The organism is Pseudomonas sp. Snoq117.2, from assembly GCF_900110545.1.
GTDB classification, from domain to species: Bacteria; Pseudomonadota; Gammaproteobacteria; order Pseudomonadales; family Pseudomonadaceae; genus Chryseomonas; species Chryseomonas benzopyrenica.
Genome location: NZ_FOED01000012.1, coordinates 1 through 56,733, shown reverse-complemented (window position 1 = coordinate 56,733; position 56,733 = coordinate 1). Strand labels below are relative to the sequence as shown.

At 66.5% G+C, this 56,733-nt stretch carries 48 protein-coding genes and 1 tRNA gene (1 of these 49 only partly in view); 22 read left to right on the top strand and 27 right to left on the bottom strand.

The genetic code is table 11. The annotated features are described in order from the left end of the window. A tRNA-Leu gene (locus BMZ43_RS21355) sits at positions 1–49 on the top strand; it begins 38 nt to the left of the window's first position. Positions 50–688: 639 nt separating this feature from the next. On the opposite strand, the gene BMZ43_RS21350 is transcribed toward BMZ43_RS21355, so the two are convergent. From BMZ43_RS21350 to BMZ43_RS21300, 11 genes are all read right to left on the bottom strand, one after another. Then, on the bottom strand, positions 689–1,984 hold the full coding sequence (locus tag BMZ43_RS21350) for an adenylosuccinate synthase (protein ID WP_064307632.1): 1,296 nt from the start codon (positions 1,982–1,984) through the stop codon (positions 689–691). Between the two features lie 78 nt (positions 1,985–2,062). Beyond that, complete coding sequence (locus BMZ43_RS21345; RefSeq protein WP_093256366.1) at positions 2,063–3,250, bottom strand: ATP phosphoribosyltransferase regulatory subunit; 1,188 nt, start codon at positions 3,248–3,250, stop codon at positions 2,063–2,065. Between the two features lie 255 nt (positions 3,251–3,505). Continuing rightward, a complete protein-coding gene (hflC, locus tag BMZ43_RS21340) occupies positions 3,506–4,375 on the bottom strand; it encodes a protease modulator HflC (protein WP_017642910.1) in 870 nt (289 codons plus the stop codon). Further along, entirely contained in the window at positions 4,375–5,562 is a 1,188-nt protein-coding gene (hflK, locus tag BMZ43_RS21335) for an FtsH protease activity modulator HflK (protein ID WP_017642909.1), read from the bottom strand. Before hflK ends, hflC begins: the two co-directional genes overlap by 1 nt. Before the next feature lie 98 nt (positions 5,563–5,660). Beyond that, positions 5,661–6,965 carry a ribosome rescue GTPase HflX gene (gene hflX / locus BMZ43_RS21330; RefSeq protein WP_017642908.1) on the bottom strand — a complete coding sequence of 435 codons (1,305 nt, stop codon included), beginning with the start codon at positions 6,963–6,965 and terminating at the stop codon, positions 5,661–5,663. A gap of 20 nt (positions 6,966–6,985) precedes the next feature. Further along, positions 6,986–7,231, bottom strand: a complete 246-nt coding sequence (gene hfq, locus BMZ43_RS21325; protein ID WP_007161156.1) for an RNA chaperone Hfq — start codon at positions 7,229–7,231, stop codon at positions 6,986–6,988. Between the two features lie 87 nt (positions 7,232–7,318). After that, positions 7,319–8,299, bottom strand: coding sequence for a tRNA (adenosine(37)-N6)-dimethylallyltransferase MiaA (gene miaA, locus BMZ43_RS21320; RefSeq protein ID WP_064307630.1), 981 nt, complete (start codon positions 8,297–8,299; stop codon positions 7,319–7,321). 42 nt (positions 8,300–8,341) lie between these two features. After that, positions 8,342–10,237: a DNA mismatch repair endonuclease MutL gene (gene mutL, locus BMZ43_RS21315; protein ID WP_093256363.1), complete on the bottom strand. Its 1,896-nt coding sequence runs from the start codon at positions 10,235–10,237 to the stop codon at positions 8,342–8,344. Then, positions 10,230–11,660, bottom strand: a complete 1,431-nt coding sequence (locus BMZ43_RS21310; protein ID WP_026084069.1) for an N-acetylmuramoyl-L-alanine amidase — start codon at positions 11,658–11,660, stop codon at positions 10,230–10,232. The genes mutL and BMZ43_RS21310 overlap by 8 nt, the downstream gene beginning before the upstream one ends. A gap of 38 nt (positions 11,661–11,698) precedes the next feature. Then, a complete protein-coding gene (tsaE, locus tag BMZ43_RS21305) occupies positions 11,699–12,160 on the bottom strand; it encodes a tRNA (adenosine(37)-N6)-threonylcarbamoyltransferase complex ATPase subunit type 1 TsaE (RefSeq protein ID WP_093256398.1) in 462 nt (153 codons plus the stop codon). Beyond that, a complete protein-coding gene (locus BMZ43_RS21300) occupies positions 12,148–13,635 on the bottom strand; it encodes an NAD(P)H-hydrate dehydratase (protein WP_093256360.1) in 1,488 nt (495 codons plus the stop codon). The genes tsaE and BMZ43_RS21300 overlap by 13 nt, the downstream gene beginning before the upstream one ends. Positions 13,636–13,696: 61 nt before the next feature. On the opposite strand from BMZ43_RS21300, the gene queG reads away from it, so the two are divergent. Continuing rightward, complete coding sequence (gene queG, locus BMZ43_RS21295) at positions 13,697–14,761, top strand: tRNA epoxyqueuosine(34) reductase QueG (RefSeq protein ID WP_093256358.1); 1,065 nt, start codon at positions 13,697–13,699, stop codon at positions 14,759–14,761. 16 nt (positions 14,762–14,777) lie between these two features. Here queG and BMZ43_RS21290 read toward each other — a convergent pair whose 3' ends face one another. The 5 genes from BMZ43_RS21290 to BMZ43_RS21270 all read right to left on the bottom strand — a co-directional run bounded on the left by BMZ43_RS21290 (position 14,778) and on the right by BMZ43_RS21270 (position 19,430). Next, on the bottom strand, positions 14,778–15,464 hold the full coding sequence (locus tag BMZ43_RS21290; RefSeq protein ID WP_064307626.1) for a DUF2931 family protein: 687 nt from the start codon (positions 15,462–15,464) through the stop codon (positions 14,778–14,780). Continuing rightward, positions 15,461–17,332, bottom strand: a complete 1,872-nt coding sequence (locus BMZ43_RS21285; RefSeq protein WP_064307625.1) for a PAAR domain-containing protein — start codon at positions 17,330–17,332, stop codon at positions 15,461–15,463. The genes BMZ43_RS21290 and BMZ43_RS21285 overlap by 4 nt, the downstream gene beginning before the upstream one ends. Positions 17,333–17,429: 97 nt before the next feature. After that, positions 17,430–18,044 carry a trimeric intracellular cation channel family protein gene (locus tag BMZ43_RS21280; RefSeq protein WP_026084067.1) on the bottom strand — a complete coding sequence of 205 codons (615 nt, stop codon included), beginning with the start codon at positions 18,042–18,044 and terminating at the stop codon, positions 17,430–17,432. A 16-nt stretch (positions 18,045–18,060) separates the two neighbouring features. Then, complete coding sequence (gene orn, locus BMZ43_RS21275; protein WP_059316402.1) at positions 18,061–18,609, bottom strand: oligoribonuclease; 549 nt, start codon at positions 18,607–18,609, stop codon at positions 18,061–18,063. Between the two features lie 50 nt (positions 18,610–18,659). Further along, on the bottom strand, positions 18,660–19,430 hold the full coding sequence (locus tag BMZ43_RS21270; protein ID WP_093256356.1) for a class I SAM-dependent methyltransferase: 771 nt from the start codon (positions 19,428–19,430) through the stop codon (positions 18,660–18,662). A 94-nt stretch (positions 19,431–19,524) separates the two neighbouring features. Here BMZ43_RS21270 and rsgA point away from each other — a divergent pair, with 94 nt between their 5' ends. Then, the gene (gene rsgA, locus BMZ43_RS21265; protein WP_064307623.1) at positions 19,525–20,547 is read left to right on the top strand and encodes a small ribosomal subunit biogenesis GTPase RsgA; all 1,023 of its coding nucleotides are present in this window, start codon (positions 19,525–19,527) and stop codon (positions 20,545–20,547) included. Positions 20,548–20,591: 44 nt separating this feature from the next. Here rsgA and BMZ43_RS21260 read toward each other — a convergent pair whose 3' ends face one another. From BMZ43_RS21260 to motA, 3 genes are all read right to left on the bottom strand, one after another. Next, the gene (locus BMZ43_RS21260) at positions 20,592–21,191 is read right to left on the bottom strand and encodes a nitroreductase family protein (protein ID WP_007161171.1); all 600 of its coding nucleotides are present in this window, start codon (positions 21,189–21,191) and stop codon (positions 20,592–20,594) included. 163 nt (positions 21,192–21,354) lie between these two features. Further along, on the bottom strand, positions 21,355–22,515 hold the full coding sequence (locus BMZ43_RS21255; RefSeq protein ID WP_017642893.1) for a flagellar motor protein MotB: 1,161 nt from the start codon (positions 22,513–22,515) through the stop codon (positions 21,355–21,357). Beyond that, on the bottom strand, positions 22,515–23,366 hold the full coding sequence (gene motA / locus BMZ43_RS21250; protein ID WP_017642892.1) for a flagellar motor stator protein MotA: 852 nt from the start codon (positions 23,364–23,366) through the stop codon (positions 22,515–22,517). Before motA ends, BMZ43_RS21255 begins: the two co-directional genes overlap by 1 nt. A 117-nt stretch (positions 23,367–23,483) precedes the next feature. Between motA and BMZ43_RS21245 the strand changes: the two genes are divergently transcribed. Genes BMZ43_RS21245 through BMZ43_RS21225 form a run of 5 tightly spaced genes read left to right on the top strand, consistent with a single transcriptional unit; the run spans position 23,484 to position 30,737 of the window. Next, positions 23,484–25,001 carry an HDOD domain-containing protein gene (locus tag BMZ43_RS21245; protein ID WP_093256353.1) on the top strand — a complete coding sequence of 506 codons (1,518 nt, stop codon included), beginning with the start codon at positions 23,484–23,486 and terminating at the stop codon, positions 24,999–25,001. Between the two features lie 57 nt (positions 25,002–25,058). Next, entirely contained in the window at positions 25,059–25,868 is an 810-nt protein-coding gene (locus BMZ43_RS21240) for a rhodanese-like domain-containing protein (RefSeq protein WP_064307619.1), read from the top strand. 16 nt (positions 25,869–25,884) lie between these two features. Then, complete coding sequence (gene asd, locus BMZ43_RS21235; protein WP_064307618.1) at positions 25,885–26,793, top strand: archaetidylserine decarboxylase; 909 nt, start codon at positions 25,885–25,887, stop codon at positions 26,791–26,793. 43 nt (positions 26,794–26,836) lie between these two features. Next, the gene (locus BMZ43_RS21230) at positions 26,837–28,621 is read left to right on the top strand and encodes a molecular chaperone (protein WP_371913899.1); all 1,785 of its coding nucleotides are present in this window, start codon (positions 26,837–26,839) and stop codon (positions 28,619–28,621) included. 40 nt (positions 28,622–28,661) lie between these two features. Continuing rightward, positions 28,662–30,737, top strand: coding sequence for an EAL domain-containing protein (locus BMZ43_RS21225; protein WP_064307616.1), 2,076 nt, complete (start codon positions 28,662–28,664; stop codon positions 30,735–30,737). A gap of 66 nt (positions 30,738–30,803) precedes the next feature. Here BMZ43_RS21225 and serB read toward each other — a convergent pair whose 3' ends face one another. Beyond that, the gene (serB, locus tag BMZ43_RS21220; protein ID WP_064307654.1) at positions 30,804–31,958 is read right to left on the bottom strand and encodes a phosphoserine phosphatase SerB; all 1,155 of its coding nucleotides are present in this window, start codon (positions 31,956–31,958) and stop codon (positions 30,804–30,806) included. A gap of 189 nt (positions 31,959–32,147) precedes the next feature. On the opposite strand from serB, the gene BMZ43_RS21215 reads away from it, so the two are divergent. From BMZ43_RS21215 to BMZ43_RS21205, 3 genes are all read left to right on the top strand, one after another. Then, positions 32,148–33,644 (top strand): AhpA/YtjB family protein, encoded by a 1,497-nt coding sequence (locus tag BMZ43_RS21215; RefSeq protein ID WP_017642885.1) that lies wholly within the window; start codon positions 32,148–32,150, stop codon positions 33,642–33,644. Between the two features lie 21 nt (positions 33,645–33,665). After that, entirely contained in the window at positions 33,666–35,204 is a 1,539-nt protein-coding gene (locus tag BMZ43_RS21210) for a C13 family peptidase (RefSeq protein WP_017642884.1), read from the top strand. Positions 35,205–35,292: 88 nt separating this feature from the next. After that, entirely contained in the window at positions 35,293–35,934 is a 642-nt protein-coding gene (locus BMZ43_RS21205) for an oxidoreductase (protein WP_017642883.1), read from the top strand. Positions 35,935–36,152: 218 nt separating this feature from the next. Here the strand turns inward: BMZ43_RS21205 and BMZ43_RS21200 are convergent, their stop codons facing one another. Next, entirely contained in the window at positions 36,153–37,088 is a 936-nt protein-coding gene (locus BMZ43_RS21200; protein ID WP_017642882.1) for a LysR substrate-binding domain-containing protein, read from the bottom strand. Positions 37,089–37,214: 126 nt separating this feature from the next. On the opposite strand from BMZ43_RS21200, the gene BMZ43_RS21195 reads away from it, so the two are divergent. Both BMZ43_RS21195 and BMZ43_RS21190 read left to right on the top strand, forming a co-directional pair. Then, on the top strand, positions 37,215–38,591 hold the full coding sequence (locus BMZ43_RS21195) for an L-serine ammonia-lyase (RefSeq protein WP_093256347.1): 1,377 nt from the start codon (positions 37,215–37,217) through the stop codon (positions 38,589–38,591). 63 nt (positions 38,592–38,654) lie between these two features. Then, on the top strand, positions 38,655–39,131 hold the full coding sequence (locus tag BMZ43_RS21190; RefSeq protein WP_017642880.1) for a YbaK/EbsC family protein: 477 nt from the start codon (positions 38,655–38,657) through the stop codon (positions 39,129–39,131). On the opposite strand, the gene BMZ43_RS26975 is transcribed toward BMZ43_RS21190, so the two are convergent. Further along, positions 39,119–39,247: a hypothetical protein gene (locus BMZ43_RS26975; RefSeq protein ID WP_017642879.1), complete on the bottom strand. Its 129-nt coding sequence runs from the start codon at positions 39,245–39,247 to the stop codon at positions 39,119–39,121. The genes BMZ43_RS21190 and BMZ43_RS26975 overlap by 13 nt on opposite strands. A gap of 145 nt (positions 39,248–39,392) precedes the next feature. Between BMZ43_RS26975 and BMZ43_RS21185 the strand changes: the two genes are divergently transcribed. Continuing rightward, positions 39,393–40,796 carry an aminotransferase-like domain-containing protein gene (locus BMZ43_RS21185; RefSeq protein WP_093256345.1) on the top strand — a complete coding sequence of 468 codons (1,404 nt, stop codon included), beginning with the start codon at positions 39,393–39,395 and terminating at the stop codon, positions 40,794–40,796. Here the strand turns inward: BMZ43_RS21185 and BMZ43_RS21180 are convergent. Genes BMZ43_RS21180 through mpl form a run of 3 tightly spaced genes read right to left on the bottom strand, consistent with a single transcriptional unit; the run spans position 40,793 to position 43,069 of the window. Further along, entirely contained in the window at positions 40,793–41,089 is a 297-nt protein-coding gene (locus BMZ43_RS21180) for a YceK/YidQ family lipoprotein (protein ID WP_026084065.1), read from the bottom strand. The genes BMZ43_RS21185 and BMZ43_RS21180 overlap by 4 nt on opposite strands. Then, positions 41,082–41,714, bottom strand: coding sequence for a flavin prenyltransferase UbiX (gene ubiX / locus BMZ43_RS21175; RefSeq protein ID WP_026084064.1), 633 nt, complete (start codon positions 41,712–41,714; stop codon positions 41,082–41,084). Before ubiX ends, BMZ43_RS21180 begins: the two co-directional genes overlap by 8 nt. Beyond that, entirely contained in the window at positions 41,714–43,069 is a 1,356-nt protein-coding gene (mpl, locus tag BMZ43_RS21170; RefSeq protein ID WP_093256343.1) for a UDP-N-acetylmuramate:L-alanyl-gamma-D-glutamyl-meso-diaminopimelate ligase, read from the bottom strand. The genes ubiX and mpl overlap by 1 nt, the downstream gene beginning before the upstream one ends. A 288-nt stretch (positions 43,070–43,357) precedes the next feature. On the opposite strand from mpl, the gene BMZ43_RS21165 reads away from it, so the two are divergent. After that, entirely contained in the window at positions 43,358–44,524 is a 1,167-nt protein-coding gene (locus BMZ43_RS21165; RefSeq protein WP_064307610.1) for an SLAC1 family transporter, read from the top strand. Here the strand turns inward: BMZ43_RS21165 and BMZ43_RS21160 are convergent. Further along, the gene (locus tag BMZ43_RS21160; protein ID WP_064307609.1) at positions 44,521–46,413 is read right to left on the bottom strand and encodes a sigma-54-dependent Fis family transcriptional regulator; all 1,893 of its coding nucleotides are present in this window, start codon (positions 46,411–46,413) and stop codon (positions 44,521–44,523) included. The two genes, BMZ43_RS21165 and BMZ43_RS21160, sit on opposite strands and share 4 nt — an antisense overlap. A 247-nt stretch (positions 46,414–46,660) precedes the next feature. Between BMZ43_RS21160 and BMZ43_RS21155 the strand changes: the two genes are divergently transcribed. The 7 genes from BMZ43_RS21155 to BMZ43_RS21125 all read left to right on the top strand — a co-directional run bounded on the left by BMZ43_RS21155 (position 46,661) and on the right by BMZ43_RS21125 (position 55,471). Next, positions 46,661–48,181 (top strand): acetaldehyde dehydrogenase ExaC, encoded by a 1,521-nt coding sequence (locus BMZ43_RS21155; RefSeq protein WP_093256341.1) that lies wholly within the window; start codon positions 46,661–46,663, stop codon positions 48,179–48,181. A 185-nt stretch (positions 48,182–48,366) separates the two neighbouring features. Next, on the top strand, positions 48,367–49,398 hold the full coding sequence (adhP, locus tag BMZ43_RS21150; protein WP_026084062.1) for an alcohol dehydrogenase AdhP: 1,032 nt from the start codon (positions 48,367–48,369) through the stop codon (positions 49,396–49,398). A gap of 175 nt (positions 49,399–49,573) precedes the next feature. Next, positions 49,574–50,221, top strand: a complete 648-nt coding sequence (locus BMZ43_RS21145; protein ID WP_017642870.1) for a DedA family protein — start codon at positions 49,574–49,576, stop codon at positions 50,219–50,221. Positions 50,222–50,225: 4 nt separating this feature from the next. Further along, positions 50,226–51,062 (top strand): M90 family metallopeptidase, encoded by an 837-nt coding sequence (locus BMZ43_RS21140; protein ID WP_093256339.1) that lies wholly within the window; start codon positions 50,226–50,228, stop codon positions 51,060–51,062. A 51-nt stretch (positions 51,063–51,113) separates the two neighbouring features. Next, the gene (gene ppa, locus BMZ43_RS21135) at positions 51,114–51,641 is read left to right on the top strand and encodes an inorganic diphosphatase (protein WP_007161198.1); all 528 of its coding nucleotides are present in this window, start codon (positions 51,114–51,116) and stop codon (positions 51,639–51,641) included. 244 nt (positions 51,642–51,885) lie between these two features. Beyond that, positions 51,886–54,075, top strand: coding sequence for a TonB-dependent receptor (locus BMZ43_RS21130; RefSeq protein ID WP_093256336.1), 2,190 nt, complete (start codon positions 51,886–51,888; stop codon positions 54,073–54,075). 334 nt (positions 54,076–54,409) lie between these two features. Further along, the gene (locus BMZ43_RS21125; RefSeq protein WP_064307604.1) at positions 54,410–55,471 is read left to right on the top strand and encodes an AsmA family protein; all 1,062 of its coding nucleotides are present in this window, start codon (positions 54,410–54,412) and stop codon (positions 55,469–55,471) included. A 311-nt stretch (positions 55,472–55,782) separates the two neighbouring features. Here BMZ43_RS21125 and ilvA read toward each other — a convergent pair. Next, positions 55,783–56,733 (bottom strand): threonine ammonia-lyase, biosynthetic (gene ilvA, locus BMZ43_RS21120; protein ID WP_093256333.1); only part of this gene is annotated, 951 nt, incomplete at its 5' end.

The window sequence follows — 56,733 nt, the reverse complement described above, 5'->3', positions numbered from 1 at the left end:
TCCTAGCGGTGGCAACACCGTGGAAGTTCGAGTCTTCTCCTGGGCACCAATACCAAGCGGACGATCCCTGATCGGACGCAACGGAAAAACCGGCTTCGGCCGGTTTTTTCTTGCCCGCGAAAAGATGCGACCCCCTCCCCTACCCCTTGAACCGCCCCAGACTGCTGCGTAACTGGGCAATCCGCTCCGCTAGCCCTGGGCCTCCTGGAGGGCCACGAAGAGCCCCTGAATCGCCCTGGACGCAACACCGGCCAGCGGCGCGGCCAGGCTCTGCCCTGCCAGCTTCGTCGAGACCATCACCCACATCGCCTCCAGCCCGTCGCAAGGACAGGTCTGGCGTTCAGACTTTGCTGACCAACGCTCGGCCACACCTCCTTGCAATCTCTCACAGCACTAGAGGCTAGCCACAGCACCAGAACTACCCGGATGACGACCACGGGCAGCAGACTGATGGATACCGGCAGCGGCAGGCGACTACGCAGCAGCGACAGGAGAAACGACCGGGGGTATTCAGTGGCGAAGGCTATCGGCAACTCATGACGAGCGGACCACAGCGGTAAAAGGTCATAGCGATAAGCTGGCCATTTCGGAACAGCGACTGCCCTGAGCACCCAAGCGTCCCGCCTCAACCCCTGGAAAGCGAAAAGCCCCGCGAGGCGGGGCTTTTCCGGCTGCATCCTTTAGCGCATCAGGCGAAAGGATGGCGCAGCACGATGGTTTCCTTGCGATCCGGACCGGTCGAGACGATGTCGATCGGCGCCTCGACCAACTCGGCGATGCGGCGGATGTAGGCCTGGGCATTGGCCGGCAGAGCCTCGAGGCTCTGGGCGCCCACGGTGGATTCGCTCCAGCCCGGCATGTCTTCGTAGACCGGCTGCAGACCGTTGTAGCTGTCAGCGTCGGTGGGCGCCTCGGTCAGCAGGTTGCCAGCGGCATCCTTGTAGCCGGTGCAGATGCGCACGGTTTCCAGGCCATCGAGCACGTCCAGTTTGGTCAGGCACAGACCGGAAATGCTGTTGATCTCGATGGAACGACGCAGGATGACGGCGTCGAACCAGCCACAACGGCGCGGACGACCGGTGACGGAACCGAATTCATGCCCCTGTTTGGCCAGGTAGGCACCGGTCTCGTCGAACAGCTCGGTCGGGAAGGGACCGGAGCCGACGCGGGTGGTGTAGGCCTTGGTGATGCCGAGGATGTAGTCCAGGTACAGCGGGCCCACGCCGGAACCGGTCGCCACGCCACCGGCGGTGGTGTTGGAGCTGGTGACGAAGGGATAGGTGCCGTGGTCGATGTCCAGCAGGGTGCCCTGGGCGCCTTCGAACATCAGGTTCTCACCGGCCTTGCGCAACTCGTGCAGACGGCTGACGACGTCCATGACCAGCGGCTGCATGACCTTGGCGTGCTCCATGGCCTCATCGTAGGTCTTCTGGAAGTCCACCGGCGGCTCGTTGAAGTAGTTCTGCAGGACGAAGTTGTGGTAGTCCAGCACTTCCTTGAGCTTGACGGCGAAACGCTCCGGATGGAACAGATCGCCGACACGCAGACCGCGACGGGCGATCTTGTCTTCGTAGGCCGGACCGATGCCACGCCCGGTGGTGCCGATCTTGGCTTCGCCGCGGGCCTTCTCGCGAGCCTGATCCAGGGCCACGTGATAGGGCAGGATCAGCGAGCAGGCCGAGCTGATGCGCAGACGCTCGCGCACCGGCACGCCACGGGCCTCCAGCTCGCCGACTTCCTTGAACAGGGCTTCCGGCGAGAGCACCACGCCATTGCCGATCAGGCACTGGGTGTCGGCGCGCAGGATGCCCGAGGGAATCAGCCGCAGGATGGTCTTCTGGCCATCGATGACCAGTGTGTGGCCGGCGTTGTGACCGCCCTGATAACGCACCACGGCAGCGGCCTGGTCGGTCAGCAGGTCCACGATCTTGCCCTTGCCCTCATCACCCCACTGGGTGCCCAGGACGACGACGTTCTTACCCATAACCTTATCCCCTGTCAGGAAGATTTCTGTCGGCCAGGCCGACGATGCTCACGTTCACCCGGATGCCAGATCCGGTGTTTAGGAATTCAAGGGCACCACGACCCAGGCGCCCTGCCGCTCGATCAGCCGGCGATCGCAACCCGAGCTGTGCAACTGGTCCGCGTCGTCATGACCGGTGGCCTGGACCACCCGTTCGCCCGCGGCACGCAATTCGCGCACGGCTTGCCAGAGCACCGGGGCATGGCCAGCCGGCGCCCAGATGCCGCGGCGCGGCTCGTCGAGCACGGCGGTGCCCAGCTCGACGAGGGTCTTCAGATCGGTGGAAAAACCGGTGGCAGGACGCGAACGCCCGAAGTCGGCGCCGATGTTGTCATAGCGACCGCCCTGGGCGATGGACTGCCCATTGCCCGGCACGAAGGCGGCGAAGACCACCCCGGTGTGGTAGTGGTAACCCCGCAACTCGCCCAGATCGAAATACAGCGGCACGCCCGGGAAACGCCCCTTGAGCGACTCGGCCAGAGCGACCAGCTCGTCCAGCGCCTGCAGGACGCCCGCGGGCGCACCCGCCAGGCGCTGCCGGGCCTGGTCGAGCACCGCAGCATCGCCGCTGAGCTCGACCAGTGCCTGCAGCCAGCCACGCTCGGCGACCGGCAGGTCGGCGGTCAGCTCGGCGATCTCGTCGACCGCCTTGCGCTGCAGGGCATCGAACAGCTGCTGCTCGCTGGCGCCGGAGACACCGGCTGCCTGGCACAGGCCGCGATAGATGCCCACGTGTCCCAGATCCATGTGGACGTCGGGCACCTGGGCCTGCTCGAGCACATCGAGCATCAGGCTGATGACTTCCAGATCCCCTTCGCTGCCGGGCACGCCATAGAGCTCGGCGCCGACCTGGATCGGGCTGCGCGAGGTGGACAGGGCACGGGGACGGGTATGCAGCACGCTGCCGGCATAGCACAGCCGGCTCGGACCGCGCTGCTTGAGGCTATGGGCCTCCATGCGCGCCACCTGGGGCGTGATATCGGAGCGGAAGCCCATGAGGCGACCGGAATTGGGATCGGTCACCTTGAAGGTGCGCAGCTCCAGCTCCTTGGCTGCGCCGGTGAGCAGCGATTCCAGGAATTCCAGGTGCGGGGTGATGACGAACTCGTAGCCCCAGCAATGGAACAGTTCCAGCACCCGGCGCCGAGCGCCTTCGATGCGCGCCGCGTCGGGCGGCAGGATTTCCTCGATACCGTCAGGCAGCAGCCAGCGGTCTACCGTAGCCATTAGGCCTCTTCTCCATGTCATGGATCGGCACGCGGCTGCCGAGGTCGGCGCAGTGGATTCCTGGAGAATCCTGCCGCCGGATCAAGCCGCTCTGCCGTGGATTGCTACCCGGATCAGCCAGGGCGTCGCCCTTCCACGGGTTTCGTACGGACGCAAAAAAGCCGGGGATGGCCCCGGCTGATTCATGATAACACGAAAAAATCGGCGATCGGGGATGAACGACGAGCGAAGCCTAGGCGCCGTTCATCCCTGACCTCACTGCCCGGGGCTCTGGAAATACTTGAAGAAATCGCTCTTCGGATCCAGCACCAGGACATCGCTCTTGCTGGAGAAGCTGGAGCGATAGGCCTGCAGGCTGCGATAGAAGGAGAAGAACGACGGATTCTTCGAGTAGGCCTGGGAATACACCTGGGCCGCCTGGGCATCACCTTCACCGCGGGCCTGTTCGGCCTGGCGATAGGCTTCGGCCAGCAGCACGCGGCGCTGACGATCGGCGTCGGCACGGATGCCTTCGGCCAGTTCGCGACCCTTGGCACGGTGCTCGCGGGCTTCGCGCTCGCGCTCGGTGCTCATCCGCTCATAGACGCTGCGGCTGACTTCCTTGGGCAGGTCGATGGCCTTGACGCGCACGTCCAGCACCTCGATGCCCAGCTCCTGGTTGGCCATCTTGTTCAGGGCCGCGGTCAGCGAACCGACCATGGCATCCCGCTCACCGGAAACCACCTCATGCAGGGTGCGACGACCGAACTGGTCACGCAGGCCTGCTTCCAGGCGGCGCAGCAGGCGTTCGTCGGCGATCTGCTTGAGACCCGAAGTCGCGGTGTAGTAACGATCGGCATTGAAGATGCGCCACTTGGCGTAGGCATCCACCATCACCGCCTTCTTTTCCAGGGTCAGGAAGCGCTGCGTCGGGGTATCCAGCGTCTGCAGGCGGGCATCGAATTTGCGCACCCGGTTGACGTAGGGAATCTTGAAGTGCAGTCCGGGTTCCAGATTGGGCTCGACCACACGACCGAAGCGCAGCATCACCGCCCGCTCGGTCTCCTTCACCACGAACAGACTGCTCCAGGCGGCGAGGCCCAGAACGACCACGACGATCAGCGCGGCCAGCGATTTATTGCTCATCAGCGGCTCTCCCTGGTACGCGGCTCGGTGGACTGCGGCAGATTGCGAATGACCGAAGCGGCCGTGTCGCTCGACGCCGCCGGGGCAGCACCGCTGCTAATGGCCGAGGTCGGTGCCGGGGCACGGTTCTGCATCAGCTTGTCGAGCGGCAGATAAAGCAGATTCTGGCCGGCCTGACCGGTGACCATGATCTTGCTCGACTGGCCAAGCACTTCCTGCATCGTCTCTATATACAGACGCTCACGGGTCAGCTGCGGATTGGCCGCGTACTGCACCGCCAGCTGGCTGAAGCGCGAGGCATCACCCTGGGCACGGGCGACCACTTCGTCGCGGTAGCCGTTGGCTTCCTCGATGATGCGCTGGGCAGCACCGCGGGCCTCGGGGATCACGCCGTTGGCATAGGCTTCGGCCTGGTTCTTCTCGCGCTGCTCGTCTTCACGAGCCCGGATCACGTCGTCGAAGGCTTCCTGAACCTCACGCGGCGCCGAGGCACTCTGGATGTTCACCTGGGTCACGGTGATACCGGTCGCATAGGTGTCGAGGAAGCGCTGCAGCCGCTCGCGGACGCTGGTGGCGACCTGCTCACGGCCGTCGGTCAGCAACTGGTCCATGGTCGAAGAGCCGGCCACGTGGCGCACGGCGCTGTCGGTCGCCTGCTGCAGGCTGACCTCGGGCTGGTCGACGTTGAGGACGAAGTCCTTGAGGTTGGTGATGCGGTACTGGACGGTCAGCGGCACCTCGACGATGTTCTCGTCCTGGGTCAGCATGGCGCCCTGTTTGCTGTAGGCCCGCTCACGGGTCACGTTTTCCTGATACTTGGTCTCGAAGGGCGGGAAGTAGATGTTCAGGCCGGGCCCTACCGTCTCATGGTATTTGCCCAGGCGCAGCACCACCGCCTGCTCCTGCTCGTCCACGACGTAGACGGCGTTGTACAGCCAGAGAGCGCCGACCAGCAATACGCCCAGCAGCAGCAGACCTTTGCCACCACCCGAGCCAAAGCTGTCGCCGCCACTGCCGCCGGACCGCTTCTTGCCGCCGACCAGGCGGTTGATGCGGTCCTGAAACTTACGCAAGGCTTCGTCGAGATCCGGCGGCCCCTTGCGTCCACCATTGCCGCCACCGTTGTTGTTGCGGCCGCCCCAGGGGTCTTGATTGTTCGAGTTGCCACCGGGCTCGTTCCAAGCCATAGCGCTCTCCCTACTGATAACGCGAAAACGCGCCGAAATGGCGCGCCGACCAATGCTACCGGATGGTCCCTGCCCGAACAAAAGCGCCGAGCGGGGGTTTATTGCAAAACATGTTGCTGGATAAAGACTTCCGGTTCTTCACCGGCCCGGCTGAGCAGTCGATTGAGTTCGGCGCGGGGTACTCGTACAGACAACAGGATGTTGCCTTCGTCATCATGATCGTCCTGGCGAACCACGCCCAGCTCGAACAGCTGGGCCCGCAGCCGGGCGTGCCGCTGGGGCAGCCGCAACACCCCGACGAAAAGATCCTCGCCGAGCAATTCGGCCACGGCCTGACCGACCAGCTCCAGACCGCGCCCCTCGCGTGCCGACACCCAGACCCGAATCGGGCGCCCGGTCTCGTCGTCGCGCTGGATATGCGGCTCGACCCCGTCGAGCAGATCGAGCTTGTTGTAGATCTCCAGCATCGGCAACTCGTCGGCGCCGATTTCGTGCAGCACCGCCTCGACCTGCTCGATCTGCAGCTGGCGATCATCCTCGTGGGCATCGATCACGTGCAGCAGCAGATCGGAGTTGCTGGATTCCTCCAGGGTCGCGCGGAAGGCCTCCACCAGCTTGTGCGGCAGATGGCGGATGAAGCCCACGGTATCGGCCAGCACGATCGGCCCCAGATCCGGCAGCTCCAGACGGCGCAGGGTCGGATCGAGGGTGGCGAACAGCAGGTTGGCGGCGTAGACGCCGGATTCGGTGAGGCTGTTGAACAGGGTGGACTTGCCAGCGTTGGTGTAACCGACCAGGGACACCGAAGGAATCTCGGCGCGCCGACGACCGCGCCGAGCCTGCTCACGCTGGCTGCGTACCTTGTCCAGGCGCTGGCGAATCTGGCGGATGCGGATTCGCAGGAGACGACGGTCGGTTTCCAGCTGGGTTTCACCCGGGCCGCGCAGACCGATACCGCCCTTCTGGCGTTCGAGGTGAGTCCAGCCGCGTACCAGCCGGGTGCTCATGTGCTCGAGCTGGGCGAGTTCCACCTGCAGCTTGCCCTCGTGGGTGCGAGCACGCTGGGCGAAGATGTCGAGAATGAGGCCCGTGCGATCCAGGACGCGGCACTCGAAGGCTTTTTCGAGGTTGCGTTCCTGACTGGGCGTGAGGTCATGGTTGAAGATGACCAGATCGGCGGCATGAGCATGCACCTGATCGTGCAATTCCTCGACCTTGCCGGTACCGATGAGATAACGCGCCGTCGGCTGGCTGCGGTTCACCGTGACGAACGCCACGGTCTCCGCACCCGCCGATCGCGCGAGTTCGAGAAACTCCTGAGGATCTTCGCGCGCCTCGGGATGCAGGCCTTCCAAATGGACCAGAATGGCCCGTTCACCACCTTCGTGACGCTCGAAGAACAACAGGGCGCTCCTCTTGTTATTTATTCGCTATCCGACTCGCTCGTCTCGGAGCTGGGCAGACGGACCGGGCGGCTCGGCACCACGGTGGAAATTGCATGCTTGTAGACCATCTGGCTGACGGTGTTCTTGAGCAGGATCACGAACTGGTCGAAGGACTCGATCTGACCCTGCAGCTTGATACCGTTGACGAGATAGATGGAAACCGGAACGCGCTCTTTACGCAGGGTGTTCAGGTAAGGGTCTTGTAGCGAATGCCCTTTTGACATCGTGTCGCTCTCCTAAAGAAATGAAAATACTGATCTGGCGACATGCCAGTTTCCGCTGCCCACCATGGACACGCGGACAAAAACGATTCAGCTGCGAGGCGATATGGAGTCGCCGGCCAGGCATTTCAAGATCCGTGGCAGATTGTCACAAGCCAGGCTGTCGAAGGTGTGCGCGGCGGGCCAGCCACGCAACCAGGTCAACTGCCGCTTCGCCAATTGCCGCGTCGCCGCAACGCCACGCGCCACCATCTCTTCTCGCGTGCAATCCCCTTCCAGGAACTCCCACACCTGACGATAGCCTACGGATCGCATGGACGGCAGACCAGGATGCAGATCGGGACGTTCCCGCAAGGCTGAAACTTCGTCGATGAAGCCCTGTTCCAGCATCAGACCGAAGCGCTCGGCGATACGCGCATGGAGCACCTCACGCCGACCAGGCGCCAGGATCAATTGGGCGACAGTATAGGGTAATTGCGTCTGGGGCGCGCCGTTCGAATCGGCATTGGCACTCATTTGCAACGCGCGATGCGCGGTCATCGACTGGCCGCTGACGCGATACACCTCGAGGGCGCGCAGAAGGCGCTGGGGGTCGTTGGGATGGATGCGCGCCGCCGACACTGGATCGACCTCGGCCAGTTGCCGATGGATCTCGCCCCAGCCCGCCGTGGCCGCCAGTGCCTCGATCTCGGCGCGCACCCCGGCATCGGCACCGGGCATGTCGGCCAGGCCTTCGAGCAGGGCCTTGAAATAGAGCATGGTGCCGCCCACCAGCAGCGGGATGCGCCCGGCGGCGGTGATTTCGGCCATGGCCGCCAGGGCATCGGTGCGAAATTCGGCGGCGGAATAGCTCTCGGCAGGGTCGCGGATGTCCACCAGCCGGTGCGGATGGGCAGCCAGCACCTCGGCGCTGGGCTTGGCGGTACCTATGTCCATACCCCGGTAGATGAGCGCCGAATCCACGCTGATCAGCTCGATGGGCAGCAACCGGGCCAGTTCGATGGCGAGGTCGGTCTTGCCGGAGGCGGTCGGCCCCATGAGAAAGATGGCGGGCGGCAGGGGGGCGGTCATTGAGGATTCTCGGAGGACGCCGCGCAGGACGCGGCGGGGCGGTCAGCGGCCGCGCAGGAAGAGTTTGTCCAGGTCATCCAGGCTGAGCTGGGCCCAGGTGGGACGACCGTGGTTGCACTGGCCGCTGCGCTCGGTGGTTTCCATGTCGCGCAGCAGGGCATTCATCTCCGGCAGGGTCAGCCGCCGGTTGGCGCGTACCGAGCCGTGGCAGGCCATGGTGCCGAGCAGTTCGTTGAGGTGCGCCTGAATGCGATCGCTGGTGCCATAGTCGAGCAGATCGGCGAGCACGTCCTGCACCAGCCGCGCGGCCTGGGCCTGCTTGAGCAGCGCGGGGATCTGGCGGATGGCCAGGGTCTCGGGGCCCAGGCGCTGCAGCTCGAAGCCGAGGCGCTCGAACCACTGGCCGTGCTCTTCGGCGCAATCGGCCTCGCGCTCGCTGACCGCCAGGGACTCCGGCACCAGCAGTGGCTGGCCGCGCAGGCCTTCGCTGGCCATGGCCACCTTGAGCCGCTCGTAGGTGATGCGCTCGTGGGCGGCGTGCATGTCCACCAGGATCAGGCCCTGGGCGTTCTCGGCCAGGATGTAGATACCCTTGAGCTGCGCCAGGGCATAGCCCAGCGGCGGCACGTCGCCCTGTTCCGCGGGCAGGGGGGCAGCCTCGGCACCTGTCGGCAGCGGCGCGAAGAAGGCCTTGTAGGCGCTTTGCACCTCGGCCACCGGCGCGCCCGCATAGGGCTGCGGGGTCGGCGCGTAAGGCGCAGCACCCGATCCGCCACCACCGGCGAAAGGCTGGGCAGGCGGCGCAGGACTGTCGTGCAGAACGGCGGCGGCCAGGCGCATCTCGCCCTGGGGGCCGAATTCACCGGCGGCCGGACCGCTCAGCGGCGCCGGCGCCGTGGGTGCCACCACGGCGAGCTGGTCGTCCGGGCGGATGTCGCCGAGGGCGCGGTGCAGGGTGCCGTAGAGGAAGTCGTGCACCTGGCGGCTGTCGCGGAAACGCACCTCGTGCTTGGTGGGGTGGACATTGACGTCCACCGTCGCCGGATCTACTTCGAGGAAGAGCACGAAGGCCGGGTGACGGCCGTTGTAGAGCACGTCGCGATAGGCCTGGCGCACCGCGTGGGCGACCAGCTTGTCGCGCACCATGCGGCCGTTGACATAGAAGTACTGCAGATCGGCCTGGCTGCGGGAGAAGGTCGGCAGGCCGACCCAGCCCCAGAGGCGCAGGCCGTTGCGCTCGTGCTCCAGCGGCAGGGCCTGTTCGAGAAAGCCGGGGCTGCAGACGGCGCCGACCCGCCGCCCCTGGCTCTGGGGATCGCCCGCCGGATGCAGGGCCAGCAGGCTCTTGCCGTTGTGCCTCAGGTGAAAACCCACGTCGAAGCGCGCCAGCGCCAGACGCCGCACCACTTCCTGCAGGTGATCGAATTCGGTCTTTTCGGCGCGCAGGAACTTGCGCCGCGCAGGCGTATTGAAGAACAGGTCGCGCACCTCCACCGAGGTGCCCTGGGGGTGGGCGGCGGGCTGTACCCGTGGCTGCATCTCGCGACCCTCGGTCTCCACCTGCCAGGCCTGGTCCTCGCCCCGGTAGCGCGAGGTCAGGGTGAGCCGGGACACCGAGCTGACCGAGGCCAGGGCTTCGCCGCGAAAGCCCAGACTGGTGACGCTTTCCAGTTCGTCCAGGTGGTAGATCTTGCTGGTGGCATGGCGCGCCAGGGCCAGCGGCAGGTCGTCCGCCGGGATGCCATGGCCGTCGTCGCGGATGCGCAGCAGCTTGACCCCGCCCTGTTCCACCTCGATGTCGATGCGCCGGGCACCAGCGTCCAGGCTGTTCTCCAGCAGCTCCTTGGCCACCGAGGCGGGCCGTTCGACCACCTCGCCGGCGGCGATCTGGTTGGACAACCGCGGACTAAGCAGCTGGATACGCCGGGGTTCAGTCATTGCTGGCCGCCAGTTCGTGGGTGGGGATGGTCAGGACCTGACCGGAGCGGATGCGGTCGCCCTTTAGCCGATTGGCGGCGCGCAGGGTGGAGAGGTCGACATCATAGCGACGGGCGATGAGGCTCAGGCTTTCGCCCGGCTGCACCCGGTGCTGATCGATGCCGCGCACGCTGCCGACCTTGTCGCCCCGCTGCTCGCGCTGCCAGGCCAGGTAGGTGCCGGGCGGCGGGCGGTGCTGGAAGTACTGCACGATACCGGCCTGGATCTGCCGGGCGAGCAGGCCCTGGTGCGCTGGACTGGCCAGCTTGGCCGACTCGTTGGCATTGGTGATGAAGCCGGTCTCCACCAGGATCGAGGGAATGTCCGGCGATTTCAGCACCATGAAGCCGGCCTGCTCCACCCGCGAATGCAGGAGCTTGGTCGCCCGCCCGACCTGACCGAGGATGGTCTGGCCGACCTCCAGGCTGGAGGCCACGGTGGCGGTCATGGACAGGTCCATGAGCACCCCGGCGAGCATGGGATCCTTGTTGTCCAGGGCATCGGATACCCCACCGACCTGGTCGGAGCGGTTTTCCGCATCGGCCAGCCAGCGTGCGGCCTCGGAGGTGGCGCCGCGCTGGGACAGGGCGAAGACGGTAACGCCCTCGGCGCTGGCGCTGGGCGCGGAGTCGGCATGGATGGAGATGAACAGGTCGGCGCCCTTCTTGCGGGCGATGACCTGCCGCTGGCGCAGTGGGATGAAGTAATCGCTGGTGCGGGTCAGCTCGGCGCGAAAGCCCTTCTGCCGGTTGAGATTGGCCTGCAGCTGCTTGGCGATGGCCAGCACCACGTTCTTCTCGTACAACCGGCCGCGGCCGATGGCACCCGGGTCTTCACCGCCGTGGCCGGGATCGATCACCACCACCACGTCGCGCTTGCCGCTGGGGCTGGAGGGCAGACGGGTCGCCGGCTGGGCCGGGGTCACCGGGGTGGCCGGCAGATTGGGCGTGACGGTGGCGGGGATGTCGCTGGCGGCCGGATCGGTGCCCTGATCGTAGAGATCGACCACCAGGCGATTGCCGTATTCCTTGTTGGGCGCCAGGGTGAAACTCTTGGGCGTCAGGGCACCCTTGGTGTCCAGCACCAGGCGCACCTCGCCGGGCGAGCGCTGGGCCGCCCGCAGGCCGGTGATGGGAGTATTGCGCAGCGGCTTTTCGTTCAACCCACCGTCGAGCTGCGCGCCGGACAGGTCGATGACGATGCGGTCCGGGGCACTGAGGGTGAAGACGCTGGCCTTGACCGGGCCGGTCAGATCGAACACCAGACGGGTATTGTCGGGCGCACGCCAGACGCGCATGCCCTTGATCTGGGTGGCGGCCAGCAACTGACTGCTGAGAATCAACAACAACAGGCCGAGTCCCGACCTGAAAAAACACTTGCGCATGCCTGCGACCGTATAGCTGGAGAACGAAGGATCGGCGCCTAGGGCGCGAGGGCGGCGCACCAGGCCTCGCCGTGAGCACCATGACTAGTCAGGCGCAGATCACGGCCGTCGGCGCGTGGCGTAATGGTAATGTCCAGGTCGGGCTTTGGCAAAAAGCCCTGACCGCGCTCGGGCCATTCCACCAGGCATAAGGCCTCGGCTGTGAAGTAGTCGCGAATCCCCATGAATTCCAGTTCTTCGGGATCGGCCAGGCGGTAGAGGTCGAAGTGGTAGATCGCACCACTGGGCAACTCGTAGGGCTCGACCAGGGTGAAGGTGGGGCTCTTCACCGCGCCTGCGTGGCCGAGGCCGCGCAGGATGCCACGCGACAGGGTGGTCTTGCCGGCGCCCAGATCGCCGTGCAGATAGAGTACGCCACGACCGCCGCTGGCCTGGGCCAGGCGGGCACCCAGGGCATACATGGCGTCTTCGTCGGCGGCGTGCAGGGTCAGTTCAGGCATGGCTGGAGTTCCTCGAGCAACTGGCGGGCGACCGGGGGCAGATCGCTGGCGGCGAGACCGCGGCCCTGGCGACCCAGCTCGGCGCCGGCACGGCCGTGCAGCCAGGCGCCCAGGCAGGCGGCCTCGAAGGGCGCCAGCCCCTGCCCCAGCAGGGCGGCGATGATACCGGTGAGGATGTCCCCCAGGCCACCGGTAGCCATCGCCGGATGCCCTTCGCCACACAGCGCCATGCGACCATCCGGGTGGGCGATCAGGGTGCCGAAACCCTTGAGCAGCGCCACGCCGCCGTAGCGCCGCGCCAGTTCGCGGGCGCTGCCTGGGCGATCGGCCTCGATGTCTTTGATCGAGACCTCCAGCAGCCGGGCCGCTTCGCCCGGATGGGGCGTCATCACCCAGGGCCCGCGCGGCGCCTCGACCACGCCGGCGGCCAACAGATTGAGCGCATCGGCGTCCCAGACCTGGATGACGTCCAGCGTCGCGGCAGCACTGGCCAGCGCCTTGCCCCAGGCGCCCTGGCCCAGGCCCGGCCCGACGGCGAGCACATCGGCCTTCTTGGCCAGTTCCAGTACGGCGAAACTGGAACGTACGCCGGCGACCATCACTTCCGGCCGCCGCGCCAGCACCGCGGTGACGTTGGACGGCCGGGTTGCCAGGCTGAGCATGCCGGCACCGCAGCGTAGCGCCGCCTCGCTGGTCATGATGGCCGCGCCGCCGGTGCCTTCGTCACCGCCGATCACCAGCAGATGGCCGTATTGCCCCTTGTGCGCGTTGAGCGGGCGCGCCGCCAGGCGCGGCAGGTTGCCGGGCGCCAGACGCTGAGCGGTGGCATGGGCGGGATTCTGCGGTTCCTCCATCAGCGGCTCGAACACCAGACTGCCGACGTGATCCGGCCCCTTGCCGGTGAACAGCCCGAGCTTGAGACCGATGAAGGTGATGGTCAGATCGGCGCGCACCAGGGCGCCCGCCGCAGCGCCGGTATCGGCATCCAGCCCGGAGGGAATGTCGATGGCCACCACCGGCAATTCGCTGGCGTTGATCCGCTCGATGGCCGCGGCATAGGGCTCACGTGCGGCGCCCTTGAGCCCGGTGCCCAGCAAGGCATCTACCACCACGCCTTCCAGCGCGGCATCCGCGCGCCAAGGCTGGATGTCCACGCCGGCGGCCAGGGCCTCGGCATGGGCCAGGGCGGCATCGCCCTGGAGTCCGGCCGGATCGGCCAGGTGCAAGACCCGCGCCTGCCAGCCGGCCTTGCGCGCCAGACTGGCGACCAGGTAGCCATCACCGGCATTGTTGCCACCGCCCGCCAGTACGCAGAGGGCGCCGGCATGAGGCCAGCCATGGCGCAATGAGCGCCAAGCCGCCCCCGCCGCACGTCTCATCAACTCAAGACCGGGCAGACCGCCGGCGATCAGTTGGGCGTCGAGATCCCGCACCTGCTGGGCGCTGTAGAGCTGGAACGGCAGTTCGTCGTGCATGCTGGGAAAGCCTCCGGAGTCTGGCAAAATAGGCGGCCCTCCTGCCTGTGCGCTCCCGTCGATGTCCGCTGTCGCTCTCGATCTCGCCGCCCTGGCCGACCTCATCAAGACCTGGGGTCGGGAATTGGGCTTTCAACAGACCGGCATCGCCGGGCTGGATCTGGCACGTCACGAGGAACATCTGGAGCGCTGGCTGGCCGCCGGTTTCCACGGCGAGATGGACTATATGGCCGCGCACGGCAGCAAACGTTCGCGACCGGCCGAACTGGTCCCGGGGACTCTGAGGGTGGTTTCCCTGCGCATGGACTACCTGCCCGGCGACACCCGCATGAGCGAGCGCCTGGCCGATGGCAATGCGGCCTATATCTCCCGCTACGCCCTGGGTCGCGATTACCACAAGCTGATCCGCAAGCGCCTGCAGCAGCTGGCCGAGCGCATCCAGGGAGAGATCGGTCCCTTCGGCTATCGCGCCTTCGTCGACAGCGCGCCGGTGCTGGAAAAGGCCATCGCCGAACAGGCTGGCCTGGGCTGGATCGGCAAGAACACCCTGGTGCTCAATCGCAAGGCCGGCAGTTGGTTCTTTCTCGGCGAACTCTTCGTCGACGTGCCCCTGCCGGTGGACGAACCCACCCCACGCGACCACTGCGGCACCTGCCACGCCTGCCTGGACATCTGCCCGACCCAGGCCTTCGTCGGCCCCTATCAGCTCGACGCCCGGCGCTGCATTTCCTACCTGACCATCGAGTTCAAGGGCTCCATTCCACTGGAGCTACGGCCCTTGATCGGCAACCGGGTCTTTGGCTGCGACGACTGCCAGTTGGTCTGCCCCTGGAATCGCTTCGCCAAGCCCACCGCCGAAGGCGACTTCCAGCCACGCCACAGCCTGGACAGCGCCAGTCTGGCCGAGCTCTTTCGCTGGACCGAAGCCGAATTCCTCAGCCGCACCGAAGGCTCGCCCCTGCGCCGTGCCGGCTACGAACGTTGGCTACGCAACCTGGCCGTTGGCCTTGGCAATGCCCCGACCAGCATCCCGGTGGTGGAAGCCCTGAAGCTGCAGCGCGAGCATCCTTCGCCCCTGGTGCGTGAGCACGTGGAGTGGGCACTGCAGCGGCACGGCGAGGCCTGAGCGGCAGGCTAGACGTTCAGGGGCCTACCGTGGTGTAGGGGATCGGTGCCCACCAGCTGCCGTAGGGCACGCCGTACTTGTCGACATAGCGCTTGACCACCGGCGACAGCGGCCGGTACTTGCCGTTGGATTTGCCGCCATAGGGCCCCTTGGGCTCGATCTCGGCCTGGAGGGTCAGGACTTCGATGGGGTCGAGGCAGGGGCCCATGATCCAGACCTTGACCACGCCGCCGGGCGCCAGGCCGATGGTGAGGTCCTTGCGATAATCCGAAGTGCGACCACTGACCGGACACTCGGCTGGCAGACGCTCGACCATTTTTTTCCGTGCCCAATCAGGGATGGCGAATACCACCTGATAGGCTTGAGGCTCAATCATCGATTGCCAGCGCAGCGCTACCATATAGGGCAGATCTAGCCCGGTCATGTAGCGGCCTTTGCCCGACCCGATCCTTCTAGGCCAGCCCTTGGCAGTCGCCGACAGACTCGTGGGCTGTCCCATGGCAACTACACCACCCATGGCATTGGGAAAAAAGCGACCGTCGATGTCACTGAAATTGGCTAACTCTAACCAGACCTCCATGTAATTGGGCGCCAGAAAGCCCAGGTACCAGGCGTCGTAGGGCAGCTTGGGTTTGGGCGCGGCGTTGGTTTGGCAGCCAGCCAGGCCGAGCGTGAGGATAAGACACAGCAGCCAGCGGCTCATTCGGGATAGCCTACTTGGGGACGATTGGGATAGATGTTGCGCCGACCAGTAGCCGTGGGAGCGTTGACGAAGAATATGCCTAGGTCGCTGAGGTCTTTACCCAGTAGCGCGTTCCAGTGAGCAGAAAGATGTACATAGTGACCGAACAGCAGGCGAGTCTCGGCTTGGTCAATATGTAGCGGAGCACCTTGGGCGTTGGCTTGCAGCTTGGTAGCGACCCCCTTTAATTCATCGGGCAGGCGTAATTCAGGATCAGCTTCATCAATGGTCGCTAAGAGCACTCCGTTGGCAACAGCCATGCGATGCATTATGCGCAGGTAAACTAAAGACAGCTCCCCGCGCACCTGGCGCTCCAGGCGGACTGCAGAAATAACCTCGGTTTCCGGTAGTTCGCTGCGGATACGTGGCAAGTTATTGCGCCAGGTATCGATTTTCAGGGTTGCGGAACCTGGATCGAACCAGGGTTCTCGTTGAAGTTGCGTCATCTCAAGCTGGGCTTGGTGATAGCTCCAGGCCGCATGGCTGTCGGTGCCATAGCGCTCACGCGAGACGCGCGGCCGGGTTAACAGCAAGCGCTCGGTCATCTCAGGCGCATAGCCCCCACCTAGATCAGCATGGGCGCCAGGGAGGGCTATCTCTTGATGCTGCGGTGCGACACTGGTAAGGGCGAAGTTACGACGGTACTCATCACGAGCGACCAGATGCACCACCTTGCCTGCGCACCCTGCCGGGAGATAGAGGTTGACGCCGGGGTTGGCGATATCAGTCGGGGTAAAGTCGCCGCGCCTTGGATCAGCCAAAGCAGTCACGGTCTCGAACAAGCCGATGAAGTTGAGCTTTACCTTGACGCCTTGCCACGAAAAGCACTTAGCCAACCCCATTGCGGCAATACCGCCGCTCGTCTTGAGCACCTCGTTGGCAAAGTGCCGGGCGGCCGCGGCGCCTCGGCTAAAGCCAAAGAGATCAAACTCGACCGATTCGACGATGACATCAGGATTGATGCGTTTGAACTGATCGTAGCGCTCGCCGAACGCAGCTGGAAAAGTCTGAACACAACCCAGCACGCCACTGGCACCCAAGCCCGTCCCCATGGAGAAAGCGCTATCCGGTTGTCCGGCTCGAGTACCGATACCCTCGATATAGACCGGAATAGCCGCTGACTTTTCATCTTGTTCGACGGCGCGCTGGGTATCGTCTTGGTAGAGCCGATACAACCGCACGATGTTCGTATCAGCATTTGCGTAACTGCTGTTTGGATCGAGCATGAACTTCTTGCAGTACCGGGCGATGCTCTCTGCCTGGTCCCGGCGAAAGCCCTGCTCTTCCGCACGACAAGTCGCGCCGGTGGCGGCGTTGAAGAGGTTGTTGCCGGTGCCGTCGAAGAAGACGCCGATGCGCAGGGTGATGCGCTGTTCTATCGGGCGCTCTGCCTGTTCGCCGACTTCATCCCTGGCACCGGGTGCGCCATGCGGGTGTTTGGTAGGCGCCTCGATACCCTGTCGCTCCCGGTCGCGCAGCGCCGAAGGCTTGCCCTGCCCCGGTGCCAGGCCGGTAGCGCCTGCACGGCTTGCGCAGGCACCCTTGGCTGCGCCGCCTGCATCCAGGCCGATGATGACGCTGCCCGATCCGCCGATCACCACGCCGCCATGGCTGGTAAGGCTGCCGAGCACCGCTGCCGGTTGGCCGTTGATCAGGACGGTGGGGATGACCGCGGCGCTCAGGACCGCGCCACAGCCGCAGGCATGGCCGAGGGTCGCGGCCGGCAGGCCATCGAAAGAGACATCGGAGGAGCCCTGAACCAGGGCGGTGGCCCCACATTTGGGGCAGGCGACGGCGTCGCCCAGGCGCGCAGCAGGTTTTCCAGACATGACCGATCTCCCTATCGGTAACTGGGCGCCTGAAAATGCCGCACAAAAGGCTCTAGGACAAGGATTTCAGCGCAGCGCCGCGAAATCTGTCACGACCCTAGCCGTGGGGATCGTCCGGATAGGTGAAGGTCGGCATCTGCCAGTTGAATCTCAGCGCCAGCAGGCGCAGCAGCAGCCCCGCGGCCAGGGTGATGAGCAGCGCCTGCTCCTCGCCGAGCCACGGGCGGCAGAGCAGATAACAGCCAGCGGAGAGCACCGCCACGCTGGCATAGAGCTCGCGCCTGAGGATCAGGGGCACGTCGTTGCAGAGAATGTCGCGCAGGATGCCGCCGCAGGTGCCGGTGAGGGTACCGCTGACGATGACGATGGCCGGACTCAGGCCCATCTCCAGAGCCACCTGGCAGCCGATCACGGTAAAGGCCACCAGACCTAGGGCATCGAGCACCAGGAACAGCCGGCGCAGATAGCGCATGACCCGGGCGATGGCCACGGTGGCCAGGCCCGCGCCGACGGTGAGCGCCAGGTACTCCGGGTGCTTGACCCAGCCGAGCGGATAGTGCCCCAGCAGGACGTCGCGCACCGAGCCGCCGCCCAGGGCGGTGACGCTGGCGATCAGCGCCACGCCGAACAGGTCCATGCCGCGGCGACCCGCGGACAGGGCGCCGGTCATGGCCTCGGCGGTGATGGCGATCAGATAGAGGATGGACAGCAGCACGGCTGCGCGACCATCAGACCTTGATGAAGTGCTCGCGGTAGTGACGCAGCTCGGCGATGGAATCGCGGATGTCATCTAGCGCCAGGTGGCTGCCGCTCTTCTTCACGCCGTCACGCACATGGGGCGCCCAGCGCGCGGCTAGCTCCTTGAGGGTGGAGACGTCCAGGTTACGGTAGTGGAAGTAGGCTTCCAGCTCCGGCATGCGGCGATAGAGAAAGCGGCGATCCTGGCAGATGCTGTTGCCGCAGATCGGCGATTTGCCCTTGGGCACCCACTGCTGCAGGAATTCCAGGGTCAGGGCCTCGGCCTGGGCGGTATCGACGGTGCTCTCGCGCACCCGCTGGGTCAGCCCCGAGCCACCGTGCTGACGGGTGTTCCACTCGTCCATGCCGGCCAGGATCTCGTCCGACTGATGGATGGCCAGCACCGGGCCCTCGGCCAGCACATTGAGATCGCTGTCGGTGACGATGGTGGCCATCTCGATGATCACGTCCCGATCCGGATCCAGGCCGGTCATTTCCAGGTCGATCCAGATCAGGTGCTGCGGATTGGGGGTGGTCATGGTGAACTCCTTGATGATGGCAGCAGTGTAGCAGTGCGCCTGCCGCGCACCTACCGGCGCCAGAGCAGCAGCCGGCTGCCACGCAGGTCGCCCACTTCCAGCACCCTGTCCGCTGGCTGGCCGGGAATCTCGAAGGTGTTGCTGATCAGCCAGCTGCCGGCCCGCAGCTCCGTGCTGGCCTTGTCGCCCAGGCGCGGCATGGGCGCCGGGGAGAGAAAGCAGTAGACGACGTCGAACTCGCCCAGCTCCACTCGCCAGAGATCGCGATAGCGCACCTGGCAGTTGCGCCGTGGCAGGCAGCGCAGCCAGGCCAGGGCGAAGCTCAGCGGCGCCGTCTCCACACCGACGAAGGTGGCCTGCGGAAAGCGCCGGGCCAGGTCGACCAGGGTATCGCCCAGGCCGCAGCCCAAGTCGACGAAGCGAAAGGTCGGCTCGCGCTCGGCGAGCAGTTCGGCAAGCCGCTCGCGGGTTTGGCGCCCGGTGAGATAGAGCGGCACCCGCTCGCGCAGGCTGTTCCAGTTCAGCAGCAGGAGCAGCAGGAAGCCGAGCGCGGCGATACCCGCCGACAGGCCGCGACCGCTGACCAGGTAGAGCGCCGGAGCGAACAGCAGATTGATGAAGACCCACCAGCGCGCCAGGCCCAGGCGTTCGCCCAGCAGCGCCGCGAGCACCGCCTGCAGACACACCAGCAGCAGCAACGATGGGCGCTGCCCGGTGAAGCCGGCCCACAGCCGCAGTCCGACGACCGCCAGCACCAAGGCGGCCAGTTGCACCAGCACGGCCAGCAACAGGGGATAGCGCGAGGCGAGATGGGCCAGCATGGGGGCTCCAGAGCGACGAGGTGCGCCAAGTTTAGGTAATCCGCGAGAGGCGGCCAATGCTAGACTCCTCGACCCTGAAACCCGCGGACTTCCCATGGCCAAACGCCACCTGACCCGTCGCCAGAGCTGGCGGATCGAAAAAATCCAGACTGAACGCGCTGCTCGCGCGGAAAAGCGCGAATCCAAGCTGGTCGACGAACTGGAAGGCGGCGATCTGGGCCCGGAACAACAGGGCCAGGTGATCGCCCATTTCGGCGTTCAGGTGGAGGTCGAAGATGGCGAAGGTCGGCTGCAGCGCTGCCATCTGCGCGCCAACCTGCCGACCCTGGTCACGGGCGACCAGGTGGTGTTTCGCTCCGGTATCCAGGGCAATGGCGTCATCGTCGCCCAGTTGCCGCGCCATTCGGAGATCTGCCGGCCGGACATGCGCGGTCAGCTCAAGCCGGTGGCGGCCAACGTCGACCGCCTGGTGATCGTCTTTGCCCCGCTGCCCACGCCCCATGCCAACCTCATCGACCGGTACCTGGTGGCGGCCGAGCATGCCGGCATTCAGCCGCTGCTGCTGCTCAACAAGGCCGACCTGATCGACGAGCACAACGGTCCGGCGCTGGACGAACTGCTGGGCATCTACCGCGAGCTGGACTATCCGCTGCTGGAGGTGTCGGCCCACAACGGCCTGAGCATGGACCAGCTCAAGAGCGCTTTGGACGAACACGTCAGTGTCTTCGTCGGTCAGTCCGGCGTGGGCAAGTCGTCGCTGGTGAACGCCCTGCTACCGGGCGTCGATACGCGCGTCGGGCCGCTGTCGGAGCTGACCAACAAGGGCACCCACACCACTACCACCGCCAGGCTCTTCCACTTTCCCGATGGCGGCGACCTGATCGACTCACCCGGTATTCGCGAATTCGGCCTCAGTCACGTCAGCCGCGACGACGTCGAAGCCGGCTTCAAGGAATTCGGCGACTACCTCGGCCACTGCCGCTTCCGCGACTGCAAGCACGAGCGCGAGCCCGGTTGCGCCCTGCTCGCGGCCCTGGAACGCGGCGATATCCATCCGCAGCGGATGGCCAGTTACCGGCATATCCTGGCTAGCCTGGAAGGCGAATCGCGCTACTAACGAAAACGCCGGGCAAGCCCGGCGTTTTTATCGATCGACGACTATCAGCCAAAGACGCGGAAGCGCTCGGCATCGTCCATGAAGCCCTTCTCCGGGAAGTCGCCCTCGTTGGAACCGAAGGGCATCTGGGCGCGCAGGTGCCAGGTCTCCGGCAGCTTCCACTCGGCGGCGGCCAGGGCGTCGGGCAGCGGATTATAGTGCTGCAGGCTGGCGCCGATGCCGGCGTTGGCCAGGGCGGTCCACACCGAGAACTGGGCGATGCCGCTGGCCTGTTCCGACCAGATGGGGAAGTTGTCGGCATAGGCGGGATACTTGTCCTGCAGGCCGGCAACGACATGCCGATCCTCGTAGAACAGCACGGTGCCGGCGCCGGCCGCGAAGCTGTTGATCTTGCCCTCGGTAGCGGCGAAGGCGTCGGCCGGCACGATCTGCCGCAGCGCCTGCATGACGAAGCCCCAGAACTTGTCGCTCTCGGCGCCGAACAGGATCACCGCGCGCGAGCTCTGCGAATTGAAGGCAGAGGGCGACAGCTTGACCGCCTCCTGGATCAGCGCGGTGACCTGGTCCTGGGCCAGCGGCAGATTCTTGCCCAGCGCGTACTGGCTGCGGCGGCGCTTGATGGTGTCGATAAAGGCGTTGCTCATCGGAAGGCTCCTGCAAGGGAATCGGAGATCGGGAGACCGCGCGCCAGGGCGCAAGGTGCCCGATCCGTCATGAAACCCCTGCAGCTTAACCAGCCGTCTTCACGTCAACGTACGAAAAAACCGAACGCTAGCAGCGAATTTTCCTATCGATCGCCATGACCGCTCAGGGCTTGCTCTGGATGACGCCGGCGTCGAAGGCGTTGATCTGCTGCTTGAAGGCGGCGTTGTTGATGGGTTGCGCCAGATTGCCGGTGGCGCTGACGCCACCACTGGAGACCCCGCTGCGACTGGCAGCCGGCGCGCCATCGGTCGCCGGCTTCGGTGCCTGGCTGCTCCCGGCCCGTCCCTCGATGGCCTGCTGGGCCTTCTTGGTCAGAACGATGATATCGATGCGGCGGTTGACCGGATTGAGCGGATGCTCGCGATCGAAGGGGGCCGAGGAGGCATAGCCGACGATCCGCGCCACCTGCTCTTCCGGATAGCCACCGGCGATCAGCGCCCGGCGTGCGGCGTTGGCGCGACCGGCGGACAACTCCCAGTTGCTGAAGTCACCCTTGCCGTTGTAGCGCGCCGCATCGGTATGGCCGCTGATGCTGATCTTGTTCGGCACCTGGCGAATGGTGTCGGCCATGGCCAGCAGGATGTCCTCGAAATAGGATTTCAGTCGCGGACTGCCGGAGTCGAACATCGGCCGGTTCTCGGCATCGACGATCTGGATGCGCAGGCCGTCCTGGGTGATTTCCAGCAGGATCTGGTCCTTGAACTTCTGCAATTCCGGATTCTGCTCGATCTTGTTCTGCAGCTCCTGCAGCAACAGCTCCAGGCGCTCCTTGTCGACCTGCTCGGCGATCTTTTCCGCCTGGCTCGGATCCATCTTCGCCTGACTGGCATCCTTCTGCTGCTGGGCCGCGTCGTTGGGCTGGCGCTTGTCGGACTGATCGGGCGCCTGGGTGGGATCGGGCGCGACGCGGTTGGAGTCGTTGGGATCGGCACGCTCCTGCACGTCCGGGTTGACCTTGTTCTGGGTCGAATCCGGTTGCGCCTGGATCTCGGGATTCAGGGTGCGATCGGGCGCCGGCGTCGGCGTGCCGCCCAGGTCGATGACATAGGGACTGGCGCTTTCGGTGAAGCCGATCGGATCCTGGAAGTAGCCGGCGATGGCCTTCTTCTGCTCTGGGGTGGCCGAGGACATCAGCCAGAGCACCAGGAAGAACGCCATCATGGCGGTGGCGAAGTCGGCGAAGGCGATCTTCCAGGCGCCGCCGTGGTGGCCGGCGGCGCTTTTCTTGATGCGCTTGACGATGATCGGCTGGTTGTTGTCCATCAGCTGCCCCGCATCGCCTGCTCGAGCTCACTGAAGGACGGCCGGTGCGCCGGGAACAGCACCTTGCGGCCGAATTCCACGGCGACGGTGGGCGGCATGCCGCTGGCAGCGGCGACCAGGCAGGCCTTGATCGCCTCCAGCACATTGAGCTCTTCCTTGGCGTCGTGCTCCAGGCAGGTCGCCAGCGGACCGAAGAAGCCGTAGGCGGCGAGAATACCGAGGAAGGTACCCACCAGGGCCGCGCCCACGTGGCCACCGATGGCCGCCTGGTCGCCCTCGCCGAGCATGCCCATGGTGATCACGATACCCAGTACCGCGGCGACGATGCCGAAGCCGGGCAGGCCGTCGGCGACCCGCGATACCGCGTGGGACGGATGCTCCAGCTCTTCCTTGATGCCGGCCAGCTCCATGTCGAACAGGCCTTCCAGCTCGTGGGGGGCCATGTTGCCGGAGGACATCAGCCGCAGGTAGTCGGCGACGTAGGCGGTCATCCGCTCATCCTTGAGGATGTTCGGGTACTTGCTGAAGATCGGACTGGCCTTGGGATCCTCGACGTCCGCCTCGATGGACATCATGCCCTCGCGCCGGCTCTTGTTGAGGATCTCGTAGAGCAGCTTGAGCACGTCCAGGTAGAAGGCGTGGGTGAAGCGATTGCCAAACATCTTCAGCGACTTCTTGAACACCTGCATGAAGGTGCTGCCCGGGTTGGCCTGCAGAAAGGCCCCCAGGGCGGCACCGCCGATGATCAGGACCTCGAGCGGCTGGATGATCGCAGCGATCTTGCCATGCGCGAGGATGTAGCCGCCGAGGACAGCCGCGAATATCACGATGATGCCGATGATTTTTGCCATGGTTGGGAATACTGTGTGCTAAGGAAAATTGAGCCGGGGATCTGCCCTCACGTCCCCTTTATCGGACCCGGCGCCCCGGACTGAAGGCCTTTCATCAAATTTCAAGGCGACCGTCGTATGTCCAGCCGCCCAAACACCGTCGAAGACTGGGTCAAACACTTGGAAGGCGTACGCCTGCCGGTGGCCACCGCCACCGCGGAGCGTCTGCGCCGTGCCCTGGCCGATGGCCGTCTGGCGTTGCATGAGATCGCCGAACGGCTCTGCGAGTCACCCCCCCTGGCGCTGGCCCTGCTACGCGAGGCCAATCGCGGCCATGCCAGCCTTGGCGATCCGGCCGCCAGTCTGGAGGCCGTGCTCGGCCGCGTCGGTCTCGGGCCGGCGGAGTACCTGATCGCCCGCCAGCCGACCCTGCCCGAGGAGCGCCTGCCGCGTCCGCTGCGGCAGCTATGCCTGGTCAGCCAGCACGCCATGACCCTGGGGCTGGGCCTGTTCGGTGTGCCCCTGGCGCGGCTGTGGCCGGACATCCGCCTGGCCGCCCTGCTCTTTCTGGCGCCGCTCTGGCCGCTGGTGACCCGTTATCCGGAACTCTTCGAGGAATGGGAACGGCGCGTGCTGGGCGAAGGCGAACCGGCGCTCAGGGTCGAGCGCGAGCTGCTCGGCGTGCCGGCGATCCGCCTGTGCCAGGCGCTGGCCCGTCACTGGCAGTTGCCCGAGTGGATCGTGGAAGGCTATCGCCTGCTGGACCAGGATCGCCGGCAACTGGTCAGGGCGCTGCACATCGCCCATGGCGACGATCCCCTCGAACAGCAGCAGCGCCTCGACGACGACCCCAATCTGCGCCGCTGGCTGACCCATCCCGGCAACACCATCCTGCTGGCCAACGGTCTGGCCCTGGCCAGCCACCATGCCTGGGATGGTTCTCATACCCTGCGCTGGCAGCGTTTCAGCGCCCTCTATCTGCAACTGCCGCTGGCACGGGTGCAGAGTCGCAGCCATGAGCTGGCGGTGCAGGATGCCCAGCGCCATGCCCGACCCGGCCTCTGGCATCCGGCGGAAGGCCTGGTCTGGCCACCGGGTGAACGGCGCCTCAAGCCGGTGCCCCGGGTACAGGTCGCCAGCGAGAGTCAGGCACAGCGCTGGCGCGGGCTCTGCGAGCAGCTGCTGCACACGCCCAGCGCCTTCGCCACCCTGCCCCAGCTGTTCGATTGCGCCCGCCAGGCGCTGGTGGCCTGCGGCCTGCCGCGGCTGCTGTTGCTGACACCGGATCGCAACGGCCAGAAGGGCAATGTCCAGTTGCACCACGGCCTGGACGACGCCCCCGGCCTGCAACTGGATATCGCCAGCCACCCGCTGCTGGCCAAGCTGTTCGGCAGCCCCGGCCAGTTACGCATCGATGACGGCAACCGAGCGCGCTTCGCGCCGCACCTGCCCGCCGATCTGCGCCGGCTGTTCAGCAACGAGCGGCTCTGGCTGCGCAGTCTGGGCTTTGGCGAACGGGTGGTGCTGCTGGCGATCTTGGACAGCGAACTGCAGCCAGCGGATCCCCGCCGGACCGCGGCGCTGGACAAGACCTTCACCTGCATCGAGCGCGCCATTGGCACCTTCGCCAATCGTCCGCGGGCACGACCGGCCTGACGCTGGCCGGTCAACCTCGGTACACTTCACCTTCTACGGACCGACGGGAAATCCGCGATGCCCTTTTCCGCCTTGCCCCTGGTGATCGAACCGGCCGATCTCACGGCGCGCCTGGATGCGCCCGAACTCATCCTGGTGGATCTCTGCAGCGCCGCCCACTATGCCGAAGGGCATCTGCCCGGCGCGCGCCATGTCACACCCGCCCGCACCCAGCTGGGCAGCAAGCCGGCGCCCGGCCTGCTGCCGGCCCAGGCGGACCTGGAACGGCTGTTCGGTGAACTGGGCCAGCGCGACGAGGCCGTCTACGTGGTCTATGACGACGAAGGCGGCGGCTGGGCCGGACGCTTCATCTGGCTGCTCGATGTCATCGGGCACGGCCACTATCACTATCTCAACGGCGGGCGCCAGGGCTGGATCGCCGCCGGCCTGCCGCTGAGCACCGAGGTACCCGCTGCGGCGGGCGCACCGGTCGCTTTGACTCTGCACGAGGAGCCCACCGCCAGCCGGGCCTATCTGCAGAGCCGGCTGGGCGCCGAAGACCTGGCCATCTGGGACGCCCGTGGCGCCGATGAATACCGCGGCGAGAAGGTGCTGACCGCCCGCGGCGGCCACATCCCCGGCGCGATCAACTTCGAGTGGACCGCTGGCATGGATCGCGAGCGCCAGTTGCGCATCCGCGAAGACCTGGCCGCCGAACTGGAGCGCCTGGGCATCACCCGCGACAAGGAAATCATCACCCACTGCCAGACCCATCACCGATCCGGCTTCACCTACCTCGCGGCCAAGGCTCTGGGCTATCCGCGCGTCAAAGCCTATGCCGGCTCCTGGGGCGAATGGGGCAACCACCCCGACACCCCCATCGAATGACTGCCAAGGACCTCTCATGAAACTGCAAGACCGACTGTTCATCCTTGCCCAGCACCTGCTGCCGCACCATCTGCTGTCGCGGGTGATCGGTGGCTTCGCCGAGTGCCGGGCGCCCTGGTTCAAGAATCTGCTGACCCGCTGGTTCGTCCGTCACTATGACGTCGACATGCGCCAGGCCCAGGTGGAAGACCCCACCGCCTACGAGAACTTCAACGCCTTCTTCACCCGCGCCCTCAAGCCCGGTGCCCGCCCGCTGCCAGCCGAGCCCGGCGCGGTGGTCAGCCCCAGCGACGGCGCCATCAGCCAGCTCGGCCGCATCGAGCACGGCCGCATCTTCCAGGCCAAGGGCCACAGCTACAGCCTGCTGGAGCTGCTGGGTGGCGACGGCCTGCGCGCCGCGCCCTTCATGGGCGGCCATTTCGCCACCATCTACCTGTCGCCCAAGGACTACCACCGGGTGCACATGCCGCTCACCGGGACCCTGAAGGAGATGGTCTATGTGCCCGGGCGCATCTTCTCGGTCAACCAGCTCACCGCCGAGAACGTGCCCGAGCTGTTCGCCCGCAACGAGCGGGTGGTCTGCATCTTCGATACCGCCGTGGGCCCCATGGCGGTCATCCTGGTCGGTGCCATGATCGTCGCCAGCATCGAGACGGTCTGGGCCGGCCTGGTCACGCCACCCAAGCGCGAACTCAAGCGTTTCGCCTACGACGAGGCCGCGCGCGCGCCCATCACCCTGCGCACCGGCGACGAGCTAGGTCGCTTCAAGCTGGGCTCCACCGCCATCGTGCTGTTCGGTCCGGACGCGGTGAACTGGTCCGCTGAACTCGGCGCCCTGTCCACCGTCAACATGGGGCAACTGCTGGGGGTTCCGACCACGCCGGCCCCCTTGACCACCGTTTCCGAGCCAGGGTCTCTCGCCTAGATGCGCGGTTCATTGCCCATCGAAACAGGAGTGCGCGCGGCGAATGGATAGCAAAAGGCCACAGCTCATGTTGCGGGTACCGACGCCCGATCAGCGCAGCCTGACGTTTTGTGACGCCACACCAGCCGGCCTCAAGCGCTGGCTGGAGCAGTTGCCGCGGGCCAAGCTGGGTGAATTCGCCCGGCTGCTCTATCAGGGGCTGCTGGAGCTCAATCGGCTGATTCTGACACCGGAAGCCCGGCTGCGCCTGCTCGAATCCCTGCGCCCGGACGTGCAGCGGGTCTGCCAGTTGCTCGAACGTCATGTGCTCAATCAAGCCATCGTGCTCGACGAGCGCTCGCGCAAGGTCGCCAATCTCTGCCAGGCCCTGCAGAACCTGCTGGCCGCCGGCTACAAGCTGATCGTGGTCGAGGAAAGCGAGCGCGGCGAAAGCAGCACGCTGCTCGCCACCGCCATCCAGCGCGCCCTGCGCGCCCTGCTCGGGCCGCTGATCCGCGCCGCCCAGCTCTATACACCGGTGCACGACAACCTCTGGCTGGAGCTGCATCAACTCTATCGGCTGGCGGTGACCACTGGCCTGCACAACCAGAAAATTCGCGATGAGCTGCTGCCCGGCGACGGCAGCCAGACCATCACCCAGGCCTATGGCGCCGCCCTGCTGTTTGGCGCCGCCCGCTGCAACCAGTTGCGCCAGAGCCACATCGCCCAGCTGACCCTGCACCTGGACGACTGGGCCGGCCTGATCCGCCTGCAAGGCCCCGAGCAGAACGGCACCCTGATGGTGGTGGCGCCGCAGATCGACGCCCCGCCGCGCTATCGCTCGTTGCTGCGCGAAGCCAACCTCAGTGGTCTCCTGGGGCTCGCCCCGCAGCAACTGGTGCAGGCCATCGAGGACTATCTGGCCCTGGCACCGGAACAGCGACCGCGCGCGCGCCTGCCGGTGCACGGCGATCTGTCCCTGGATCTGCTGCAACACCTGGTCGGGGCCTGGGGGCAGGAGGCGGATCGCGCCTTCCAGCGCATGCCCGGTCAGGGCCAGGTACAGGTCTGCATCGGCATGAGCGCCCTGCACTATCAGCTCGCGGGTGGCCAGGTGTTCGCCGACACCCTGCGGCTGTCGGCCGCGGCGGCCCCGGAAACCTTTGCCCCCAAACCCAAGGAAGACGTCTGGTCGCTGGCCTTCGATGCCGATACCCGGGCGTCCGATGCCCTGGATTGGAGCACAGAGGCCCTGGAGGAAATCCACTACGACGTGTTGCCCGGCGACGGCGAGGCGGCCAGTCCGGCCTTTCCGATCCATGCGGTACAGGTGGTCAACCACAGTCCCGGTGGCTATTGCCTGAGCTGGAGCGGCGAAGTGCCCGAACAGTTACAGGCCGGTGAACTGCTCGGCGTGCGCCTGCCCGAGGATCACAACTGGGGCCCGGCGGTGGTGCGCTGGGTACGCCAGGTGCCCGGCAGTGGCACCCAGATGGGCGTCGAACTGCTGGCGCCCACCGCGCGGCCCTGCGGTCTGCAGCTGCTGCGCAAGGCCGAGCAGAACAGCCAGTACCTGCGTGCGCTGCTGCTGCCGGAGATCAAGGCCATCGATCAGGCGCCGACGCTGATCGCGCCGCGCCTGCCCTTCCAGGAAGGCAGCAAGGTGCAGATCAATCAGCAGGGTAACGAACAGCGTGGCATGCTCGACCGGCGCCGCAGCATGACGGTCAGCTTCAGCGTCTTCGAATATCATCTGCTGGAACAGACCGGAGCTCAGCCTAACGGAGGGCCTTCGAGTGGTAGTGCGCGGCTGGAGGAAGACTTTGACTCGCTGTGGAAGTCTCTGTAGCTTCGAGGGATTATCGTTATCGCCAGGGTGCGAGTAGACCATGGCTGCCGAACACAGTGCGATCCGCCTGTTGCTGCTCGAAGCATCGCAGAACGAGGCGGAACGTCTGGTCAGCCTGTTCCGCAATGCCGGACGGGCAACGCGGGCCCACCGTCTGGCCGACCCCGCGGATCTCGACGAACTCCTGTCCCAATCCTGGGACCTCGCCATCCTCGCCCCACCTTCTCCTGAGCTCGACAGCCTGGCCGCCCTGCGTCTCTTACGCCGTCGGGCGCCTCAGCTCGCCGTCATCCAGCGGGTGGCACCCGAGGAGCCCATGGCGGTGCTCGAAGCCCTGCGCCTGGGCGCCCGCGACGGCATCGCCAGCGACAACGACGAGCACCTGCTGCTGGCCAGCCTGCGCGAACTGGGCAATCTGGCCGAGCGTCATGAACGCCGGCGCCTGGAACAGGCCCTGGCCGAAGCCGAGCAGCGCTGCCAGCTGCTGTTGGCCAATGCCGTGGATGCGGTGGCCTATGTCCACGACGGTCTGCATATCCACGTCAACTCGGCCTATGTGGAGCTGCTGGGTTATCCCTCCGCGGAAGACCTGGAAATCACGCCGCTGATGGACCTCATCGCCGCCGCCGACCAGCCGGCGCTGCGCGAGGCCTTCCGTCAGTTGCGCGACGCTCCCAGCCCCCTCGAACTGGATTGCCGGTGCGTCCGCCAGGACGGCAGCACCCTCGGCGTGCACCTGCGCCTGACGCCAGCCATCTATCTCGACGAACCCTGCGTGCAGTTGCACCTGCGCGAGGAGCGCGCGGCCCCGGCCGCCGAGGCCCTCGAGGAACAGCTGCGCGAGGTGCGCTTCCAGGATACCCTGACCGGGCTGCTCAATCGCAGCCGCATGCTCGAATTGCTCGAAGACGCCCTGGAGCGCGCCCGGCTCGGCGCGCCGGCCAGCTTCGCCTATCTGAGCATCGATCGCTATCCGACCCTGCTGGCCGAGCTGGGCATAGGCGCCATGGACGAGTTGCTGGTGGCCCTGGCCGAGCGCCTGAGCGAGCACTTCGGCACCCTGGTGACCCTGTCGCGCTTCGCCGACGATGCCTTTACCGTTCTTCTGCCTCAGGCGGCCGACGCCAGCCTGGACAGCGCCTTCGAGCGCCTGCTCGGCCGTCAGGAGCGCCAGCCGCTGGCCCTGGCCGGACGTAATCTGGCCATCAGCTATTCCATCGGTGTGGTCAGCCTGGACAGCCATACCAAGAGCGCCGGCGACCTGGTGGACCGGGCGCACCGTTCCGCGCGCCAGGTCGCCCAACAGGGCGGCAACGCCTGCAAACGCTACGACCCCCAGGAAGAGCTGGCCGCCGCCGCCAATCGCGGCAACCTGGTGGCCATGGTCAAGCAGGCCTTGCAGCAGAACGGCTTTCGCCTGCTGTTCCAGCCGGTGATCGGCTTACGCGGCGGCAGTCACGAGTACTACGAAGCCCTGCTGCGGCTGATCAACCCCCAGGGTGAGGAGGTCTCACCGGCCGAATTCGCCCGCACCGCCCGTGACAGCGGCCTGAGCGGCCAGATCGATCGCTGGGTGATCCACCAGGCGGTGCGCCAGCTGGGCGAACACCGCGCGCGCGGCCACGGCACACGCATCTTCGTGCACCTCTCGGGCGCGACCCTGGGCGATCTGGAATTGTTGCCCTGGCTGAGGGAAACCCTGCAAGCGCAGCAGCTGGACGCCGAGGCGGTGATCTTTCAGCTCAGCGAGGAAGACCTGTTGGCCCAACCGGAGCAGGCCCTGGCCATGGCGCAACGGCTGCGCCGCCAGGGTCATCCGGTCACCCTGAGCGGCTTCGCTGCCGGTGACCCGCCGCTGGCGGCGCTGCGCCTGCTGGTGCCGGATTACGTCAAGCTGTCGGGCAAGCTGATCAAGGACCTGGCGCAACCGGACCACCAGGAGCGCCTCAAGGCCCTGGTCGCCGAGCTCAGCGCCCAGAATGTCCAGACCATCGCCCCCTTCGTCGAGAGCGCCAGCGTGCTGGCTCAGCTCTGGCAGGTCGGGGTGCACTTCATCCAGGGCTACTACCTGCAGGAGCCCAGTCAGGCGATGGACTACGAGTTCCATGCCGAGTAGCAGCGACCCAGCTTGAGATAGGTTTATCGCGGCCGCAGCGGCGGACCGCGATGGCCGCTGGGAGGCTCAGCCCTGGGTCAGACGATCTTCCACGCCCAGCAGATAGAGCACGCCATCCAGGCCCAGCACGCTCACCGACTGGCGGGCGGACTGGCGCACCAGTGGCTTGGCGCGAAAGGCCACGCCCAGACCGGCCAGGGCCAGCATCGGCAGGTCGTTGGCGCCATCGCCCACGGCGATGGTCTGCTCCAGCGTCAGGCCCTCACGGCTGGCCAGTTCCTGCAGCAGATCGGCCTTGCGCTGGGCATCGACGATGGGCTCGACGGCGCGGCCGGTCAGCTTGCCGTCGACGATCTCCAGTTCGTTGGCATAGACGTAGTCGATGCCCAGCCGCGCCTGCACCTGGCGGGCGAAGTAGGTGAAGCCGCCGGAGAGGATGGCGGTTTTGTAGCCCAGCCGCTTCAGCTCGGCGAACAGCCGCTCGGCGCCCTCGGTCAGACGCAGCCCGGCACCGATGTCTTCCAGCACCTCTGCGGACAGGCCCTGCAGCAGCGCCATGCGCTCGGTGAAGCTGGCGCGGAAATCGATCTCGCCGCGCATGGCCCGCTCGGTGATGGCCGCCACCCGCTCGCCGATACCGGCGGCCTTGGCCAGTTCGTCGATGACCTCGGCCTGGATCAGGGTGCTGTCCATGTCGAACACCGCCAGCCGGCGATGCTGCCGCTGCAGGTCGTCGGGCTGCCAGCCGATGTCGGCCTGGCCTTCCTGGGCCAGTGCCAGCAGGCCCGCGCGCAGGGCCTGGGGCTCGTGCGGCTCGCCGGTGACGCGCAGCTCCAGGGCGGCGCGCGCGGTCGCGCCCGGCTCGCTCAGGGCGCGGATGGCGTGGATGTTTAGGCCCTGCTCGCGGCACAGCGCGGCCAGCCGGGTCAGCGGCAGATCGGCCAGGCTGCGGCCCATCAGCGTCAGGACATGGGCTTCGCCGCTGTCCGGTGCCGGCTGCGCCAGGGGCGCCACCTGCAGCCCCAGGGCCTGCAGTGCCTGCCCCAGCGCGGCGCCGGCACTGGCCGGGCTGACCAGCAGGGTCACCGCGGCACTGTTGTCCAGACCCTGCTGCTGCAGCGATTCCAGCCGAGCACCGGCCGCGGCCAGGGCGCCGGTGAGCGCAGCCAACCAGTCGGCGGGCAGGATGCCTACGGCCTGGAGTCCGATAACGTCTTGCATGGCGATCCCCTCGCGGAAAAGCGCGCAGTCTACCCTTTCGCCCCGGCGGTGCCGAGCCATGGGCACCGGCTGGCGGCGGGAGTCCACCGCCGGCCTCTTTTGCGGGCGAAGCCCTGCATTCGCCGTTTTCGCGCCCCTGGCCCGCTGGTTATACTGGCCGCACATTTTTTGTCCAAAGAAACGATTTCTGTGACCCGCCCCGCGACCGTCAAGCCCGATAATTTCTTCCTGCTGATCTACCGAGCCCTGCGCCAGCGTCGTGTGCCGGTGGCCTTGCGCATCGTTTCCCACAGCCTGCTGCTGGTGGCGGCCGCTCTGGTGATCTATGCCGGCATCATGAGCATGCAGTTCCGCCATGCCATGCAGCAGCAGGCCGACGCCGTCGGTCAGAGCCTGGTGACCCAGACGGCCAACTCCGCCGCCGAACTGCTGGTGGCCAACGACAACCTCAGCCTCAACGTGCTGCTCAGCAACCTGGCGCGCAATCCGCTGGTGGCCCATGCCGCGGTCTACAGCCCGGACAACCGGGTGCTGGCCGAGTCCGGCACCCGCCCGAGCCAGGGCCTGCTGACCGCCACCGAGGGCATCTACAGCACGCCGATCCGCTTCCAGGACGTCACCGCCGGCCAGGTGCGCCTGGCGCTGGACATGGACCAGTTCCAGCAGCCGATGATGATCAGCCTGCAGAACATGGGTCTCTTGGGGCTGATCCTGCTGGGCCTGACCCTGATCCTCAGCCTGCGGCTCGGTCGCCAGCTGTCGATTCCGCTGCTGGAACTGCGCATCTGGCTGCGCGATCCCGACGATCCCGCACCGGGCGCCGGGCGTCTCGACGAACTGGGCGACCTGGCGCGCCAACTGCAGAGCCGCCTGGTGCCGCCCAAGCCGCCCAAGGCGGAAGTGGCCGAGGACGACGATCCCTTCGCCGACGAGCAGGGTGGCCTGAGCGTCAAGCCGCCGCCCGCGCGCAAAGCTCCCGCCGCCAAACCGGCTGCCCGCAAGGCGCCTGCGGCGGATGCCGACAACGAACTGGACGCCGATGCCTTCGCCGATCTGGTGCCGGACTCCTTCACCGAGCCGCCGCCCACGCCGGCCCCGGTAGTGCCCACCGAGCCCGACATCGTCACCTCCGCGGTGCTGGCCATCCAGCTCGGCGCCCAGGACCAGCTCAGCCGGCTGCCGCGCAGCCGCCTCGAACAGCTGCTGGAGCGCTATCGCGACTGCCTGCAGCAGGCCACCGAGCTCTATGACGGCGAACTCCACACCCTCAAGGATGGCGGCAGCCTGATCCTCTTCCACGAGCGCAGCGACGACGATGACTACCTGACCCGCGCGCTCTGCTGCGGCGAGATCATGCGCGCCCTCGGTCACGCGCTGCAGGTGGAAGTGGTCGGCAGCGGTGCAACCCTGCAGCTGCAGCTGGGTCTGACGCAGGGCGAACGCCTCGCCGGCCTGGAGCTCGCCCAATTGCTGGAAAACACCACCGTACGCAATGCCCAGGCGCTGAGTCGCCACAGTCGCAACCTGTTGCTGGTCGAGCAGAGCATCGCCGAGGACGAGCTGCTGCGTAAACGCGCCCGTATCCGCACCATCGCCAGCCCCGCCGGGGCCAGTTGCGTGGAACGTCTCCTGGAACCCTACTCCGCGACGCTGGAGCGTCACCTGGTCCGGCTCGAGGCGCGTTGACGCGCCCGCCCGACCCCACCTATGAGCGCCCTCCTGCCCCGTCTCGCCCTCGCCGCGCTGTTGCTGGCGGCCTGCGCTGTCCAGGCAGCGCCCAACGCGAGCAGCGTGAGGCTGCCCGATGGCGGGGTCTATACCGGCGAGATCGTCAGCGGCCTGCTCAACGGCAGCGGCCGCATCGAGTGGCCCAACGGCAACTGGCTCAAGGGTCGCTTCAAGGATGGCCTTGCCGAAGGCCCCGGCGAACAGCAATTCGCCGACGGTACCTACTACCAGGGCACCTTTCGCCGCGGTCTCTACCATGGCCAGGGCAATCTGATCAGCAGCAGCGGCTGGGAGTACCATGGCAGCTTCGTCAACGGTCGCATGCAGGGCCAGGGCTCCAAGCTCGACAGCGACGGCACCCAGACCATCGGCACCTTCAACGACGGCCACCTCAATGGCGTCGGCCAGTGGCAGGAGCCGGGTGGCGATCGCTATGACGGCGAATTCGTCGACGACCAGTTCGAAGGAGCCGGCGTCTATCGCAGCGCTGGTGGCGATCTCTGGCGCGGGCGCTTCAGTGGCGGCGAGCTGACCGGTAACGGCGAATTCGTCGGCAGCGACAGCAGCCAGTATCGCGGCGCCTTCCGCAACTGGAAGTTCGACGGCCAGGGTGTGCTCACCAACAGCGACGGCAGCGTCTATCGCGGCAACTTCGCCGATGGCGTCTATGCCGGCATGGGCGTCCTGACCGGCGCCGACGGCCAGGTCGAACGCGGTCTCTGGGAGGGCGGCAAGCGCATCCGCGACGACCAGGGCCAATACATCGCCGATCCGCTGGAGCGCGCCCTGCTCGACCAGGGCAAGGTGCTCGACCAGGAGCTGCAGCAGATCCCGGCCTCCACCTCCGCCACCGAACTCTATGGCCTGGTGCTGGCCGGTGACGGCGGTCAGGGCGTATTCCAGCGCGAAGCCAACTACGTGGCCAACTTCCTGACCACCACCTGGGGCGCCCGCGATGTCGTCCACCTGATCAACGCCAAGGACATCCGCAGCGACCATCCGCTGGCCACTCGCGAGAATCTCTACCAGAGTCTGCAGGCCCTGGCCCAGCGCACCGGTCCCGAAGACCTGATCCTCATCTACCTGACCAGCCACGGCTCGGCCGACCATCAGCTGGTGCTCTCCCAACCGGGCCTGGACCTCTCCAGCCTGCCGGCCGCGGAGCTGGGCCGCCTGCTCGCGCCCCTGCGCGGCCGCGACAAGCTGATCATCGTCTCCAGCTGCTACAGCGGCGGCTTCATCCCGCAATTGCAGGACGACCATACCCTGGTGATGACCGCCTCCAAGGCCGATCGCACCTCTTTCGGCTGCACCGACGAAGCCGACTTCACCTACTTCGGCCGTGCCCTGTTCGCCGAGGCCTTCCAGCACACCGACGATCCCGAGCAGGCCTTCCAGCGCGCTCGCGACACCGTGTCGGTGCGCGAGAAGACCGAAGGCTTCGATCCGTCCGAGCCCCAGCTCTGGGCGCCGCCTGCCGTGCTGCAGAAGTGGCGCGCCTGGCGTGCGAGCCGCTGAGTGCGGCTTTCGCCCAGGGCCTTGACGAACAACCGGAACGCCTGAGGTCCAACCTGACATCAGCGGTCGCCGCTACAAGGAGAGCCCCGTGTACCTGACGCCTCAGCACGCCCTCATCGCCGGCGCCACTGGCCTGACCGGCGAACACCTGCTCGACCGCCTCCTCAACGAGCCGACGGTACCCCGGGTGCTGGCGCCGACGCGCCGTCCGCTGGCGGAACACGCCCGGCTGGACAACCCGGTAGGTGACCTCAACAGCCTGCTGCCGACCCTGGAGGGCCCGCTGGATGTGGCCTTCTGCTGCCTGGGCACCACCATGAAGCAGGCCGGTTCCGAAGCCGCCTTTCGCGCCGTGGACTACGGCCTGCCCCTGGCGGTGGGCCAGCGCGCCCTGGAACTGGGCGCCCGCCACTACATCGTGGTCAGCGCCATCGGCGCCGATCCGCAGTCCTCGATCTTCTACAACAAGGTCAAGGGCGAGCTGGAAGAGGCCCTGCGCGCCCAGGGCTGGACGCAACTGACCCTGGCACGGCCGTCACTGCTGATCGGCCAGCGCCAGGAAGAACGCCTGGGCGAGCGCCTGGCCGCCCCGCTGTCGCAGTGGCTGCCGGGCAAGTGGCACGGCATCGAAGCCGCCGTCCTGGCCCGGGCGCTGTGGCGCCTGGCTCTGGAAGAAGGCAAGGGCGTGCGAGTGGTTGAATCGGACGAGTTGCGCAAACTGGGGCGTTGAAGGCTTGGCCGCTATCGACCGTAGGTTGGGCTGAGAAGGCGCCATCGTCGAAGCCCAACATGCCGGTGCCGAGGCAAACACTGTTGAGCTTCGCTGCGCTCAACCCAACCTACGATAGCCTGTAGGAGCGACCCATGGCCGCGATCCCTCTCTCAGGCTTGTGTCGTTAGCCCTCGCTACCGGGCCTGGGTGCATCCTATCGCGGTCGTGGACCGCTCCTAAGCCGGCTGCGCCAGCACCATCTGATCCACCTCCTGCACCAGCCAGTCGTGCAGGGCGCGCAGGCGTGGATCGGCTAGCGCACCCTGGGCATAGAGCAGCATGTACCTCTTGTGCGCCGGCACTGAGCGGCCAAAGGGCGGCACCACCAGCACGCCACGGGCCAGTTCGTCGGTGATCAGGGCGCGGCGGGCGATGGCCACGCCCATGCCGGCGATGGCCGCTTCGATGGTCAGGTGGTTGCGGTTGAAGGTATGGCCCCGCCGCACGTCCAGCGCCGGGGCGCCGATGCTGGCCAGATAGAACTCCCATTCGGCGTATTCGTAGCTGCCGCGCCAGGCGGTGATGTCATGCAGCAGCGGATAGAACTCCAGGTCCTCCGGTCGCTCCAGTGGCGGGCGTCCCGCCAGCAGACTGGGGGCGCAGACTGGAAAGATCTCCTCCTCCATCAGCGGCGTCGAGGCCAGGCCCGGATAGCTGCCGTCGTTCAGGTCGATGGCCAGGTCGAATTCGCCCTCGCGCAGCGACCAGCTGCTGTCCTCGGCCACCAGGCGCAATTGCAGATCGGGAAAGCGGGCCTGTAGGCGCGGCAGCCGCGGGGTCAGCCATTTGCCCAGGAACGAGGGAATCGACCGGAGCCGCACCACGCCGCCGAACTGACCGGCGTTGAGACGGCGCAATTCGGCATCGATCAGCCCGTAGGCCTGATTCAGGGTGGTCGCCAGGCGCTGGCCCTCGGCGGTCAGCTCCAGGCCACGCGCGACGCGATGGAACAGCTTGAAACCCAGCCGCTCTTCCAGCTGGCGCATCTGCTGGCTGATGGCGCCGGGCGTCACGTGCAGCTCTTCGGCGCAGCGCGTGAAGGACAGATGCCGAGCGGCGCAGGCGAAGACCTGTAACCAGGCCTGGGTTTGGGCATTGAGGATCCGGCTCATCGATGAGTTCCGCTAAAGGATCGCTTAGAAGCTTTCGTTTGTGCGAGCTGAGGGCTTATCACCACTATGAGCCATCCGCCGGCACCTTGTCTGGCGACCATTCAAGCTCAATCAGGGATTACCGACATGGCCATCAGCGTCTTCGACCTGTTCAAAATCGGCGTGGGTCCGTCCAGTTCCCATACCGTGGGCCCGATGCGGGCCGGCGCCCTCTTCGCCCAGCGGCTGGTCGACGAAGGCCTGCTCGAACAGGTCAAGCGGGTCGAGGTGCGCCTCTATGGCTCGCTGTCGGCCACCGGCGTCGGCCATGGTACCGACCGCGCCACCCTGATCGGCCTGATGGGCGAGTGGCCGGATCGCGTCGATCCTGCCGCCGTGGAGCCACGCATCGAAGCGCTGCGCAATGAACGTCAGCTGCTGCTGGCCGGTCGCCAGGCGATCCACTTCGATTGGCAGGAAGACATGCTGCTGCTGGACGAGAGTCTGCCCTATCACCCCAACGCCATGACCCTGACCGCCTTTGGCGCCACCGGCGAGGTGGCCGAGGCGACCTACTACTCCATCGGCGGCGGCTTCGTGGTCGACGCCGCCCAGGCCGCCAGCGGCGTGCTGGACAACGACACCACCGAACTGCCCTATGACTTCTCCAGCGGCGCCGAGCTGCTGCACCTGTGCCGCAGCCACGGCCTGGGCGTGGCCGAGCTGATGCTGGCCAACGAGAAGCGCTGGCGCTCCGAAGAGGAGATCCGCAGCGGCCTGCTGCGCATCTGGGACGTGATGCGCGAATGCGTCCAGAACGGCCTTGCCAACGAAGGCATCCTGCCCGGCGGCCTCAAGGTGCGTCGCCGCGCCGCCCGTCTGCACCAGAGTCTGCAGGCCATCGGCAAGCCCAACGTCATCGGCTCGACCCTCTCCGCCATGGAGTGGGTCAACCTCTTCGCCCTGGCGGTGAACGAGGAGAACGCCGCCGGCGGCCGCATGGTCACCGCGCCCACCAACGGTGCGGCCGGGATCATCCCGGCGGTGCTGATGTACTACATGAAATTCAACCCCGACGCCTGCGACGACGACGTGGTGCGCTTCATGCTCGCCGCCGCCGCGGTCGGCATCCTGTGCAAGAAGAACGCCTCCATCTCCGGCGCCGAGGTGGGTTGCCAGGGCGAGGTCGGTTCGGCCTGCGCCATGGCCGCCGCGGGCCTGGCCGAGGTGCTGGGCGCCAGCCCCGCGCAACTGGAGAACGCCGCCGAGATCGGTCTGGAGCACAACCTCGGGCTGACCTGCGACCCGGTAGGAGGCCTGGTGCAGGTCCCCTGCATCGAGCGCAACGCCATCGCCGCGGTCAAGGCGATCAACGCCGCCCAGATGGCCCTGCGCGGTGACGGCGAGCACTTCATCTCCCTCGACCAGGTGATCCGCACCATGAAGGAAACCGGTGCGGACATGCACAGCAAGTACAAGGAAACCTCCCGCGGCGGCCTGGCCGTGACCTTCGTGGAGTGCTGAGTCAGCCTTGACGCAGGCGCGGTGGATTGTCGAGAGTCGGACTTTTCCCTCACAGGAACGCCCATGAGCCTCGACTCCGTCCGCCAGCACCTTGCCCGCATCGCGCCCGACCTCGAGATCCTCGAGGCCACCACCAGTACCGCAACCGTCACCCTGGCGGCAGCCGCCCATGGCGTGGAGCCCGGGCGCATCGCCAAGACCCTGGGCTTGAAAGTCGGGGATCAGCAGCTGCTGCTGGTGGCCCGCGGCGATGCGCGACTGGACAACCGCAAGCTCAAGGCCGCCTTTGGTGGCAAGGCCAAGCTGCTCGATGCCGCTACCGTGGAAGGCCTCACCGGACATCCAGTAGGTGGCGTCTGCCCGTTCGGACTGACCACCCCGCTGCCGGTCTACTGCGACGAATCGCTCAAGGCCTTCGACGAGGTACTACCCGCCGCGGGCGCCATCCACAGCGCCGTGCGCCTCACGCCCGAGCGGCTGGCCGCCCTCAGCGAGGCGCGCTGGGTGGATGTCTGCGAGGTGGGCGATCAGCGCAGCTGATCGTGCTTTTCGACGTCGCGCCGATCCTTGTTCAAGACGACGCAGGCGTAGTAGCCGCCGCCAAGCAGGATGAGTGCGAGCAGGCTGAAAAGAATCATGAAGATACCATCGTCCATGGCTGCCTCCGAGAGATGCCAGAAAGGGATGGATAAAGCTTAGGCCCCAAGGCGCTCGCGTTACAGCAGCAGGTAGACATATGAAAAACCGGATCAGATGGCTGGTGCCTCGCTATAGTGACGGTCTCCCCTGCCCTGGCCTCGCATGAAGCGCTACGAACGATTCGCCGACCAGCTCGCCACCCTGATGAACAGCGGCGTCCTCGCCCCCGGCGAGCGCCTGCCGTCGGTGCGCAACGCCAGTCAGACCCACGGCATCAGCCCCTCCACGGTGTTCCAGGCCTATTACCTGCTGGAGAGTCGCGGCCTGATCGAGGCGCGCGAGCGATCCGGCTACTTCGTCCGCGAACCGGCTCGGGCGCGGGACGCGGCGCCCTTGCTGACCCCTCTGGAAGGCACCGAGGTGGCGGTGAGCGATCTGGTCTATTCGGTGCTGCAGTCACTGCAGGACCCGGACATCGTGCCCTTCGGCTCGGCCTTTCCCAGTCCCGATCTGTTTCCCCTGGCGCGGCTGGCCCGCAGCATGGCCCACGGCCTGCGCGACCTTCCCGCCCAGGACCTCACCGCCTACGTCACCCCCGGTCATCCCGAATTGCGTCGGCAGATCGCCCGGCGCTACGGCCTGGCCGGCATGCCCGAGGTCGGCGAAGAGCTGGTGATCACCCACGGTGCCCTGGAGGCCCTCAACCTGGGCCTGCAGAGCCTGACCCGTCCCGGCGATCTGGTGGCGGTGGAAAGCCCGGCCTTCTACGCCAGCCTGCAGGTATTGGAGCGGCTACAGCTCAAGGCGGTGGAGATTCCCGTCGACCCCGAGCGCGGCCTCAATCTGGATGCCCTGGAAGAGGCCCTGAGCCGCCTGCCGATCAAGGCCTGCTGGTTCATGAGCGGCCTGCAGAATCCCACCGGGGTCAGTCTCGACGACCGCGCCCAGCAGCGACTCTATGGCCTGCTGCAACGCCATCAGGTGCCGCTGCTGGAAGACGACGTCTATGCCGAGCTCTACAGCGGCAGCGAACCGCACCGCCCGGTCAAGCGCTTCGACCGTGACGGCCTGGTGCTGCACTGCGGCTCCTTTTCCAAGTGCCTGGCGCCCGGCTATCGCATCGGCTGGATCGCCGCCGGCCGTCAGGCCGGTGCCGTCGCCCGGCTGCGGCTGATGACCACCATCACCCCCTCGATGCCGGCCCAGGCCGCCCTGGCGGACTACCTGCAGCACGGCGGCTACGACCGCCATCTACGCCGCTTGCGGCTGAGTCTCGATCGGCAGCGCCAGGCCATGCTGACCGCGGCGCGGCGCTACTTTCCCGCCGACACCCACGTCAGCCGGCCCCAGGGCGGTTACTTTCTCTGGTTCGAACTCCCCGAGCGGGTGGACAGTCTGGCGCTCTATCGCCAGGCCCTGGCCGAGGGCATCAGCCTGGCGCCGGGACCAATCTTTTCCGCGCAGCAGGGTTTTCGAAACTGCATCAGGCTCAATTGCGGTCATCCCTGGGACGCGCGCAGCGAGGCGGCCATGGCCAGGCTTGGCGAGTTGCTGGCGGCGTTCTAGAGGCCGCCACGCACGCTGCCCCGCCCACCGATAGCGGCCGGCAGGGACAGCGGCAGCAGCAGGGTATCGAGCAGGGCGCTGGCGGGCAGGTCCAGCGCCGGCCAGGCCGGCGCCTCGGCGCCAAAGCGCTCCTGGGCGCAGCAGCCGCCCTGCAGCGCATAGAGATCCAGCCGGGTACCGGCATAGACCACCGGCGCGCCGGGCTTGGCGGCGTCCAGGGTACGCACCGTAGCGCAGCCGCCAAGGGCCAGGACGGCCGTCAGTAGCAGGCCGAGACGCACGATTCTAGTCATCGTTGCCGGACAGGTGATGTTCGCCCCAGCGCGGCAGCATGTCCTGGGGGATGCCCAGGGTGTTGAGGATGCGTGCCACCACGAAGTCCACCAGGTCGTCGAGGGTCTGCGGCTGGTGGTAGAAGCCCGGCGAGGCCGGCAGGATGGTCACCCCCAGGTTGGACAGTTTGAGCATATTCTCCAGATGGATGCTGGAGAACGGCGACTCGCGCGGCACCAGCACCAGCTGACGGCGTTCCTTGAGGGCCACGTCGGCGGCGCGTTCGATGAGGTTGTTGCTGGCGCCGGTGGCGATGGCCGAGAGGGTGCCGGTGGAACAGGGGCAGACCACCATGGCCGCCGGGGCGCTGGAGCCGGACGCCGGCGGTGCCATCCAGTCGCTCTGGCCGAACACCCGTACCTGGCCGGGGGCCGCGCCGGTGTATTCGGTGAGAAAGGCCTGCATGGCCTGGGGCTTGGGTGGCAGCACCACGTCGGTCTCGGTGGCCATCACCAGTTGCGCGGCCTTGGAGATGAGGAAGTGCACCTCGCGTTCCTCCTGCACCAGGCAGTCCAGCAGGCGCAGGCCGTACTGGGAGCCGGAGGCGCCGGTCAGTGCCAGGGTGATGCGTTCCGGGCCGGCCATCATGCCTGCTCCAGGGCCGCGGCCAGCTTGCCGTGCAGACCGCCGAAACCGCCGTTGCTCATGATCACCACATGGGTGGAGCCGTCCAGTTCCGCCTTGACGCGCTCGATGATGGCCTCCAGGGAGTCGCAGACCACGGCCGGAACGGCGCAGGCCTCGGCCGTTCCGGCCAGGTCCCAGCCCAGATTCGGCGGGGCATACCAGACCACGCTGTCGGCCCCGGTAACGCTGGCCGGCAGGCCGTCGCGGTGGGCGCCCAGTTTCATGGAATTGGAGCGCGGCTCTATGACGGCGATGATCCGCTCGCTGCCAACCCGGGCGCGCAACCCCTGCAGGGTGGTGGCGATAGCGGTGGGATGGTGGGCGAAGTCGTCGTAGACGGTCACGCCGCGCACCTCGGCGACCTTCTCCATACGCCGCTTCACACTGCGGAACTCGCTCAGGGCGGCGACGCCCATGCTTGGCACCACCCCGACATGACGAGCCGCCGCCAGGGTGGCCAGGGCATTGGCCACGTTGTGCTGGCCGGTCAGCTCCCAGTTCACGGTGCCCTGGACCTCGCCGTCGAACAGTACCTCGAAGCGCGAACCGTCCTCGGCCAGCAGGCGGGCCTGCCATTGGCCACCTGCGCCGGTGGTCTGCACCGGGGTCCAGCAACCCATCTGCAGCACCCGTGCCAGGGCCGTTTCGGCGGTGGGATGGATGACCAGGCCACTGCTGGGAATGGTCCGCACCAGATGATGGAACTGCCGCTCAATGGCTGCCAGATCCGGGAAGATGTCCGCGTGATCGTATTCCAGGTTGTTGAGGATGGTGGTCCGCGGCCGGTAGTGGACGAACTTGGATCTCTTGTCGAAGAAGGCGCTGTCATATTCATCGGCTTCCACCACGAAGAAGGGCGTGCCGCCCAGGCGCGCCGAGATGCCGAAATTCTGTGGCACCCCGCCGATGAGAAAGCCCGGGCTCATGCCGGCATGCTCCAGCACCCAGGCCAGCATGCTGGTGGTGGTGGTCTTGCCATGGGTCCCGGCGACCGCCAGCACCCAGCGGCCCTGCAAGACGTGCTCGGCCAACCACTGGGGACCGGAGACATAGGGCAGGCCCTTATCCAGCACGTATTCCACCGCCGGATTGCCGCGCGACAGGGCGTTGCCGATCACCACCAGGTCCGGGGCCGGATCGAGTTGGGCCGGATCGTAGCCCTGGGTCAGTTCGATGCCCTGGGCCTCCAGCTGGGTACTCATGGGCGGATAGACGTTGGCGTCGGAGCCGGTCACGCGATGGCCGGCTTCCTTGGCCAGCACCGCGAGCGACCCCATGAAGGTGCCGCAGATACCGAGGATGTGGATGTGCATGACAGGCGGGCTCCGCTGCAAATTGAACGGCGGCAAGGTTAGCACGGGGGGCCGCGCGGCCGGAGCGATGGCCGTCGCGGATGCCTGGTTCAAGGACAGCAAACCGGCGACACCAGGGGCGCGGGCGTCAACCAGATCGGGCACGTCGCCACGCCCTGACGGTGAGGCGCCGTATCGCCCGGGAGAACAGCGCTTATCTACCCCTTGGATTAATTATTCAAATTACTTCGCTTTCAATGATAAGACTGCCTGCCTAGGCTAGGGTCATTCCGTTTCAGGAGTCCTACCATGTCTCTTGCCGATGCCCTGTCCCTGCGCCAGGGGTGCAAACCCTTCCGCCATCTCGACCGCCCGCTGGAGGTCATCCGTCAGTTCACCCCCCACTGGTTCGCCGTGACCATGGGCACCGGTATCCTGGCCCTCGCCCTGGCGGCCTTTCCTCTGCCGCTGTCCGGACTGCACGCCCTCGCTGAAGGCCTCTGGCTGTTCAATGCCCTGCTGTTCAGCCTGTTCGCCGGGCTCTATGCCGCCCGCTGGTTGCTGTTCTACCACGAGGCCCGCGAGATCTTCGCCCACGCCACCGTCTCGATGTTCATCGGCACCATTCCCATGGGCCTGGCGACCCTGATCAACGGCCTGCTGCTGTTCGGCCTGCCACGCTGGGGCGAGGCGGTGCTGCCCCTGGCGCTCGGCCTCTGGTGGCTGGATGCGGCCATGGCCCTGGTCTGTGGGGTGCTGATTCCCTATCTGATGTTTACCCGCCAGGCGCACCGCATCGACCAGATGACCGCCGTCTGGCTGCTGCCCGTGGTGGCCGCCGAGGTGGCAGCCGCCAGTGGCGGCCTGCTGGTGCCGCACCTGGCGACCAGCGAGCAATTCACGGTGCTCGTCGCCAGCTATGTGCTCTGGGCCTATTCGGTGCCGGTCGCCTTGAGCCTGCTGGTGATCCTGCTGTTGCGCCTGGCGCTGCACAAGCTGCCGCCGGCCAACATGGCCGCGTCGAGCTGGCTGGCGTTGGGACCGATCGCCACCGGCGCCCTGGGCCTGCTGATACTGGGCGCCGATGCACCGACAGTGTTTGCCGCCCATGGCCTGGCCGGAATCGGCGAGATCGCCCAAGGCCTGGGCCTGTTGGGCGCGGTGCTGCTCTGGGGACTAGGGCTCTGGTGGCTGGCGCTGGCCGTACTGGTGACCCAGCGCCAGGCCCGTGAAGGCATGCCCTTCAACCTGGGCTGGTGGGGCTTCACCTTTCCCCTGGGTGTCTATGCCCTGACCACCCTGCGCCTGGGGGAAGCCCTGGCGGCGCCCTTCTTTACCGGCCTGGGCACCGTGCTGGTAGTGCTTCTTGCACTGCTATGGACCCTGGTCGCCAGCCGCACCCTGGCAGGCGCCTACCAGGGCAGCCTGTTCGTCTCGCCTTGCATCGCTCATCTTTGCCAGAAGGCGGCGCGTTAGTCCTGCGGACGTTGCAGACCGTGTTGATGCAGCCAACGATAGAGGGTGTTGCGACTCACTCCCAGGCGCTTGGCGGCGCGAGTCATCTGCCAGTGGCAGTCGTCCAGCACCGCACGCAGTTCCTCGCGGGCGCTGTCGACCGGCGCCGCGCTGGACGGCAGCGGCAGCCGGGCGCCACGGCAGTCGGCGGGTAGCTCGTCCAGACCGATCTGGCCGTCTTCGCTCAGGGCCACCAGGGTGCGCAGCACGGTGCGTAACTGGCGGACGTTGCCAGGCCAGGGCTGGGCGAGCAGACAGGCACGGGCTGCCGGATCGAGACGGATCGCCTCGCCGCGGGCCTCCTCGGCCAGCAGCAGATCGAGCAGTTCGCCACGGTCACTGCGCTCACGCAGGGCTGGCAGGGTCACCACCAGGCCGCGCAGGCGATAGTAGAGGTCTTCGCGAAAACTGCCGGCGGCCACCAGGGCTTCCAGATCACGGTGACTGGCGCTGACCAGGCGCAGGTCCAGGGCGCGAGGTGCGCCGCCGCCAAGGGGCACCACCTGGCGCTCTTCCAGCACCCTGAGCAAACGCGTCTGCAGCGCCAGGGGCATGTCGCCGATCTCGTCGAGAAAGAGGATGCCGCCATCGGCCTGCTGCAGCTTGCCGGCCATACCTTCCTTGCGCGCCCCGGTGAAGCTGCCGCCACGATAGCCGAACAGCTCGCTTTCGATCAGCGTCTCCGGAATGGCCGCGCAATTGAGCGCGACGAAGGCCTGACCGGCGCGGCTGCTGGCGCGGTGCAGGGCGCTGGCGAAGGCTTCCTTGCCGGTGCCGGTCTCGCCATGCAGCAGCACCGGCACGTCACGCTCCAGGACCTTGAGCGCCCGGGTGAAATCCCGCGCCAGGGCCGGATCGGCCAGGCAGATACCGCTGGGCACGGGCGTCTTGGGCACCGCTACCGGGGTGACCGGGCGCACCTGAGGGCCGCGCACCAGGCCGTGGAAGCCCTGCCCCTGGCGACCACGCAGTGCCCAGCAGGCGCTGGGGTGCGGGCGGGCGCGCTCCAACAGGTCGTCCAGCCGTAGCTCGAACAGGGCCTCCATCCGCTGCCCCAACACCGCACTACGCGCCAGGCCGAGCAGCATCAGCGCGGTTTCGTTGGCGGCCTGGACGCGGCCCTCGTCGTCGAAGGCCAGCAGCCCTTCGCTGAGCAGGCCGACATAGGCCGCCTGGGCATGGAAGCGCAGCAGGTAGCCAGCGGCGTAACGGTCGAGGAAATAGCAGCTCTCGATCAGCTTGGCCGAGAGATTGACCAGCGCCATGGTGTGGAACTGGCCCTGGCGCGAGGCTTCCTGGCGGGCGCTGGAGACATCCAGCACCGCCAGCAGCTCGCCGGCCGGATCGAAGACCGGACTGGCCGAGCAGGTCAGCTGGGTATGGCGACTGCGAAAGTGTTCGTCGCGATGGATGGTCAGCGCCTGGCGCTCCACCACGCAGGTGCCGATGCCGTTGGTGCCTTCACAGGCTTCGCTCCAGTCGGCGCCCAGCCACAGTCCGGCCTGCTGGAAGGTCTCGCGCTCGGCGTCGGCGGTCACGCAATCGAGGATCAGCCCGCGGGCATCGGTGAGCAGCACGGCATGGCCGGCGCCGCCCAGTTGCTGGTGCAGGGAATTCATCTGGCCGCGGGCGATCTGCAAGACCCGTTGCTGGCGCTGGCGGTGCTCGTCGAAGCGGGCGCGCTCCAGCACCCAGGGCGCTACGCGCGCGGCCGGGTCGAGCTGGTGTTCGTCGAGACAGCGCCGCCAGGAGCGGGCGATGGCCGGATCGCTGGCCGGGCCGTCAGGGACGGCGCCGCGGGCGAGTTCGAGCACCTGGCTGGCATGACGATCGGACGGGGTGGCGGCCATTGTCGTTGTCCTCCGCGGGGGCGTCTGCGCGGCCACCAGCATAGGCCAAATCGGTCGGACTGCGCACGCTGTCACCCCCAGGTGACAGGCTGTCACGCCAAGGGGTGACACCTCTGTCACAGTGACAGGTGACGGCACTCCCTGGAGAAGTCCACAAGGCCGCATCCACGCGGGTTCGCCCGACTTGGCCCGCGCCTTGCTCAGGATCGGAGCGCCGCTTCATACAAGAACAAACAGGAGACCCACCATGCGCTACGCAGCTCCCGGCACCCAAGACGCCCTGCTCACCCTGCAGGCCCGCTACGGCAACTACATCGGCGGCGAATTCGTCGCCCCGGTGAAAGGCCAGTACTTCACCAACACCTCCCCGGTGAACGGCTCGGTGATCGGTGAATTTCCCCGCTCCGACGCCGCCGACATCGAACGCGCCCTGGACGCCGCCTATGCCGCCGCCGATGCCTGGGGCCGTACCTCGGTGCAGGACCGCTCGCTGATCCTGCTCAAGATCGCCGACCGCATCGAACAGAACCTGGAAAAACTGGCCGTCGCCGAGACCTGGGACAACGGCAAGGCAGTGCGCGAGACGCTCAACGCCGATGTGCCCCTGGCCGCCGACCACTTCCGCTACTTCGCCGGCTGCATCCGCGCCCAGGAAGGCAGCGCCGCCGAGATCAACGACAACACCGCCAGCTATCACTTCCACGAGCCATTAGGCGTGGTCGGCCAGATCATCCCCTGGAACTTCCCGCTGCTGATGGCCGCCTGGAAGCTGGCCCCGGCGCTGGCCGCCGGCAACTGCGTGGTGCTCAAGCCCGCCGAGCAGACGCCGCTGTCCATCACCCTGTTCGCCGAGATCGTCGGCGACCTGCTGCCGCCCGGCGTGCTCAACGTGGTGCAGGGCTATGGCAAGGAAGCCGGCGAGGCGCTGGCCACCAGCACCCGTATCGCCAAGATCGCCTTTACCGGCTCCACCCCGGTGGGTTCGCACATCCTCTCCTGCGCGGCCAAGAACATCATTCCCAGCACCGTGGAGCTGGGCGGCAAGTCGCCCAACATCTACTTCGAAGACATCATGCAGGCCGAGCCGAGCTTCATTGAGAAGGCCGCGGAAGGTCTGGTGCTGGGCTTCTTCAACCAGGGCGAGGTCTGCACCTGCCCGTCCCGCGCCCTGGTGCAGGAATCCATCTACGCCCCCTTCATGGAAGCGGTGATGAAGAAGATCGCCCAGATCAAGCGCGGCGATCCGCTGGATACCGAGACCATGGTCGGTGCCCAGGCTTCCCAGCAGCAATTCGAGAAGATCGTCTCCTACCTGGAGATCGCCCGCGAGGAAGGCGCCGAATTCCTCACCGGCGGCAACGTCGAGAAGCTGCAGGGCGACCTGGCCAGCGGCTATTACATCCAGCCGACCCTGCTCAAGGGCCACAACAAGATGCGCGTCTTCCAGGAAGAGATCTTCGGCCCGGTGATCGGCGTCACCACCTTCAAGGACGAAGCCGAGGCCCTGGCCATCGCCAACGATACCGAGTTCGGCCTCGGCGCCGGCGTCTGGACCCGCGACATCAATCGCGCCTACCGCATGGGCCGCGGCATCAAGGCCGGTCGCGTCTGGACCAACTGCTACCACCTCTATCCCGCCCATGCCGCCTTCGGTGGCTACAAGAAATCCGGCGTCGGCCGCGAAACCCACAAGATGATGCTCGACCACTACCAGCAGACCAAGAATCTGCTGGTCAGCTACGACATCAATCCGCTGGGCTTCTTCTAAAGCGACGCCTGGATCGCGCGCCTCAGCAGGACGTCGGGGCGCGCCTCCCGCCTGACCTGGATCAACACCCCCTCCCCGTGGGTGGCCGACGCTAGACGCAGCGGCCGCCCGTGGCGGACAGGTGCGTCCCGGCGCAGGCCCCGTCTGGCTTCATCCACGCATCATGCCTCCATGAGGGACTCGTCATGCCCAAAACCATGAAAGCCGCCGTCGTCACCGCCTTTGGCAAACCCCTGGAATTCCGCGAAGTCGAGGTGCCCACCCCGGGTGCCGGCCAGGTGCTGGTCAAGATCGCCGCCAGCGGCGTCTGCCACACCGATCTGCACGCCGCCCAGGGCGATTGGCCGGTCAAGCCCAATCCGCCCTTCATCCCCGGTCACGAAGGCGTCGGCCATGTGGTGGCAGTAGGCGCGGGAGTCACCCACGTCAAGGAAGGCGACCGGGTCGGCGTGCCCTGGCTGTATTCCACCTGCGGCCACTGCGAACACTGCCTGGGCGGCTGGGAGACCCTCTGCGAATCCCAGCAGAACACCGGCTACTCGGTGAATGGCGGCTTCGCAGAATACACCCTGGCCGATGCCGGCTACGTCGGCCGGCTGCCGGATAACGTCGGCTTCGTCGAGATCGCGCCCATCCTCTGCGCCGGGGTCACCGTCTACAAGGGCCTGAAGATGACCGACACCAAGCCGGGCAACTGGGTGGTGATCTCCGGCATCGGCGGGCTGGGCCACATGGCGGTGCAGTACGCCCGGGCCATGGGCCTAAACGTGGCGGCGGTGGATGTGGACGACCGGAAGCTCGACCTCGCCCGCCGGCTGGGCGCCGAGGTCACGGTCAACGCCCGCGAGCAGGATCCGGCGGCCTACCTGAAGCAGGAGATCGGCGGTGCCCACGGCGCTCTGGTCACGGCGGTTTCGCCCAAGGCCTTCGAACAGGCCATCGGCATGACCCGTCGCGGTGGCACCATCGCCCTCAACGGCCTGCCGCCGGGTGACTTCCCGCTGTCGATCTTCGACATGGTGCTCAATGGCACCACGGTACGGGGCTCCATCGTCGGCACTCGCCTGGACCTGCAGGAGGCGCTGGACTTCGCCGGCGAAGGCAAGGTCAAGGCCACGGTGAGCGCCGAGCCGCTGGAGAACATCAACGACATCTTCGCCCGCATGCATGAAGGCGGCATCGAGGGTCGGGTGGTGATCGACATGGCGCTGGGCTGAGAACCGGTCCAACAGTCCCGTGCCCATCTAGGCGCGGGACTGAACCTTTGCCCTACCGTGACCTCTGAGCGGCTGGCGTTTTTTCCCGGCGCCGATCTCGACCAGGCCACAAAACCCGGTCCCGGCTGCCTTTATAATCGCCGTCGGACCCTCGCAACCACGGTAGGCACGCTCCATGGAATTCAACCCGATCGATCTGATCCTGCACCTCGACGTCTATCTCAGCGGGTTGGTAGCCCAGTACGGTACCTGGATCTACGTCATCCTCTTCGCCGTGATCTTTTGCGAGACAGGTCTGGTGGTCATGCCCTTCCTGCCTGGCGACTCCCTGTTGTTCATCGCCGGCGCTTTATCCGCTCTGGGCGACATGGACCCCTATCTGCTGGCCGGCCTGCTGATGTTCGCTGCGGTGACGGGCGACAGCACCAATTACCTGATCGGCCGCTTCGCCGGCGACAAGCTGTTCAGCAATCCCCACTCCAAGGTGTTCCGCCGCGACTACCTGCTGCGCACCCAGGCCTTCTACGAGCACCACGGCGGCAAGACCATCACCCTGGCGCGCTTCCTGCCCATCATCCGTACCTTCGCCCCCTTCGTCGCCGGGGTCGGGCGCATGCACTACCCCTACTTTCTCGGCTACAGCGTGCTCGGCTCGCTGCTCTGGGTCGGCGGTCTGGTGAGTCTGGGCTACTTCTTCGGCAACGTGCCCTTCATCAAGCAGAATCTCACCCTGATGGTGCTGGCCATCATCGGCATCTCCCTGCTGCCGATGATCCTCGGCCTGATCAAGAGCCGGCGCGCCGCAGTCCAGAGCGGAGTCTGAGCCCTTGGGCTTCTGGCGCGCCTGGCGCGAGCGGCGCCTGCTGGAGCGGGTCGCCATCGCCGATGAACTCTGGGCGCGCCTGCGTCAGCGCCTGCCGCTCCTCGATGGCCTGAGTGCCGCCGAGGACACCTGGCTCCGCGAGCACTGCGTGCTGTTTCTCGCCGAGAAGCGCCTCACCCTGCTCCAGGGTCTTGGACTGGACGACGGCGACCGCCTGCTGCTGGCCGCCCAGGCCCTGCTGCCGCTGCTGCACCTGCCGGAAGCGGCGCTCTATCCCAATGTCCGCGAGATCGTCGTCTACCCGGACGCCTTCGTCAGTCCGCAGCGCCATCGCGACGAAGGTGGCCTGGAACACGAGTGGGACGAGGAACGCGACGGCGAAGCCTGGGATCGCGGCCAGGTGGTGCTGGCCTGGCCCGGCATCCAGGCCAGTGGCGGCTGGGAGGCCTACAATCTGGTCATCCACGAATTCGCCCACCTCCTCGACCTGCTCGCCGGTGGCCTGTGCAATGGCCAGCCGCCGCTGCACGAGGACATGCCCCAGGCCGCCTGGACCAGCGCCTTGCAGAGCGCCTACGACGACCTCAATCGCCAGCTCGATGCCGATCCGGATGCGCAGACTGTCCTCGACCCCTATGCGGCGGAAAGCCCCGAGGAATTCTTCGCCGTCGCCTGCGAGTACTTCTTCAGCGCCCCCGACCTGCTCAGCGAGCACTATCCAGCGGTGTACGAGCAGCTGCAGCAGCTGTTCCGCCAGGATCCGCGCCAGCGTCTCGCCGCCAGCCTGGCGAGCGTGCCACAGCCGACACCCCCGGGGTCCGAGGCTCGAACCCCGATCTGAAAGCGCCTATACTCCCGGCCACTTTTCCCAACCGACCAGAGGGACCCGTTCATGAGCTACAGCAAGATTCCCGCCGGCAAAGACCTGCCGAACGACATCTACGTCGCCATCGAGATTCCGGCCAACCACGCGCCGATCAAATACGAGATCGACAAGGACAGCGACGCCCTCTTCGTCGACCGTTTCATGGCCACCCCCATGTTCTACCCGGCCAACTACGGCTACATCCCCAACACCCTGGCCGACGATGGCGACCCCCTGGACGTGCTGGTCGTGACTCCCTACCCGGTCGCTCCCGGCGCCGTGATCCGCGCCCGTCCGGTCGGCGTGCTGCACATGACCGACGAAGCCGGCGGTGACGCCAAGCTGATCGCCGTCCCCCACGACAAGCTGAGCGTCCTGTACAAGGACGTGAAGGAATACACCGACCTGCCGGCCCTGCTGCTGGAGCAGATCAAGCACTTCTTTGAGAACTACAAGGATCTGGAGAAGGGCAAGTGGGTCAAGGTCGAAGGCTGGGGCGACGCCGACGCCGCCCGCGCCGAGATCACCAAGGCCGTGGCCGCCTACAAGGGCTGATCCACGCCGCTGTCGAAAAGCCCGGTTCGCCGGGCTTTTTTGTGCCCGCTCGCCACGTGGCCGACGGCATCCATTGCCGCTGCAGAAAAGGTTATCGCGCTAGCGTTGGTCGGAGCAAAGATGGCGCTCATCCGAATTAACGATAACAGTTATCATAACCGAATAGGATCGCGTCCCACTCGTGATCCTGTCACCCTGACAGGTACTCCGAGCCCTCGACCCGTCAGCACAGGATTCGCTCGTCATGGCTCGCTCGTGCTTTGTCTTCCCGTTCTCGCCCCTCGCCCTGGCCATCGCCGCCCTGAGCGTCGTCACCGGCGCGCCCGCCCTGGCGCAAACCAACGGCGACACCGTGCAACTGGACTCCACCACGGTGACTGCCACCGAGGCGCCCAAGGACGCTCCGCCGCCCGCCTACACCGGTGGCCAGGTGGCGACCGGGGGCAAGCTGGGCGTGCTGGGCAATCAGGACAACATGAGCGTGCCCTTCAGCGTCACCAGCTACACCGCCAAGCTGATCCAGGACCAGCAGGCCCAGACCATCGGCGAGGTGCTGAGCAACGACGCCTCGGTGCGCCAGTACAGCGGCTATGCCAACCAGTCGCAGAACTTCGTTATCCGCGGCTACAAGCTGACCGGCGATGACATCTCCTTCAACAACCTCTATGGCGTCATGCCGCGGCAGATCATCGCCACCGAAGCCCTGGAGCGGGTCGAGGTATTCAAGGGTCCCAACGCCTTCATCAATGGCGTGACACCTACCGGCTCCGGCATCGGCGGCGCGGTCAACCTGCAGCCCAAGCGCGCCCAGGACACCCCAACCCGCAGCTATACCGTCGACTACACCAGCGACGGCCGCCTCGGCCAGCATCTCGACCTCGGCCAGCGCTTCGGTGCGGACAACCGCTTCGGCGCCCGGATCAATCTGATGCAGCGCGAGGGCGATACCGCCATCGACGACGAGAGCCAGAGATCCAAGCTGTTCGTCGCCGGACTGGACTACCGGGGCGACCGCTTTCGCCTCTCCACCGACTTCGGCTACCAGAAGCAGGTGGTCAACGGCGGACGCGACAGCCTGCTGCTCGGCAGCCGCCTGACCCGCCTGCCCCATGCCCCCTCGTCCGATACCAACTACAACGCGCCCTGGACCCGTACCCAGCTGGAAGACACCTTCGGCATGGTGCGCGGCGAGTACGACCTGAGTGACCGCTGGACCGCCTACCTCGCCATGGGCGGCAAGCACACCCGGGAGAACGGGACCTACGGCAGCGCCACCCTGAATGATGAGGCGGGCAATCTCACCATCGGCGGGTCGAAGATCCCCCACGATGACGACTCCCGCACCGTCATGACCGGCCTGAATGGCAGCCTGCAGACCGGCCCCGTCAGCCACCAGATCGCCCTGGGCGCGTCCAGTATCTGGACGGAGCAGAAGAACGCCTACGACTTCGCCTTCCCTGCGGGCGCGAGCAATCTGGACCACCCAGTAGCTGTCGCCTATCCGCGATTCGGTCAATTCATAGGGGGGGATCTGCTCGATCCAGGCACCACCGGCAAGACCACCAACCAGAGCCTCGCGCTGTCCGACACCCTGGGCTTTTTCGACGACCGTCTGCTGACCACGGTCGGCGTTCGCCGCCAGTCCCTGCTGGTTCAGGGCTATGCCTATGGCGACGGCCCGCGGACCTCAAAGTACGACGAGTCCATCACCACCCCGATCTATGGCGTCGTCTACAAGCTGACCGATGAACTCTCGCTGTACGCCAACCGCATCGAGGGCCTGGCGCAAGGGCCGACCGCGCCTACCCGGAATGGCAGCACCCCGCTGCTGAACGCCGGCCAGGTGTTTTCGCCGGCGCGCTCCAAGCAGACCGAGGCCGGTATCAAGTACGACCAGGGTACCTTCGGAGCAACCCTGGGTGTTTACCGCATCGAACAACCAGCGGACGGCTACTCCCAAGGCAATCGCTACATTCGCGACGGTGAACAGGAAAACCGTGGCCTCGAGCTGAACGTCTTCGGCGAACCCCTGCTGGGACTGCGTCTGCTGGCGGGCGCCACCTTCATGGACACCGAGCTCAAGGGCACCCAGAACGGCAGCAACGACGGCAATCGTGCCATCGGCGTACCGCGCTTCCAGTACAACCTCGGCGCCGACTGGGATGTACCAGGCCTTGCAGGGGTGGCGCTCAACGGCCGCTTGCTGCGCACCGGCGGCCAATACGCCGATGCGGCCAACAACCTGAGCATTCCGGCCTGGACCCGCGTCGACCTTGGTGCGCGTTATCGCTTCAAAGTCGAGCAAAAAGACGTTACCCTGCGCGCCAACGTCGAGAACGTGGCCAACAAGGCCTATTGGGAATCCGCCTTTGGCGGTTACCTGACCCAGGGCGATCCGCGCACCCTCAAGGTGTCCGCCACCCTGGACTTCTGATCGACAGGCGTTCTGGCCCACCGCCAGCCGCCACGCGCCGCCTCAGCAGCGCATCCTTCATCTGCCCGGCAAGGGCAACCCGGGCGGGCCGGGCTCACCAAAAATCAGCTCAACCCGCCCTCGAAAGCCGGCCACAAGCCGGCTTTTTTGCGTCTGCCGTTCGAGTAGCTCATAACCAGGCGCAGCGGAGCGACGACCGGTACGGATGCAAGCCGCCCAGGCAGAGCCTTTCGCCCATGTCGGCGTCCTGAGTCAGCCCGCCAGGCAAACTCACGAGAAACTCAGGCCCGTTACTCAGGGTCGACCGAGGAAGAGTCCGCCCCGAGTCGCCATCATGTCCCGCCGTCTGCGTCTGCCTCTTTACTTCCTCATCGGCTTGGTCGTCCTGCTGCTGTGCCTGCACCTCGCCGCGCCGCTGTTGATCCGCCATTATCTCAACGACAAGCTGGCGGACATGGGCGACTATCGTGGCCAGATCACCGACGTGGACCTGGCCTGGTGGCGCGGCGCCTATCGCATCGAAGGGCTGGAGATCGTCAAGGTCAACGGCAAGGTGCCGGTGCCCTTTCTCAAGGCACCGGCCATCGACATCGCGGTGAGTTGGCGCTCGCTGTGGCAGGACCATGCCATCGTCGGGCGCATCGTCTTCGATCGCCCCGAACTCAACTTCGTCGACGGTGGTGCGCGCAAGGAGCAGTCGCAGACCGGTGAAGGCACCGACTGGCAGGACCAGGTGGACAAGCTGATCTCCATCACCCTCGACGAGGTGCGGGTGGTGAACGGGCGGGTGACCTTCCGCAACTTCAACTCCAAGCCCCAGGTGAATCTGGCAGCCACCGATGTTAACGCCAGCCTCTACAACCTGACCAACGCTGCCGACGCTCAGGACGAACGCATCGCCCACTTCGAAGGCAAGGCCGCCGTCCTCGGCAGCGCGCCCCTGGAAGCCAGCGCCCGCTTCGATCCCTTCAAGGACTTCACCGACTTCGATTTCCGCCTGAGAGTCACCGACATCGACCTGCCCAAACTCAATGATTTCGCCCGCGCCTACGGCAAGTTCGATTTCCGCGCCGGCAGCGGCGACGTGGTGGTGGAGGCCAAGGCGGTGGACGGCCAGCTCAGTGGCTACGTCAAGCCGCTGATGAAGAACGTCGACATCTTCGACTGGCAGCAGGACGTCGAGAACCGCAACAAGAACGCCCTGGAGAGCGCCTGGGAAGCCGTGGTCGGCACCGCCCAGACCCTGCTCAAGAACCAGCCCCGCGACCAGTTCGCCACCCGGGTGGATCTCTCAGGCAGCGTGAAGAACCAGGACATCAGTCCCCTACAGGCCTTCTTCAACATCCTGCGCAACGCCTTCGTCCAGGCCTTCAGTGCGCGGTATGACGCGGATTGACGCTCTCGTAGGTTGGCGCTGAGCATAGCGAAGCCCAACAGCTTGATTTCTGGCGTCCGGCCACCCTCACCCCAGCCCTCTCCCAGAGGGAGAGGGAGCGGTTGGACCCCGCAGCGTTTTCCACTGACGTACACGGACGCGAGCGGTGGATAAGGCCGCACCATAATCCACCCTACCCGTAGGTTGGCGCTGAGCGCAGCGAAGCCCAACGGGCGGGACTGTCAGTGATTCCAACGGTGGATAAGGCCGCACCGTGATCCACCCTACCCGTAGGTTGGCGCTGAGCGCAGCGAAGCCCAACACCATCACCCTCACCCGATAAACAACCGATACGCCGGATTGTCCGTCTCGTCCCAGTAGCGATAGCCGATGGCATCCAGGGTCGCCAACAGCTCGCCCCGCTCGGCGTCACTGGCTTCCAGTGCGGCGAATACCCGCCCATCCGCCGCGCCGTGATTGCGGTAGTGGAACATGCTGATGTTCCAGCGTCCGCCCAGGCGGTCGAGGAAGTCGAACAGCGCCCTGGGCCGCTCGGGGAATTCGAAGCGGAACACCTGCTCCTCACCGACCCGTGCCGCATGGCCACCCACGGTGTGGCGGATGTGCAGCTTGGCCAGTTCGTTGTCGGTCAGGTCCAGCACCGGGAAGCCCTGGTCGCGCAGGCCCTGCAGCAAGGCCTCACGTGGATCGCGCTGGGGGTGGGTCTGGACGCCGACGAAGATATGGGCTTCCTGGCCGGTGTGGTAGCGATAGTTGAATTCGGTGATCTGCCGCCGGCCCAGGGCCTCGCAGAAGGCCCGAAAGCTGCCCGGCCGCTCGGGGATGGTCACGGCGATGATGGCTTCGCGCTGCTCGCCCAGTTCGGCGCGTTCGGCCACGTGTCTCAGGCGGTCGAAGTTGATATTGGCGCCGGAATCGATGGCCACCAGCACCTGGCCGCCACCGCCCGCGCGCTCGGCGTACTTCTTGATCCCGGCCACGCCCAGGGCGCCAGCCGGTTCGGTGATGGAGCGGGTGTCGTCGTAGATGTCCTTGATCGCCGCGCAGATCTCGTCGCTGCTGACGGTGATCACCTCGTCCACATAGCGCCGGCAGATCTCGAAGGTATGGTGGCCGATCTGGGCCACGGCCACGCCGTCGGCGAACAACCCCACCCGCGGCAGGACCACCCGCTCACCAGCCGCCATGGCCTGCTGCAGGCAGTTGGAGTCGTCCGGCTCGACGCCTATAACCTTGATTTCGGGGCGCAGGTATTTCACATA

Excerpts from the sequence above, each read along its gene's own strand:
- BMZ43_RS21350 (WP_064307632.1), bottom strand. The coding sequence starts at position 1,984 with ATGGGTAAGAACGTCGTCGTCCTGGGCACCCAGTGGGGTGATGAGGGC.
- BMZ43_RS21345 (WP_093256366.1), bottom strand. The coding sequence starts at position 3,250 with ATGGCTACGGTAGACCGCTGGCTGCTGCCTGACGGTATCGAGGAAATC.
- hflC (WP_017642910.1), bottom strand. The coding sequence starts at position 4,375 with ATGAGCAATAAATCGCTGGCCGCGCTGATCGTCGTGGTCGTTCTGGGC.
- hflK (WP_017642909.1), bottom strand. The coding sequence starts at position 5,562 with ATGGCTTGGAACGAGCCCGGTGGCAACTCGAACAATCAAGACCCCTGG.
- hfq (WP_007161156.1), bottom strand. The coding sequence starts at position 7,231 with ATGTCAAAAGGGCATTCGCTACAAGACCCTTACCTGAACACCCTGCGT.
- miaA (WP_064307630.1), bottom strand. The coding sequence starts at position 8,299 with ATGACCGCCCCCCTGCCGCCCGCCATCTTTCTCATGGGGCCGACCGCC.
- mutL (WP_093256363.1), bottom strand. The coding sequence starts at position 10,237 with ATGACTGAACCCCGGCGTATCCAGCTGCTTAGTCCGCGGTTGTCCAAC.
- BMZ43_RS21310 (WP_026084069.1), bottom strand. The coding sequence starts at position 11,660 with ATGCGCAAGTGTTTTTTCAGGTCGGGACTCGGCCTGTTGTTGTTGATT.
- tsaE (WP_093256398.1), bottom strand. The coding sequence starts at position 12,160 with ATGCCTGAACTGACCCTGCACGCCGCCGACGAAGACGCCATGTATGCC.
- BMZ43_RS21300 (WP_093256360.1), bottom strand. The coding sequence starts at position 13,635 with ATGCACGACGAACTGCCGTTCCAGCTCTACAGCGCCCAGCAGGTGCGG.
- queG (WP_093256358.1), top strand. The coding sequence starts at position 13,697 with ATGTCCGCTGTCGCTCTCGATCTCGCCGCCCTGGCCGACCTCATCAAG.
- BMZ43_RS21290 (WP_064307626.1), bottom strand. The coding sequence starts at position 15,464 with ATGAGCCGCTGGCTGCTGTGTCTTATCCTCACGCTCGGCCTGGCTGGC.
- BMZ43_RS21285 (WP_064307625.1), bottom strand. The coding sequence starts at position 17,332 with ATGTCTGGAAAACCTGCTGCGCGCCTGGGCGACGCCGTCGCCTGCCCC.
- orn (WP_059316402.1), bottom strand. The coding sequence starts at position 18,609 with ATGACCACCCCCAATCCGCAGCACCTGATCTGGATCGACCTGGAAATG.
- BMZ43_RS21270 (WP_093256356.1), bottom strand. The coding sequence starts at position 19,430 with ATGCTGGCCCATCTCGCCTCGCGCTATCCCCTGTTGCTGGCCGTGCTG.
- rsgA (WP_064307623.1), top strand. The coding sequence starts at position 19,525 with ATGGCCAAACGCCACCTGACCCGTCGCCAGAGCTGGCGGATCGAAAAA.
- BMZ43_RS21260 (WP_007161171.1), bottom strand. The coding sequence starts at position 21,191 with ATGAGCAACGCCTTTATCGACACCATCAAGCGCCGCCGCAGCCAGTAC.
- BMZ43_RS21255 (WP_017642893.1), bottom strand. The coding sequence starts at position 22,515 with ATGGACAACAACCAGCCGATCATCGTCAAGCGCATCAAGAAAAGCGCC.
- motA (WP_017642892.1), bottom strand. The coding sequence starts at position 23,366 with ATGGCAAAAATCATCGGCATCATCGTGATATTCGCGGCTGTCCTCGGC.
- BMZ43_RS21245 (WP_093256353.1), top strand. The coding sequence starts at position 23,484 with ATGTCCAGCCGCCCAAACACCGTCGAAGACTGGGTCAAACACTTGGAA.
- BMZ43_RS21240 (WP_064307619.1), top strand. The coding sequence starts at position 25,059 with ATGCCCTTTTCCGCCTTGCCCCTGGTGATCGAACCGGCCGATCTCACG.
- asd (WP_064307618.1), top strand. The coding sequence starts at position 25,885 with ATGAAACTGCAAGACCGACTGTTCATCCTTGCCCAGCACCTGCTGCCG.
- BMZ43_RS21230 (WP_371913899.1), top strand. The coding sequence starts at position 26,837 with ATGGATAGCAAAAGGCCACAGCTCATGTTGCGGGTACCGACGCCCGAT.
- BMZ43_RS21225 (WP_064307616.1), top strand. The coding sequence starts at position 28,662 with ATGGCTGCCGAACACAGTGCGATCCGCCTGTTGCTGCTCGAAGCATCG.
- serB (WP_064307654.1), bottom strand. The coding sequence starts at position 31,958 with ATGCAAGACGTTATCGGACTCCAGGCCGTAGGCATCCTGCCCGCCGAC.
- BMZ43_RS21210 (WP_017642884.1), top strand. The coding sequence starts at position 33,666 with ATGAGCGCCCTCCTGCCCCGTCTCGCCCTCGCCGCGCTGTTGCTGGCG.
- BMZ43_RS21200 (WP_017642882.1), bottom strand. The coding sequence starts at position 37,088 with ATGAGCCGGATCCTCAATGCCCAAACCCAGGCCTGGTTACAGGTCTTC.
- BMZ43_RS21195 (WP_093256347.1), top strand. The coding sequence starts at position 37,215 with ATGGCCATCAGCGTCTTCGACCTGTTCAAAATCGGCGTGGGTCCGTCC.
- BMZ43_RS21190 (WP_017642880.1), top strand. The coding sequence starts at position 38,655 with ATGAGCCTCGACTCCGTCCGCCAGCACCTTGCCCGCATCGCGCCCGAC.
- BMZ43_RS26975 (WP_017642879.1), bottom strand. The coding sequence starts at position 39,247 with ATGGACGATGGTATCTTCATGATTCTTTTCAGCCTGCTCGCACTCATC.
- BMZ43_RS21185 (WP_093256345.1), top strand. The coding sequence starts at position 39,393 with ATGAAGCGCTACGAACGATTCGCCGACCAGCTCGCCACCCTGATGAAC.
- BMZ43_RS21180 (WP_026084065.1), bottom strand. The coding sequence starts at position 41,089 with ATGACTAGAATCGTGCGTCTCGGCCTGCTACTGACGGCCGTCCTGGCC.
- ubiX (WP_026084064.1), bottom strand. The coding sequence starts at position 41,714 with ATGGCCGGCCCGGAACGCATCACCCTGGCACTGACCGGCGCCTCCGGC.
- mpl (WP_093256343.1), bottom strand. The coding sequence starts at position 43,069 with ATGCACATCCACATCCTCGGTATCTGCGGCACCTTCATGGGGTCGCTC.
- BMZ43_RS21165 (WP_064307610.1), top strand. The coding sequence starts at position 43,358 with ATGTCTCTTGCCGATGCCCTGTCCCTGCGCCAGGGGTGCAAACCCTTC.
- BMZ43_RS21160 (WP_064307609.1), bottom strand. The coding sequence starts at position 46,413 with ATGGCCGCCACCCCGTCCGATCGTCATGCCAGCCAGGTGCTCGAACTC.
- BMZ43_RS21155 (WP_093256341.1), top strand. The coding sequence starts at position 46,661 with ATGCGCTACGCAGCTCCCGGCACCCAAGACGCCCTGCTCACCCTGCAG.
- adhP (WP_026084062.1), top strand. The coding sequence starts at position 48,367 with ATGCCCAAAACCATGAAAGCCGCCGTCGTCACCGCCTTTGGCAAACCC.
- BMZ43_RS21145 (WP_017642870.1), top strand. The coding sequence starts at position 49,574 with ATGGAATTCAACCCGATCGATCTGATCCTGCACCTCGACGTCTATCTC.
- ppa (WP_007161198.1), top strand. The coding sequence starts at position 51,114 with ATGAGCTACAGCAAGATTCCCGCCGGCAAAGACCTGCCGAACGACATC.
- BMZ43_RS21130 (WP_093256336.1), top strand. The coding sequence starts at position 51,886 with ATGGCTCGCTCGTGCTTTGTCTTCCCGTTCTCGCCCCTCGCCCTGGCC.
- BMZ43_RS21125 (WP_064307604.1), top strand. The coding sequence starts at position 54,410 with ATGTCCCGCCGTCTGCGTCTGCCTCTTTACTTCCTCATCGGCTTGGTC.